The organism is Streptomyces sp. NPDC036813 (genome assembly GCF_055609245.1).
This window is the reverse complement of the sequence record NZ_JBVJPV010000013.1, coordinates 22,961-78,786: the sequence shown is the minus strand read 5'-3', so window position 1 is coordinate 78,786 and position 55,826 is coordinate 22,961. Positions and strand designations below refer to the sequence as shown.

Below are 55,826 nucleotides of genomic sequence, written 5' to 3'. Positions count from 1 at the left end.
CGGCTTGGAGGCGAGCGCGCGGGCGACGGCGACGCGCTGCTGCTGGCCGCCGGAGAGCTGCGAGGGGCGGTGCCCGAGCCGGTCCGACAGGCCGACCATCCTGATCACCGCGTCCAGCCACTGCTGGTCGGGCCTGCGGCCCGCGATGTCCATCGGGAGGGTGATGTTCTCCAGCGCGGTCAGCGTCGGCAGCAGGTTGAACGCCTGGAAGATGAAGCCGATCTTGTCGCGGCGCAGCTTGGTCAGATGCTTGTCCTTCAGCGAGCCCAGTTCGGTGTCGCCGATGCGCACGGAGCCGGAGGAGAAGGTGTCCAGGCCCGCGACGCAGTGCATCAGGGTGGACTTGCCGGAGCCGGAGGGGCCCATGATGGCGGTGAACTGGGCCTGGTGGAAATCGACCGAGACCCGGTCGAGGGCGACCACCTGGGTCTCGCCCTGGCCGTAGATCTTCGACAGGTCCGTGGCGCGTGCGGCCACGGCGGAACTGGTCCGGCCGGCGACGGATGTGGTGGTCACGGGACAGCTCTCCTCACGGAAACGACGGTGTTCGAGGGACGTGTTCCATCGTTCCGGCGGCCCGACGCCGTGGAGTCACCCGCTGTTCCGGTTCCCGGGGCCGACTGCGGTCGGACCCGGGGCGGTCGTGTCATACCTGGGGATGACGGACGTCCCTGAGAACGCCGGGCGGACGGGCGGTCGTGAGAACCGGTGGCGCACCCTCGTTCGGACGGTGAAATTCCGTCATTTCGCGTACGCGGCGGAGCGCCGCACGCAAGGCTGCTGGCAAGTGCGGACGGCGCGTTCCGGTGGCTGATGCTCCCTCAGACCTCAATAAAATAAGACAACATCGGGTCACCCGCCCCCTGTGCGCGGGGCGTCTCCCGATAGGGTCGGAGTCTCGATGCGGAGCCCATGGCCTGCCCGGATGGTGGAATGCAGACACGGCGAGCTTAAACCTCGCTGCCCCTTCGCGGGCGTGCCGGTTCAAGTCCGGCTCCGGGCACCTCCGACCCTCGGCCGCCGGCCGCACCCTCCCCGACGCGACACCGCGCACCCGTTGACAGCGGGTGACGGCGGGCGCAGACTCGCGTCCCGACATCAGTGAAGGAAATTTCACCACGCGAACACACCGGCCTGGCGGCCCTGTGTCGCCCACCCGAAGGGAACGCCCGATGCGCACCACCGTCGGCATCATCGGCGCCGGTCCGGCCGGCCTCGTCCTGGCCCGGCTGCTGCACACCGCCGGCATCGACTCGGTCGTCCTGGAGAGCCGCGACCGCGCCTACGTCGAACAGCGCCAGCGCGCCGGGATCCTGGAGCAGGGCACCGTGGACGTCCTGCGCGCGGCCGGCGCCGCCGAGCGCATGGACCGCGAGGGCCTGCGCCACGACGGCATCGAGCTGCGCTTCGGCAGGAAGCGCCACCGCGTCGACTTCCCGGCGCTGACCGGGGGCAAGTCGGTGATGGTCTACGCCCAGACCGAGGTGTGCAAGGACCTCATCGCGCTCCAGATCGAGGAGGGCGGCCCGCTGCTGTTCGAGGCCGAGGCCCTCGCCGTGGAGGACGCCGGCACGGACCACCCTCGCGTGCGGTTCCGGCACGAGGGCCGCGAGGACGTCCTCGAGTGCGACTACGTCGTCGGCTGCGACGGCTTCTGGGGCGTGGCCCGCAAGGCGGTCCCCGCCGCGCTGTCCCGGGTCTTCGAGCGGACGTACCCCTTCGGCTGGCTCGGCGTCCTCGCCGACGTCGCGCCCTCGCACGCCGAGCTGGTCTACGCCCGCCACGACCGCGGCTTCGCCCTGCTCTCCATGCGCTCCCCGTCCGTCTCCCGCCTCTACCTCCAGGTGCCCGCGGACACCGACGCGGAGAGCTGGAGCGACGAGGAGATCTGGGACGAGCTGGACCGACGCTTCGAGAGCGACGACGACTGGCGCCTCGAGCGCGGGCCGATCACCCAGAAGTCCGTCACGCCGATGCGCTCCTTCGTCCACGAGCCCATGCGGTACGGCCGCCTCTTCCTCGCCGGGGACGCCGCGCACATCGTGCCGCCCACCGGCGCCAAGGGCCTCAACCTCGCCGTCGGTGACGTCGTGACCTTCGCGCGCGCCCTGATCCACCGGCGCGACACCGGCTCCGAGGAGCTGCTCGACTCCTACGCGCAGTCCTGCCTGCGCCGCGTGTGGCAGGCCGAGCGCTTCTCCTACGACATGACGACCCTGCTGCACCGCGCGCCGGACGCCACCCCGTTCGACGACCGCCTCCAGGTCGCCCGTCTGGAGCGCATCACCGCCCATCGCGCGGCCGAGACCGACCTCGCCGAGGCGTACACCGGTTTCCCGCTCGACTGAGCGGCCGGGCGGGTGGATCTCCGGCCGATTCCGGACGTGTACCGGCTTCGTCATGAACCGGGCCCGGCGGTGGCGGGAATCACCCCTGCGCGTAGCGTGTTGCGCAGCACAGGGCGGGAAAGATCCTTCCCAGGTATTAGGGTCGATCCTTTGCCTTTCCATTACTCTTGAGCCAAGGCCACGCTCGGTGGCCATGGAGGAGTGAGATGAGGAGCAGCAACCCGGTCTTCTCGCGACGGGGGTTCAGCCGCGACAACGGCTACGCGGGCTTCAACACCGCACCGCAGGCCGGGTACGCACAGGGCAACCCCTACGCCCAGGGCGGTCAGTACGCCCAGGGTGGCAACCCCTACGCGCAGAACCCCTACGCCACCAACCCGTACGCCCCGCAGGACGCGCAGTACGGCGCCCCGCAGGCCCCGGCCACCACCGGCCGGATGACGATGGACGACGTCGTCATGCGCTCGGCCACCACGCTCGGCGTGGTCGTCCTCGGCGCGGTCCTCGCCTGGGCCGTCCTGCCGGTCTCACCCGGTTCCTACGGCCTGGCGATCGGCTCGGCGCTGGTCGCCTTCGTCCTCGCGATGGTGCAGAGCTTCAAGCGCACCCCGTCGCCCGCGCTGATCCTGGGCTACGCCGCGTTCGAGGGCGTCTTCCTCGGCGTGATCAGTGAGATGTACAACAGCGCGTGGAGCGGCGCCCCGTTCCAGGCGGTGCTCGGCACCATGGCGGTCTCCGGCGCCACGCTGCTCGTGTACAAGGCCGGCTGGATCCGTGTCACGGCGCGCTACGCCCGCATCGGCATGGCCATCGCCATCGCGTTCGTGGTGGTGATGGCGGTCAACCTGCTGCTGGTGGCGTTCGGCGTCGCCGGGGACGGCGGTCTGCGCAGCATGGGTCCGCTGGGCGCGGTCGTGGGCATCATCGCGATCCTGATCGGCGCGTTCTTCCTGACCCTCGACTTCAAGCAGATCGAGGACGGCATCGCCTACGGCGCCCCGCGCAACGAGGCGTGGCTGGCCGCGTTCGGTCTCACCATGACCCTGGTGTGGATCTACCTGGAGATGCTGCGGCTGGTGGCGATCTTCAGCAGCAACGACTGACGCGGGCCGGCACGCGCCGGCCGACGTCGGGAAGGGCCCCGGGACACGCGTCCCGGGGCCCTTCGGCGTGTGTCTGCGGGTGCGCGCGGCGCTCGCTCGCAAAGGGCGGAGCGGTCAGCGCAGCTTCCGCGCGGCCCTCCTCAGCTCGTACTCATGGATGATCGCCTTGGCGTGGCCGTACGCGAGATTGTGCTCGTGCCGCAGCCAGCTCACCTTCTCCTCGAAACGGAGGGCGGGGCCTTCTTCGACGGTGCGCAGCCAGTCGGCGATCTCACGACCGGTGCAGTGGGGGATGCGGGCGAGAATGTTGCGGTGGGTCTCCTCGGAGAGGACATGGGACATCGGCGCCTCCGGACGCATGGGATGTAAGCCGGTCCTTCAGGTCACCGTGCCTGAGTGTTCGCTCGTTGGCAACAGTCCCGAGCGGGCGCGTAGGCTCACGGCGTGGTGGATACGACGTCTCTGACCCGAGCTGTTGATCACTTCGCCGATCGGTTGCGGGCAGCACCGCAGTCCCGTCTGCAACGAGGAGCCGCCGCGGAGGCGCTGGCGCTGGCCAGGGAGCTGGCCACATGGGCGCAGGATCTCGAGTCGCCGGGGGGCGTGGCGCGGGAGATGCCCGACGCGGGGATGTTCGCGGCGGCCGACCAGGTGACCGTCGCGGGGCGGGATCTGGCGGTGGTGCTCACGTCGCAGGCCGACGTGGAGGAGGCCGTGCGCCGGGTGGAGGAGGCTCAGAAGAGGGCGGGGGTCTGAGTTCGCGTCGGCGGGTGCCGGCTGTGCGTGGCTGGTCGCGCCGTTCCCCGCGCCTCTTGCGGGGTGCCTGCGCGCCCCGTCCCTACAGGCTCGCTATGACCCGGTCCGCCAGGATGTAGACGTTGTCCTCGCCGCAGGCGAACGTCAGGGTGTACGCGCCCGAGATGCCGGAGCCACCGAGCAGGTACGGCGTGTCGCCGGCGCGCAGGGCGGCCGCCAGACGGTCCGCGGTGTCGCGGTGGCCCGGGGTCATGCACAGCGTGGTGCCGTCGGCGAAGACGTAGACATCGAGCGTGCCGAGCGGGCCGGGGCGGACGTCGGTCAGCTGGACGCGGTCCGCGGCCAGTTCCTCCAGGATGACCACCGTGCGCTCATGGTCGTTCACGACGGGTGACTGCATCGGCACGAAGTCCGGGTGGGAGGGGTGGCGGCGGCGGGCCGCGGCCAGTTCCGGGGACTCGCCCGAGAACTCGTCGGCCTCCGGGCCGTGCTCGGTCACCGGCTCCAGGCCCACGAAGTCCACCTGGCGGGGCAGGAACAGCTCGCTGTCGGCCAGACCCAGCAGGGAGGGCGTGTCGGAGGCGTCGCGAGCCTCCTGCGCCGCCCAGAACGCCCGCGCCTCGGCGAGTTCGCGCTCGCGCTCCTCGGCGAGGGCGTCGGCCACGGCGGCGCGTATCTCGTCCGCGTCGGCCGCGGCGCGCGCGGCGGGCAGCAGCCCGTGGGTCGCGGAGTGGTTCGCGGTCAGCTGCGTGTGCAGGGCTGTTACCTGCCGGCGCAGCAGGACGAGGGTGCGCAGGACGGCGAGGCCCACGGCGCCCGTGGCGGCCGTGGTGACCAGCAACGCGATCGGCATGGCGCTCACTGACGTACTCCCAGGTTCAAAGTCGACCCCCGACTTCCTACATCAGCTTGAAGGGTGGACCATCAAGTTGTCAGTGCGTAACGTCACGAAACGGACAGGGTGTTGTGCCGCCGGCGGCTGGTGTGACCACCATGACCTGCGGCTTTCCCCCGGGGGAGGGATATAGGTCACATCATGGGTGAGATTGGATCACAAAACGGCCCGGAGCCGCGTGAGTTCGCGGACTCCGGGCCATGGGCTCACACAAGGTGTCCCGCCGGTTACGCAGGGGTCAGCTCAGGCGCTCGATGACCATCGCCATGCCCTGGCCGCCGCCGACGCACATCGTCTCCAGGCCGAACTGCTTGTCGTGCCACTGCAGGGAGTTGATGAGCGTGCCGGTGATGCGGGCGCCGGTCATGCCGAAGGGGTGGCCGACGGCGATGGCGCCGCCGTTGACGTTCAGCTTGTCCAGGTCGATGCCGAGCTCCTGGTAGGAGGGGATCACCTGGGCGGCGAAAGCCTCGTTGATCTCGACCAGGTCGATGTCGCCGATGCTCAGCCCGGCGCGCCGCAGCGCCTGCTTGCTCGCCTCGACCGGGCCGAGGCCCATGATCTCCGGGGACAGGCCGGAGACGCCGGTGGAGACGATCCGGGCGAGCGGGGTCAGGCCGAGCTCGCGGGCCTTGGTGTCCGACATGATGACGAGCGCGGCGGCACCGTCGTTCAGCGGGCAGCAGTTGGCGGCGGTGACGAGGCCGTCGGGGCGGAAGACCGGCTTCAGGCCCTGGACGCCCTCCAGGGTGACGCCGGCGCGGGGGCCGTCGTCCTTGGAGACGACCGTGCCGTCGGGGAGGGTGACCGGGGTGATCTCGCGCTCCCAGAAGCCGTTCTTGATGGCTTCCTCGGCGAGGTTCTGCGAGCGGACGCCGAACTCGTCCATCTCCTGGCGGCTGATGCCCTTGAGGCGGGCGAGGTTCTCCGCGGTCTGGCCCATCGCGATGTACGCGTCGGGCAGCAGACCGTCCTCACGCGGGTCGTGCCAGGTGGTGCCCTCCTGCTGGGCGACCTCGGCGGTGCGGGCCTCGGCCTCGGCGAAGAGCGGGTTGTGGGTGTCCGGGAGGCTGTCGGAGTTGCCCTTGGTGAACCGGGACACCGTCTCGACACCGGCCGAGATGAAGACGTCGCCCTCGCCGGCCTTGATGGCGTGCAGCGCCATGCGGGAGGTCTGCAGGGAGGAGGAGCAGTACCGGGTGATCGTGCAGCCGGGCAGGTGGTCCATGCCCATCTGCACGGCGACGATGCGGCCGAGGTTGTTGCCCTGCTCGCCGCCGGGGAGGCCGCAGCCGAGCATCAGGTCGTCGATGTCCTTCGGGTCCAGCTCGGGGACCTTGGCGAGGGCCGCCTGGATGATCGTGGCGGTCAGGTCGTCCGGGCGCAGGTCCTTCAGGGAGCCCTTGAAGGCGCGGCCGATGGGGGAGCGGGCGGTCGAGACGATGACGGCTTCGGGCATCACGGCTCCATGGGCTTGCGGGGATCGGGCGGACTTCCTGGGAAGTTACCCCTCCGTATGGTTCAGGTCACGGGCGGCGAGGTGTGACCTTGACCGCAACTTTCTAAGCGCTTGCTTTTGTCTGCTGACGGCTCCCTCGGTGGGGTGCGTGGGGTGCCGGGCCCGTGTGTCGTCTGCGGGTGAGCGGTGGGCCGGTCGCGCAGTCCCCGCGCCCCTGGGCGGGCCGCAGCCGCCAGTCGGCCGGCACCGCGGGCACCGGGTACCCCGTCACGCGGGCCGGCCGCACCCCTCCCTTCACGACGACGGCGTCACCGGCTGCGGCTCCGTTTCCGGGACCCGGCGCCGGCGTCGGCGCTTCAGTACCGCCCAGGGCCCCCGCGCCGCCGCAACCTCCGTGCCGGCCTCCGACGCCGCCTCCGCCGCCGCCTTGGCGACCGGCAGGATGCCCTCGCGGCGCGTGACGTCCGGCCGCTCCTCCTCCGCCGGCCACAGCCCCAGCGTCGCGCACACCGTCGGCAGCACCGCCATCGCCGCCGTCGCGTAGCCCTCGGCGGAGGGGTGATAGCTGTCGGGGCCGAACAGCTCACGCGGGTTCGCCGCGAACTCCGGGCCCAGCAGGTCGCCCAGCGACACGGTCCGGCCCCCCTGCTCCACCACCCCGATCGTCTGCGCCGCCGCCAGCTGCCGCGAGGCACGCCGGGCCAGCCAGCGCAGGGGCTGCTGCACCGGCTCGATGGTGCCGAGATCGGGGCACGTGCCGACCACCACCTCCGCGCCGGCGGTACGCAGCCGCCGTACCGCCGTCGCCAGGTGGCGCACCGAGCGGGTCGGTGGCATGCGGTGGGTGACGTCGTTCGCGCCGACCATGATCACGCAGATGTCGGGGACCAGGCCGGGGTCCGCCAGGGCCAGACCCACCTGGCGGTCCAGATCGTCCGAGCGGGCGCCGGGCAGGGCGACGTTGCGCAGCTGCACCGGGCGTTCGGCGACCGCCGCGAGCCCGGAGGCCAGCAACGCGCCCGGCGTCTGCCCGGCCCGGTGGACGCCCTGCCCGGCGGCGGTGGAGTCGCCCAGCATCAGCAGCCGCAGCGGGGGCTCACCCGGGGTGTCGTAGGACAGGCCGTACAGGCCCTCGGCGTTCGGCACATGGTTGGTGGTGCCGTTGCTCACCTGGCGGCGCGCCATCTGGGCCTCGGCGACCAGCAGACCGACCAGGGCCGCGCCCGCCAGTCCGATGCCGCCACCGCCATAGGCGGCGCCCGCCGCGATGCGACGGGCCACCCGCGCCCTCGACATGCTCGTCATGCGTCGCCGCCACCTCCTCGAAGCGCCCTCACCCACTCCTTGCCCCGTACGGACCGTTGCCCAATCTCCACCAGGAGTGAACGCCCGTCATGGACGCCGTACAGGCCATAGGCTGGCGGAACACCACGACCACATCTTTTGCAGCATCCGGAGACAACGGTGCAATTCCACGACTCGATGATCAGCCTCGTCGGCAACACCCCGCTGGTGCGGCTCAACAGCGTGACCAAGGGCATCAAGGCGACCGTCCTTGCCAAGGTGGAGTACTTCAACCCGGGCGGGTCGGTGAAGGACCGCATCGCCCTGCGCATGATCGAGGCGGCCGAGCAGAGTGGCGAGCTCAAGCCGGGCGGCACGATCGTCGAGCCGACCAGCGGCAACACGGGCGTCGGACTCGCCATCGTGGCCCAGCAGAAGGGCTACAAGTGCATCTTCGTGTGCCCCGACAAGGTGAGCACCGACAAGATCAACGTGCTGCGGGCCTACGGCGCGGAGGTCGTGGTCTGCCCGACCGCCGTGGCGCCGGAGCACCCCGACTCCTACTACAACGTCTCCGACCGCCTCGTGCGCGAGACGCCGGGGGCCTGGAAGCCCGACCAGTACTCCAACCCCAACAACCCGCTCTCCCACTACCACTCCACCGGCCCCGAGCTGTGGGAGCAGACGGAGGGGAAGATCACCCACTTCGTGGCGGGCGTGGGCACCGGCGGCACCATCTCCGGCACCGGGCGCTACCTGAAGGAGGCCAGCGACGGCCGGGTGAAGGTCGTCGGCGCCGACCCCGAGGGGTCCGTCTACTCCGGCGGCTCCGGCCGGCCGTATCTCGTCGAGGGTGTCGGTGAGGACTTCTGGCCGACCGCCTACGACCGCGACGTCGCCGACGAGATCGTCGCCGTGTCCGACAAGGACTCCTTCCAGATGACCCGCCGCCTCGCCAAGGAGGAGGGCCTCCTCGTCGGCGGTTCCTGCGGCATGGCGGTCGTCGCGGCGCTGGAGGTGGCCGCCCGGCTCACCGAGGACGACGTCGTCGTGGTCCTGCTGCCGGACAGCGGCCGCGGCTACCTCAGCAAGATCTTCAACGACGAGTGGATGGCCGACTACGGCTTCCTGGAGGACGAGGGGCCGAGCGCCCGCGTCGGCGACGTCCTCAACGACAAGGAGCACGGCGCCATCCCGTCCCTGGTGCACATGCACCCCGAGGAGACCGTCGGGCAGGCCATCGAGGTGCTGCGCGAGTACGGCGTCTCGCAGATGCCGGTGGTCAAGCCGGGCGCCGGTCACCCGGACGTGATGGCCGCCGAGGTCGTCGGCTCCGTCGTCGAACGCGAGCTGCTGGACGCCCTGTTCAGCAAGAGGGCCTCGCTGGAGGACCCGCTGGAGAAGCACATGTCGGCGCCGCTGCCGCAGGTCGGCTCCGGCGAGCCCGTCGCGGACCTGATGAGCGTGCTCGGCAAGGCCGACGCGGCGATCGTCCTGGTCGAAGGAAAGCCGACCGGGGTCGTCTCCCGCCAGGACCTGCTGGCGTTCCTCGCCAAGGGCTGAACGAGACGGTGAACGCCGGGTGAACCGCCGACCACGGCGGCGAACTCGCGGTGACCTGGGCCGATCGGGCTGTCGCGGAAGTGGTACGAGGGCGACACGTCCGCGCAGCACCGGCTTAACAAGCGCCCGGCACAGTAGTGGGTGTCGGCAGGGGATGGGAGCGGCTCCCCGTCCCTCGCCGGCGACGTAACGGCGTCACGGACCTCCGGAGCGGCTCCCGGACCTCCACGGACGCCACGGACGCAGGAGCCCGGTCCTGACCCGGCCCGCGTCCCCGCGGGGACCGCCGTCGTCCCGCCCCCCGGCAACGGGGGTGCGGCGGTCCCCGCGCACAACGTCCCCGACGCGCCCGCGCAACGTCCCCGACGCGCCCGCGCGCAACTTCCCCCGGCGCGTCCCCCTTTCACCGTGTACGGCGCGTGTGTCCCCGCGCGTCCGGGCAGGATGCTTCCGTCCCCGCGCATGACGTTTTCGGAACGGATCCGCGACTCTTCCGTGCCCTTTCCCCGGCCGTCGCTGTCAGCGCCGGGTGAGAGGATCACCGGCATGGCCCTTCCCCAGCCCGACGACCTCGCCACGCTCGTCCTGCGCACCGACTTCTCCGACGACACCGCCTGGGACGCCCTGTGCGCGGCGCTCGACTCCGCCGACGGCGCGAGCCGCGTCAGCGACCCCAGGTTCTCCGGGGCGAGCGTCCAGGCGCTGCTCGACGAGGAGCTGGCGGCGGAGGAGGACGAGCGGATCTGCGAGGTGTTCCTCGCCGACGCCACCACCCTCGCCGACCCCGAACTGCCGCTGCTCGCCGTCGACCTCTACGACGAGCCGGGCCGCACCTTCCGGGTCCCGGTGCGCTGGTACCCGGAGATCGCCGCCAACCTCTCCATCGCCAACCTCGACTTCGCCGACTTCGCCGACGCGGCCGACCCCTCAGGCACGTTCCGTGGTTTCGGGGACGGCTGAGATCCAACTGCCCAGCAGCGCCAGGCGCTGCGCGCTCTCCGAGCCCGGCTCGGGCGTGTAGACGACGACCGTCAGGTCCGGGTCCGCGGGCAGCGCCAGCGTCTCGTACGGCAGGGTGAGCAGGCCCGTGACCGGGTGATGGACCTTCTTCACGCCCCACGCGCACTCCGCGACCTCGTGATCGGCCCACAGGCGGCGGAAATCCTCGCTCTTCAGGGAGAGTTCGCCGACCAGCGCGCACAGCTCGGGGTCGTCCGCGTGCAGACCGGCGCTCAGCCGCAGATGCGCCACCGTCTGCGCGGCGACCGCGTGCCACTCCGGATACAGCTCCCGGCCGGCCGGGTCGAGGAACACCTGGCGCGGGACGCAGCGCTCCTCGGGTGCCATGCGGCTGAAGCCGTTCAGCGCGTCCGCCAGGGTGTTCCAGGCCAGGACCTCCATCCGCTGGTTCAGGACGAAGGCGGGGCTGCGTTCCATGGCGTCCAGCACCAGCTGCACGCCGCGGCGCACGCGGGGCGCGACCGGGCGGGCGGCTGAGCGCCGGTCGCGCGGGCGGGCCACCGTGCGCAGATAGGCCTGCTCGGTCTCGTCCAGGCGCAGCACGCGCGCGACGGCGTCGAGCACGGCGTCGCTGACGTTGCTGCCCCGCCCCTGTTCGAGGCGGATGTAGTAGTCGACGCTCACCCCGGCGAGCTGCGCCACCTCCTCGCGGCGCAGACCGGGCACGCGGCGCCGGCCGTGCGGCGGCAGCCCCACCTCCTCGGGCTGGATGCGGGCGCGGCGTGAGCGCAGGAAGTCGCCGATGTCGGCGGTGGTCCGGTCCCCGTTCATGGCGCCGATCCTAGGCGCGCGCGGGGGTCGGGAACCTGGTACTGGCAGACCCAGGAAAAGCGCAGCCCTGGGTGCGGCGGGCGCGGGCCGCCACAGTGATCACGTGCCGCCGGGGAGACGCCCCGGCCGCGGATCACGAGGAGCACCGCATGTCGTACGAGAACCTCTCCGGCCGTACCGCCGTCGTCACCGGGGCCGCCAGCGGGATCGGGCAGGCCGTGGCCGTGCTGCTGGCCGCCCAAGGCGCGCGGGTCGCGCTGCTGGCCCGGCGCGGGGACCGGCTGGAGACGGTCGTGGAGAAGATCCGCGCCGACGGGGGAGAGGCCCTCGCCGTCGTCGCCGACGTCACCGACGAGGAGTCCGTGGCGCGCGCCGCCGACGCCGTGCGCGCCGCCTACGGCCGCGTCGACCTGGTCGTGAACAACGCCGGTGTGATGCTGCCCGGGCCCTTCGAGGACGGCCGCATCGACGAGTGGCAGCGCATGCTCGACACCAACGTCACCGGGGTGCTGCGGGTGATCCGCGCCTTCACCGCCGACCTGGTCGCGGCGGCCGCCGAGGGCGGCGCCGCGGACCTGGTGAACATCTCCTCCATCGGCGCGCACATCCCGTTCCCCGACTACGCCGTCTACGGCGCCACCAAGGCCGCGGTCACCTACCTCTCGCAGTCCCTGCGCACCGAATTCGGGCCGCGCGACGTGCGGGTGACCAACATCGAGCCGGGGCTGACGGAGACCGAACTGAAGACGCACGTGAGCCACAGCGAGCTGGCCACGCAGCTGGACGGCATGTTCGAGGCGCTCGGCGGGCTGGCGGCCGAGGAGGTCGCCGATGTCGTCGCCTACGTCACCAGCCGCGCCCGGCACATCAACCTGCGGCAGATCATGGTGCTGCCGACCCGGCAGGCGTGAGCCGTCAGCGGGTTTGCCTACTCCTGCCAGTCGGAGTCCCGCTCGGCACGGCGGCGGCCGAACAGGGCGGCGTTCGAGCGGGCGGCCTGCACGAAGTTGACCCCGACGACGCCCGCCCAGGCGACGACCAGGCCGCTCAGCCCCGCCTGGGTCGCCGCGATCGCGGACAGCGGGATGGCGAGCACGAGGGAGATGACCCCGAAGCCGAACCGCTCCGCCCAGGAGTCCGATGCCGGCGCGGACCGGGCGCCGCGCGCCTGCGCCATCTGCTGCTCGGCCAGCTGCCGGCGCACCCGGCGGTCCACGGCCGCGTCGACGCGCTGGTCGACCTTCTCCAGGAAGGAGTCGACCAGCGCCGACTCGTACTCCTCACCCAGCTCCCTGCGGGCGTGCAGGGTGGCGTCGAGTTCCTTCTTCAGCTCCGTGTCGTGGGCGTCCATCACCGTCTCCCGTCGCGTGGTCCGGCGTCCACGCTAGGGAGTGCGGGCCTCCTGCGCACTGGGGACAACCCCCGTCTTGGTACGGGGGTCCGCCGGGCGCCGGGAGATCAGCAGGAAGAGCACGGCCGGGACGACCAGGCCGACGATCCAGGAGATGTCGGCACCGCCGAGCGGCTCGACCAGCGGGCCGGTGTAGAAGCCGGTGGCCAGGAACGGCAGCTGCGCCACCAGTCCCGCCCCGTAGACCGCGAGGGTGCCCCAGCGCCAGGCGCCGTAGCGGCCGCGCGCGTCGAACAGGGCGGGGATGTCGTAGCGCTCGCGGGAGACCAGGTAGTAGTCGGCGAGGTTGATCGCCGACCACGGGGTGAAGAAGGTCAGCAGGAACAGCAGGAAGTCCTTGAAGGAGGCCAGGAAGCTGTCCTTGCCGGCGAGGGCGACCGCGGTGCCCGCCACCATGATCAGCGCGATGTAGGCGGCCCGGCCGCGCCGTGACAGCACCGCCCTGCCGCTGAAGCCGCTGACGCTGGTCACCATCGACATGAAGCCGCCGTAGGTGTTGAGCACGTTGATGGTGAGCTTGCCGAGCGCGATGACGAAGTAGAAGAAGGACGCCACCAGGCCGGTGCCGCCGAGCGCGACGACGTAGCCGACCTGGCTGTCCAGGAACTTCTCGCCCGCCGTCGCCGCGACCAGCACCCCGAACGTCATCGACCACTGGCTGCCCAGCGCCGAGCCGGACAGCGTCCACCAGAAGGTGGCCTTCGTGGAAGTGGTGCGCGGCAGATAGCGGGAGTAGTCCGCCACGTACGGGCCGAACGCCAGTTGCCAGGACGCCGACAGCGACATCGCCAGCAGGAACATCGGCAGGGAGAAGTGCGCGTCGTGCAGCAGGGCGGTCAGGTCGGCGCGGTCCAGCAGCCGGATGCCGAGGTAGACGAAGGCGAGCGCGCAGATCGTGCTCGCGATCCGGCCGAGGGTGTGGATGATCCGGTAGCCGACGGTCGCCATGACCCCGGTGACCAGGGCGAACACGATGATGCCGGTGGTGTCGTCCGTGTGCGTCAGCCGGCCCACCGCCTGCCCGGCGAGCACGCTGCCGGAGGCGAAGAAGCCGACGTACATCACGATCACCAGCAGCAGCGGGACCACCGCGCCGCGCACGCCGAACTGCGCGCGGGACTGGATCATCTGCGGCAGGCCCAGCTTGGGTCCCTGCGCGGAATGCAGTGCCATCACCGCGCCGCCGAGCAGGTTGCCGAGCACCAGGCCCACCAGCGACCAGACCACGTCGCCGCCGAAGACGACGGCCAGCGCGCCGGTGACGACGGCGGTGATCTGGAGGTTGGCGCCGAGCCAGAGCGTGAACTGGCTGAAGGCCGTGCCGTGCCGTTCCTCGTCCGGTACGACGTCGATGGAGCGCAGTTCGACGAGTTGAGCCATGCGTACTCCCCGGTCGGGCTGTATAACCGTATGCAGGGTTCACGTAGACTGAATAAATTGTCAATGCCTCGGCGCTGTACTCTCCCGGGGCGGCGAGGACCAACCGAAGGGGGAGTACGTCATGAGCGCGACCGACAGCCCGGCGAGCCGGTTGCAGGCCCTCTTCGAAGGGCACCGGCTCACGCCGACCCAGCGGCGCATCGCGCACAGCATGGTCCGCCGCGCCGCCGACGTGCCCTTCCTGTCCAGCGTGGAACTGGCCGAGCTGGCCGGGGTCAGCCAGCCGTCGGTGACCCGCTTCGCCGTCGCCCTCGGCTTCGACGGCTACCCGGCGCTGCGCCGGCACCTGCGCGAGGTCGTCCCCGCCGAACCGGCCGCGGACTCCGCGTCGTACAACGAGTACCAGCAGGCCGTCGAGGCGGAGATCGCGAACCTCCGGCACCTCGCCGACCTGCTCGCCGACCCGCGCCCCGTGCAGAAGGCGGGCCGCATCCTCGCCGCGTCCCGGCCGCTGCCGGTGCTGGGCCTGCGCGCTGCCGCCTCCCAGGCGTACGGCTTCGCCTACTTCGCGGCCAAGGTCCACCCGGACGTCCGGCTGCTCAACGAGGGCGGCACGATGATCCACGACCGGGTCGACGCGGCCGTGCACGCCGGCGCCACGGCCCTGCTGTGCTTCGCGCTGCCCCGCCATCCGCGCGAGGTCATCGAATCCCTGGAGTACGCCAAGGAGGCCGGACTGGCCGTGGTCACGGTCGCCGACTCCGCCTTCGCGCCGGTCGCCAAGGTCTCCGACCTGCTGCTGCCGGCCGCCGTCGGCACCGGGCTCGCCTTCGACACCGCCTGCGCGCCGATGCTGCTCGGGCGGGTGCTGCTGGAGGCGATGGCCGACGAACTCCCCGACGCACAGGCCCGGTTGGAGGACTTCGACGCGAAGGCCGCGGCGCGCGGACTGTTCGTGGAGTGACGACCCGAAACCTCTGCCGTTCTCAGATTCGTCTCACGTTCTGCCGCTAGCTTTTCCGACGGCTTGATGGAACGTGACACGGGAGGCTGACGTGGCGCGCGGAGGACAGGGACTCGCCCGGGTCGCCGTCGTCGTACGGGCGGGAGCGGCACCACTGGGCTGGCTCGGACTGATCGCGGCCGGGATCGGGGCGGTGCCGCAGGGGCTGACCGGCCGCCGGATCGGGGTGTTCGCGGGGGCGGCGCTGTATCTGCTCGCCGCGGCCGGGGTGGCACTCGCCCGCCGTGGGCGCTACGCCGCCCTCGCCCGCGGGGTCGCCCGCGCGGGCAAGTACGACATCCTGCGGGACCGCGCCGTGACCGTGCGCGCCTGGCGCCGGGGACACCGCTGGTGGCTGCTGCTCGCCTTCGCCGCCGCCCTCGGCTCCGCGTTCGCCGTACCGGTCGCCGGCGGGCTGCTGCTCGCCGGGTGCGGCACCGGGCTGTGGCTGAAGGCCGCCTGGCTCGGGCGGCTGGAGCGGGCCGGGGACGCGCTGCTGTGGGTGCCCGTCGACCGGCTCGACCGGCACGGCGGGCGGCCCGCCGGCCCGGCGGTCGGGGCCTGGCGCGGTACGGGCATCGCGGCCGGCGACGCGGCCCCGGGCGGGGCCCGCCGCCGTCCCGCGGCGCTGGTCTGACCGACCGGGTTTCTCAGACCTCGAGCTCCTGCTCGATCTTCTTCAGCTGGTGGCGGGCCATCGCCAGGTTGGCCCGCTTGGCGTCCAGGACCAGGTAGAGGAAGAGCCCGTTGCCGCTGCGGCCGCTCAGCAGGCGGATCAGGTGGTACTGGTCGGTGAGCGTGATCAGGATGTCCTCGATCTCCGTCTTGAGGCCGAGCATTTCCATGGTGCGCATCTTGGCGCGGATCACATCGGTGTTGCCGGCGGCGGCGACGTTGAGGTCGAACGTCTTGCTGCCGCCCATCGTGCCCAGCGCCATACCGCTGGTGTAGTCGACGAGGGCGACACCGGTCGCGCCTTCGATCGAGGCGAGGGCTTCCTTCAGCGCGGTCTCAGTGGTGGCCATGACGGTGGTTACCTCTCAGCTTTCGGTGGTGGCGCGCGTGTTGACCGCCCGGACGGGCAGCGGGCGCGCGGTTTCCTGGGGTGGGGTCGAGGGACGGGCGGGCGCCTGTGCCAGCGCCTCGTGGGCGTCGACCAGTTCGCCGACGCGGGCGCCGGCACGGCGGCCCTCCAGATGCAGCCGGCCGACGTTGACGCGGTCCTCGGTGAGCAGGGTCAGCACGGCGGTGCGGCCGGCCGCGTAGGTCGCGACATAGCCCTGCGCGCCGCGGATCAGCAGTTCGCGGAACTCGCCCCGGCCGGTCGCGTCGGTCATGCGGATCGCGACCGCGAGCGTGGTGGCGGTGAGCGCGGACAGGCCGTCGGGTTCGACGCCGGGGGCGTCGTGGGCGAGGACCAGGCCGTCGCGCCCGGCGGCGATCGCGCCGGTCAACTGGGGGAGGCGGGCGCGCAGCCGGTGGAGCTCGGCGAGGATCTCTGGCTCGGCCGCCATCAGGTGTCTCCTCTCGGTCGGTGAGTCGGTGGTGGGCTCTCCACGGGGGCGTGGCCGGTCAAAGGGCCTCCAGCGCATCCCTGACCCTCTTCAGCAAGGCGATGTGGGGATCGAAGTCGTCGGACGGGACGGCCGGCGGCGGCGCGGCCGCGGGGGGCGGCTGCGGCGGCGGCGTCGAGAGCAGCCCCGCAGCGGCCAGCCGGCGCACCTCCACCAGCGTCGGGAAGGCCCGCCGCCCGAGCGCCAGCGCGATGTCCGGCGCCGTCCGCACCCCGTCGACCATGGCCAGCACGGCCGCCTGGCGGGCGGTGACCGCCGGTGCCGCGACCGGGGCGGTGCGCACCAGCGGTGCGCCGTCGGTGAGCGGCTCCGGCCACAGCCGGTGCAGCAGCGCCCGCCGGCGCAGTACCTCCCGCTCCACGGCGGCGACCGGCACCGCGGGCAACGCACCGCCGGGCCGGGCCCCGGCCCGCGTGTCGGCGCCGTAGTGGAAGCGGCCCGGACTGCTGCTCGGCGCGAGGGCGAAGTAGGCGGCGTCGTACAGCGCCTGCAGGTGGCAGATCTCCATCCCGGCCCACGACAGATGCCCGGCGTCCACCAGCAGCCGCGCGGTGCCCGCCGGGTCGCCCGCCACACCGGCCGCCGCCCACCACTGCTCGGCGCTGATCGCGCCCTGCGCGGTGAGCAGCGCGCCCGGGCCCGGCGCGTACGGGCTCTCGGCGTGCACCACCGCACCGTCGGCGAGATGCAGGGTGCCGCCCTCGCGGACCAGCACGCCGGTGGCGCGCTCCGCGGCGAGCCGGGTCAGCATCGGCGACACCCCGCCCGCGGGCTCGTGCAGTGCCTTGTCCCGGACCGGCAGCGGGGGAGGGGCCTCGACCACGGTCATCCCAGCACCAGCCGGCCGGCCATCTCGCCCAGCCGGATGCGGGCCAGGGCGAGATTGCCGTCGGCGCGGCCCAGCCACAGGTGCAGCACGGCGCCGCTGTCGAACGGTGCCGGCACGAACCGCAGCAGGTGGTAGCCGTCCCGGTTGCTGACGATCACGTCCTCCACCGGCGGGTCGGCGTCGTCCGCCCCGCCGCCGGAGGTGTCCTCGGCGGCGAAGGCCGGCTGTTCGGCGGCCAGCCGGGCCAGCTCCGCCACCTCCGCGGCGGCGGCCTCGGGGTCGCCCCCGGGGAACTCCCCGACCACGCCCAGCGCCAGTCCGCTGGTCCAGTCGACCAGGGCCGCACCGCGCGCGCCGGGCAGCCGCATGGCCTCCAGCAAGCACTCGTCGATTCCGGGCACGTCGCTCCCCTCCGCCTGGGATCCGGGCGAGTGACGACGACACTACGCACCGTACGGAGGGCCGGTGAGCGTTCTGGCATTTTCCAGCGGAACATGCGGAGCGCGGACTAGTGTGGGTCAACTGAGCGCATGTTCGGGTCAATTGACCCGTTCGGGGGAGGGGCGTTCAGCCGCGCCCGGAAGCCCGCAAGGTGGTGAGCGCCCCGGCGTGCGCCCCGCCGGACTCGGCGACGATCTCGGCGGGCGTCTGCGGCTCCCGCACGACCGCGAAGGCCACGCCTCCCTCCCCGTCCGGCGCGAAGCCGTAGATGCCGGGCCGGGCCAGGGAGTTGTAGGCGTAGTGGTGCGCGAAGTAGTACGCGCCCGTGTCCAGCGCCGCCGCGTGATCCCCCTGCTCCAGCAGGGGCAGCGCCTGCTCCCGGGCCAGCAGGTCCCCGGCGAAGCACGCCGGTCCCGCCACGTCCTGCACGACGGCCGGGCCCTCCTTCGGGCGCCCCTTCGCGTCGTACGCGGCGATCCTGAGCGGCCAGGCGCCCGGTGCGTACACCGTGCGCGTGGCCACCTGCACGCCCGCGTGCGTCACCGCCACCGGACGCCCGCCCGCGCTCTTGGCGTACTCCACCCGCGCCACCACCGTGCCGTGCTTGGCCAGCAGCGACCGGCCGAACTCGGTGACCAGCCCGTACCGCCCGTCGAACAGCCCCGGCACCGTCTCGGCCAGCAGCCGCGCGTACTCGGCGTACGTCGGCGTCGCCGCGTCGGAGGCGAAGTTCACCGGCAGCCCCCCGCCGATGTCGAGGGTGTCGATCTGCCGTCGCCCGGCCCGCGCGTTGATCTCCTCCGCGAGCGCGTAGGTCTCGGCCACCCCCTGGGCCATCAGCGTCAGCGGGATGCCCTGCGACCCGGTGTGCGCGTGCAGCCGGGTCAGCCACGGCCGCTCCAGGCACGCCCGCACCACCCACTCCCGGGCACCCTCGTCGCGCAGCGCCACGCCGAACTTCGAGGTGGCCGTCGCGGTCGACAGCGCCTCGATGGAACCGCCGCCGACCTGCGGGTTCACCCGGATGCCGAGCGGTGAGCCACTGGACGTGGTCCGCATCAGTGCGTCCAGGCGGTCCAGTTCCTGCGGATTGTCGGCGTTGACCGCGACGCCCAGCGCCAGCGCCTCGCGCAGCTCGGCCGGCGTCTTGGCCGGCGAGTCCAGCACCGTCGCCGTGGCCGGCACCCCGGCCGCGCGCGCCAGCGCCAGCTCACCCGGGCTCGCCACCTCCGCGCCGATGCCCTCCTCCCACAGCAGCCGCAGCACGGGCACCAGCGGGGTCGCCTTCACCGCGAAGGCGTGCAGCACCGGTGTGCCCGGCGCGGCCACCGCCTCGAACGCCGCCCGCAGGGCGGCCGCCGACTCCCGGATGCCGGTGACGTCGAGCAGCCCGACCAGCGGCGCGTCGGGGCCGAGCAGCCCCTGCTCCACCGCGGCGCCGACCGCCTCGTCCCGTCGCGCCGCGCACTCCTGAGCCCCGGTGTCGATGTCGTGCTCCACGGATCGCCCCTCCTGCCGCTTCGGTGTCTCTTCCTGCCGTGCCCGCCTTGCCTGCTTCCAGCCAAACACCCGCGGGGCGCGGACGCGGCCGCTCCACGTGTTGACTAGTTCTATTCAGAAAGCGAGGATGTGAATAGTCGTAGTACCAGCAGGAGGCAGACCATGTCGGGACCCCGCCCCGTACGAGCACCGCGCGGCACCGAGCTCAGCGCGCAGGGCTGGCAGCAGGAGGCCGCCCTGCGCATGCTGCAGAACAACCTCGACCCCGAGGTCGCCGAACACCCGGACAAGCTCGTCGTCTACGGCGGCACCGGCAAGGCCGCCCGTGACTGGCGCTCCTTCGACGCGATGGTGCGCACCCTGCAGGGCCTCAAGGCGGACGAGACCATGCTGGTCCAGTCCGGCCGCCCGGTCGGCGTCATGCAGACCCACGAGTGGGCCCCGCGCGTCCTCATCGCCAACTCCAACCTGGTCGGCGACTGGGCCAACTGGGAGGAGTTCCGCCGCCTGGAGCAGCTCGGCCTGACCATGTACGGCCAGATGACCGCCGGCTCCTGGATCTACATCGGCACCCAGGGCATCCTCCAGGGCACCTACGAGACCTTCGCCGCCGTCGCCGCGAAGAAGTTCGGCGGCACCCTCGCCGGGACCATCACCCTCACCGCCGGCCTCGGCGGCATGGGCGGCGCCCAGCCCCTCGCCGTGACGATGAACGACGGCGTCGCCATCTGCATCGACTGCGACCCGCGCGCCATCGACCGCCGTATCGAGCACCGCTACCTCGATGTGCGGGCCGACTCCCTCGACCACGCCCTCCAGCTCGCCACCGAGGCACGCGACCAGCGCAAGCCGCTGTCGATCGGCGTCCTCGGCAACGCCGCCGAGCTGGTCCCGGAGCTGCTCGCGATGGGCGCCCCCATCGACATCGTCACCGACCAGACCTCCGCCCACGACCCGCTGGCCTACCTGCCCGTCGGCATCGCCTTCGAGGACATGGCCGACGCCGCCGCCAAGGACCCGGCCGGCTTCACCACCCGCGCCCGCGAGTCCATGGCTAAGCACGTCGAGGCGATGGTCGGCTTCATGGACGCAGGCGCCGAGGTCTTCGACTACGGCAACTCCATCCGCGGAGAGGCCCAGCTCGCCGGCTACGACCGCGCCTTCGCCTTCCCCGGCTTCGTCCCCGCCTACATCCGCCCCCTGTTCTGCGAGGGCAAGGGCCCCTTCCGCTGGGCCGCCCTGTCCGGCGACCCGGCCGACATCGCCAAGACCGACAAGGCGATCCTCGACCTGTTCCCGGAGAACGAGTCGCTGGCCCGCTGGATCAAGATGGCCGGTGAGCGCGTCCACTTCCAGGGCCTGCCCGCCCGCATCTGCTGGCTCGGCTACGGCGAGCGCGACAAGGCCGGCGAGCGCTTCAACGACATGGTCGCCTCCGGCGAGCTGGCCGCGCCGGTCGTCATCGGCCGCGACCACCTCGACTGCGGCTCCGTCGCATCCCCCTACCGGGAGACCGAGGCCATGCTCGACGGCTCCGACGCCATCGCCGACTGGCCGCTGCTCAACGCCATGGTCAACGTGGCCTCCGGCGCCTCCTGGGTGTCCCTGCACCACGGCGGCGGCGTCGGCATGGGCCGCTCCATCCACGCCGGCCAGGTCACCGTCGCCGACGGCACCCCGCTCGCCGGCGAGAAGATCCGCCGCGTCCTGACCAACGACCCCGGCATGGGCGTCATCCGGCACGTCGACGCCGGCTACGACATCGCCGAGTCCGTCGCCACCGAGCGCGGAGTGCGGGTGCCGATGCGTGAGGGTGACGGGGCGTGAGCTTCCACAGCATGTGGGCGGAGTTGCTGCCGATCGGCCGCGACTCCGCCTCCGGCGGCTACCGGCGCTACGCCTGGACCGGCGCCGACGCCGACTGCCGGGCCTGGTTCCGGCAGCAGGCCGAGGACCGCGGTCTGACCTACGAGGTCGACCGCAACGGCAACCAGTGGGCCTGGCTCGGCGACCCGAACGCCGGGGACGCCGTCGTCACCGGCTCCCACCTGGACTCCGTCCCCGACGGCGGCGCCTTCGACGGCCCCCTCGGCGTGGTGTCCTCCTTCGCCGCCCTGGACGAACTGCGCGACCGGGGAGCGCAGTTCACCAAGCCCCTCGCCCTGGTCAACTTCGGTGACGAGGAGGGCGCCCGCTTCGGGCTTGCCTGCGTCGGCTCCCGGCTCACCGCCGGACAGCTCACCCGTGAGCAGGCCCACCGCCTCACCGACGGCGACGGCGTCACCCTGGCGAAGGCCATGGAAGCCGCCGGCCACGACCCCGACGCCATCGGAGCGGACCCCGAGCGGCTCGCCCGCATCGGCGCCTTCGTCGAACTGCACGTCGAGCAGGGCCGCGCCCTCGACCTCACCGGCGACGCCGTCGGCGTGGCCAGCGCCATCTGGCCGCACGGCCGCTGGCGGTTCGACTTCCGCGGCGAGGCCAACCACGCCGGCACCACCCGGCTCGTGGACCGGCGCGACCCGATGCTGCCGTACGCCCGGACCGTCCTCGCCGCCCGCCGCGAGGCCGAACTCGCCGGCGCCGTGGCCACCTTCGGCAAGATCGCCGTGGAGCCGAACGGCGTCAACGCCATCCCCTCCCTGGTGCGCGGCTGGCTCGACTCCCGCGCCCCCGGCCAGGACACCCTCGACACCGTCCTCGCCGGCATCGAGAAGGCGGCCCGCGAGTACGCCGACGCCCACGGCGTCGACCTCGACGTGGTCCGCGAGTCCTTCACGCCCGTAGTCGAGTTCGACCACGCCCTGCGCGACGAACTCGCCCGCCTCCTCGGCCACGACGGCGAGCTGACCGTGCCCGTCCTCGGCACGGGCGCGGGACACGACGCCGGGATCCTGTCCGGGAGCATCCCGACCGCCATGCTGTTCGTACGCAACCCCACGGGCGTCTCGCACTCCCCGGCCGAGTCCGCCGCCGAGGACGACTGCGTGGCCGGAGTGCACGCCCTCGCCGACGTACTGGAAGGACTGGCCTGCCGGTGACCCACGGGACGTACTGGCTGGAACACGCCTGGCTCGACACGAACGTCGAGCCGGGCGTCGCCCTCGACATCACGGACGGCCGCATCACCGCCGTCCACACCGGCGTCGCCACCCCGCCGCCCGGCGCCGGGGTCCTGCGCGGACTGACCCTGCCCGGGCTGGCCAACGCGCACAGCCACGCCTTCCACCGGGCCCTGCGCGGCACCGTCCAGGTCGGCTCCGGCACCTTCTGGACCTGGCGCGAGGTGATGTACTCCGTCGCCGACCGGCTCACCCCCGACACCTACCACGCCCTCGCTCGCGCGGTGTACGCCGAGATGGCGCTCGCCGGCATCACGGCCGTCGGCGAGTTCCACTACGTCCACCACGCCCCCGGCGGCACCCCCTACGCCGACCCCAACGCCATGGGCGAGGCGCTGATCGCGGCCGCCGCCGAGGCCGGCATCCGCATCACCCTCCTGGACACCTGCTACCTCTCCGCCGGTTTCGGCGCCGCCCCGAGCGCCCACCAGCTGCGCTTCTCCGACGGCACCGCCGCGGCCTGGGCCGAACGCTCTGCACTTCTCAAGGAACACGATCACGCACGGATCGGAGCGGCGATCCACTCGGTGCGGGCCGTGCCCGCCGACCAGTTGGCGACCGTCGCCGCCTGGGCCGAGGAGCGGCGGGCCCCGCTGCATGTGCACCTCTCGGAGCAGACCGCCGAGAACGACGCCTGCCTCCAGGCGCACGGCCGCACCCCCACCCGGCTCCTCGCCGACCACGGAGTGCTCGGCCCGCGCACCACCGGCGTGCACAACACCCACCTCACCGACGAGGACATCGCACTGCTCGGTGGCTCCGGCACGGGCACCTGCATGTGCCCCACCACCGAACGCGACCTGGCCGACGGCATCGGACCCGCCGTCGCCCTGCAGCGCGCCGGCTCCCCGCTCTCCCTCGGCTCCGACAGCCACGCCGTCGTCGATCTGCTCGAAGAGGCCCGCGCGATGGAGCTGAACGAACGGCTGCGCACCCGCACCCGCGGCCACTGGACCGCCGCCGCCCTGCTGCGTGCCGCCAGTGCCGACGGCCACGCCGCGCTCGGCTGGAGCGACGCGGGCACCCTGGCCCCCGGCGCCCTCGCCGACTTCACGACGATCGCGCTGGACTCGGTCAGGACAGCGGGACCACTGCCGCGCCTCGGCGCCGAGACGGCCGTATTCGCCGCGACGGCAGCGGACGTACGCCACACGGTCGTGGGCGGCCGGCACGTCGTACGCGACGGTCACCACTCACTCGTACCGGACGTGCCCCAGGCACTCGCGAGCGCCGTCGACGCCCTGCGCGGCTGACCCGGCCGTCCCCCATCCAGGCCCACCACGAGGACACCATGAGCACCGTCATCACCAACATCGCCGCGCTGGTCACCAACGACCCCTCCCTCGGTGACGGCTCCCCCCTCGGTCTGATCCAGGACGCGGCCGTCGTCGTCGACGGCGACCGCGTCGCCTGGATCGGTACATCAAGCGAAGCACCCGCCACTGACAACCGGGTCGACGCCGGCGGCCGTGCGGTGATCCCGGGCTTCGTCGACTCCCACTCCCACCTGGTCTTCGCGGGCGACCGCACCCAGGAGTTCAACGCCCGCATGTCCGGCCGCTCCTACAGCGCCGGCGGCATCCGCACCACGGTCGCCGCCACCCGCGCCGCGAGTGACGCGGAACTCGAGGCCAACCTCACCCGTTACCTGGACGAGGCCCTGCGCCAGGGCACCACGACCTTCGAGACCAAGTCCGGCTACGGCCTGACCGTTCAGGACGAGGCGCGCGCCCTGCGCATCGCCGCGCGCCACACCGACGAGGTCACCTACCTCGGCGCGCACATCGTCTCCCCGGACTACGCCGACGACCCGGCCGCCTACGTCGACCTGGTCACCGGCGCGATGCTGGACGCCTGCGCACCGCACGCCCGCTGGATCGACGTCTTCTGCGAGAAGGGCGCCTTCGACGGCGACCAGGCCCGCGCGATCCTCACCGCCGGCAAGGCCAGGGGCCTGCTCCCGCGCATCCACGCCAACCAGCTCTCCTACGGCCCCGGCATCCAGCTCGCCGTCGAACTCGACGCGGCCAGCGCCGACCACTGCACCCACCTCACGGACGCCGACGTCGACGCGCTCGCCAACAGCTCCACGGTCGCCACCCTGCTGCCCGGCGCCGAGTTCTCCACCCGCGCCCAGTGGCCGGACGCGCGCCGCCTGCTCGACGCCGGCGCCACGGTCGCGCTGTCCACGGACTGCAACCCGGGCTCGTCCTTCACCTCATCGGTGCCCTTCTGCATCGCTCTCGCCGTCCGGGACATGGGCATGACCCCCGACGAGGCTCTCTGGTCGGCCACCGCGGGCGGCGCGGCGGCCCTGCGCCGCGACGACATCGGCCGCCTCACCCCGGGCGCCTACGCCGACCTGGCCGTCCTCGACGCCCCCAGCCATGTCCACCTGGCCTACCGGCCGGGTGTCCCGCTGGTCACGGAGGTCTGGCGCCGCGGCACGCGCGTGGCCTGAGCGGGCCGCCGCGGGAGCGGGCCGTGCGGCGTCAGCGCGCCCCGGCCCGCCACCGCTGGCCCGCGCTCCCGTCGAGGCGCTCCAGGGACAGCCCGTCGCCCCAATCCGGGGTGAGGGCCCTGCCGAGGTCGATCACCGGGCGGATCGCCCCGTCACCGTCCACCACGAACCGCAGGTTGTCCCCGTTGCGCCCGTAGAGCGAACGGCACTCCCAGATCCCGACCCCGCGGTCCACGTCTCCGCGGCTGTCCAGGCAGAAGTCCGGGTCGGCGTACGACTGGAGGGCGTTCCGTTCGGCGTCGTAGCGCCAGCGCTGCGTGGGGGAGGGGTCGCACGGGGCGGTGACGACGTCGTTGCCCTCCTCGAAGGAGCCGTCGCGCACGTCAAGGCACAGGCCGGACGCGGCGTTCACCACCTGCGCGTAGGTACCGTCCGGCGGACGCGGCGCGGGAGGCCGTGGGGTGGGCGCCGGTCTCGGCGCGGCCGTGTGCGTGGGCGACGGTGACGGCGACGCTGAACCAGGAGAAGGGGACGGCGAGGCGGACGCCGACGTGCGGGACGGCGACGGGGACGGCGACGCCGAGACGGTCGCTGTGGCCGTCACCGTCACCGGTGGCGCGAGCGTCGGCGTGGTGACCGCGCTCGCCCGGTCCTGCGCGGGCTGCTCGGCGGGTTTCAGCAGCAACACGAGCAGCGGTACCAGCGCGACGCCGAGCGCGGCCGAGGCGAGCGCGACCCGGCGGGCGGGCCGCCAGCCCTGTTCCTCGGCAAGGGGAAGCGGCGCGGGGGCGGCGGCCTCCTGGCGTATGTACGCCGTGCCGCCCCACGGCAGCAGTCCCTCGGCCAGCGCCGCGGCCGGCGTGTCGTACAGCGCGGTCAGTTCCTCGCGGGCGGCCGTGCAGGAGGCGCAGTGCGTCATGTGCATCCGCAGATCGGCGCTGTCGCGGGGGTTGTCGGGCCGTACCGACTCCTCGATCAGACGGCGGAAGTCACCGCAGTCCGGGTCGGGCGAGGCGGCCAGGCGCTGCCGCAGACATGCCTGCGCGAGGGTCTTCAGCGCGGGGGCGGTGCCGTGGACGACGTCCGCGGGGCTCATGCCGACGAGCGCGGCGGTGCGCTCGGCCGTCTCGCGCTCCAGGACGCCGTACCAGATCAGGCCCTGGGTGCGCGGGGGCAGCGAGCGGAAGGCGGGGAGCATCGCGGGGGCGGGCCCGTGCGGACCGGCGCTGCTCAGCACGAGCAGAAGAGAGGGGTCGAGGCCGCCCGCGCGTTCGTCCCCGGACCAGGCGCCGGCGAGCCGGACCGTGAGCAGCAGCAGGTGGTGCCGCCACGGTACGGCGGGGTCGATGCCGCGCGCGGTCTCGCGGGCCGCGTGCGCGAACGCCTCCGCCGCCAGCTGCCGGGCCGCCGCGTCACCGGCGGCGCACCGGCGCGCGTACTCGAGGACGCGGCCCAGATGGCGGCGGCGCAGCTCCTGCAGCGCGGGATACGCGGTCGCCGTCCCCGTGCGCAGCAGCTCCGTCAGACGTGCGTCGGACGCGTCCGCGTACACCTCTGCCTCGGCCCGGGCCATCCGCCGCCTCCTCGCGCACGTTCGCCGACCTACCGACAAGTAGGGGGCGACCGTAGTGCATGGAGAGGGCGCAGGGGACCCGGGAGGAAGAAGTTTCCCGGGGTAACCCCTGTGAACGCCGCGGAAGGTCCTGTCACTCCTCGACGGTGAGGCCCTTGCGCAGCCGCACCAGCGTCCGCGACAGCAGACGCGAGACGTGCATCTGGGAGATGCCGAGTTCCTCGCCGATCTCCGACTGGGTCATGCCGGCGACGAACCGCAGGGAGAGGATCTGCCGGTCCCGCGGCGGGAGCTCGGCGATCAGCGGCTTCAGCGACTCGACGTACTCGATGCCCTCCAGCCCGTGGTCCTCGTAGCCGATACGGTCCGCGAGCGCGCCCTCGGCGTCGTCGTCCTCCGGCTGGGCGTCCAATGAGGAGGCGGTGTACGCGTTGGACGCGGCCATGCCCTCGACGACCTCGTCGTTGCTCAGGCCGAGGCGCTCGGCCAGCTCCGCGACCGTCGGGGCGCGGTCCAGCTTCTGGGCCAGCTCGTCGCCGGCCTTGGCGAGGTCCAGGCGCAGTTCCTGCAGCCGGCGCGGGACGCGCACCGACCAGGACGTGTCGCGGAAGAAGCGCTTGATCTCGCCGATGATGGTTGGCATCGCGAAGGTCGGGAACTCGACGCCGCGGGACAGTTCGAAGCGGTCGATCGCCTTGATCAGTCCGATGGTGCCGACCTGGATGATGTCCTCCATCGGCTCACTGCGGGAGCGGAAGCGGGAGGCGGCGAACTTGACGAGCGCGAGGTTCAGCTCGACGAGGGTGTTGCGCACGTACGAGTATTCGTGCGTGCCTTCTTCGAGTGACTCCAGCCGCTCGAACAGGGTCTTGGACAGGGCCCGCGCGTCGACAGGGCCCACCTCGTCGTAAGGGGGGATCTCCGGGAGTGCGGAAAGTATGTCCTCCGGAGGGGGTGTCGACGTCGTCGTCCGGGTATGCGAGGCGTCGAGCCGGGGTGACATGAGGTCCTCCATCGTTCTCGGCATATGGCTGCCGAAGCCAGTACGTGCACTGCGGTGTGCGGCGCCTCCAAAGCCGGCCGTGTCGGTTACGGGGTCCTACTAGGCCTACCCGCTCCGATGGAACGATCGCAAGTGCGTTTCGTTCAGGTATGTCCGTTTGTGTGCAGTTGTTCGGGTGTCGGGTCCCGTGGAGAAGGCGTAGTGTTCGAGGTCGTCAGTCAGCAGCCACGACCTCGGGAGTAACACGGCATGGACCGCGGGACGGTCGGCAGCGCACAGTCGGGCCGGCTTCTGGTGGAGGTGCGGGAAGAAGGCTCCAGTGCCGTCGTGACGGCGGCGGGTGAACTGGACCACCACACCGCCGAACTGCTGCGCGAGCCCCTCGAAGACTGCCTCGACAAGGGCTTCAGCAGGCTCGTCGTCGACTGTTCGCGCCTGGAGTTCTGTGACTCCACGGGCCTGAACGTGCTGCTCGGCGCCCGCCTGAAGGCGGAGGCCGCCGGAGGCGGGGTGCACCTCGCCGGGATGCAGCCGGTGGTGGCCCGTGTGTTCGAGATCACAGGCGCGGAGGCGGTCTTCACCGTGCACGACTCGGTCGAGGATGCCCTGGCAGGTGACAGCGGTTCCGCACCGCCGGGCGCCGCCGACTGACCCACCCGCCCGTGCGGTGCCGTGCGGGCCGCGGCCGGAGGTATGTGTACGTCACACCCGCCGCGCCGAACCGGGGGGTGTTCCGTCCGCCGGCTCGGGCAGGAGACATCCTGAACCTGTCGAGCCATCGACGGAACCATCCCCCGTCGAGCCACGTAGTGAGTCGTGAACCGAAGTCTTGAATCCTGAACTGGTGAATCGGTGAGGTGAAGCGCTGATGAGCACCACCCGGCCTTGTTCGCCGGGCGACCGCGGCCCGGAGCCCAGCGGCGCTTCCGGGGCGTCGGCGGGCCGTCAGGTCCGCACGCTGAGCTTCGACGACCAAAGCGGTGTCGTTCCGCTCGCCCGCGATTTCGCCCGTCAGGCGCTGTACGCGTGGGGGTGGCTGCCCGCCGCCTCCGCGGATCAGCGGGCCGCGGCCGAGGATGTGCTGCTCGTCGTGTCCGAGCTGGTCACGAACGCGTGCCTGCACGCCGAGGGGCCGGACCGGATGGAACTCACCTGCGACAACAAGGTGATCCGCATCGAGGTGGCCGACCGCGGGACGGGTCAGCCGGCCCCCCGCACCCCCCACCGCGCCGGCCGTCCCGGCGGCCACGGCATGTTCATCGTCCAGCGGCTGTGTCTCGACTGGGGCGTCGTCCGACTCCCCGGAATCGCGGGCAAAAGAGTCTGGGCGGAACTGGGCGCCCCGGCGTAGAGCCCCGCGTACCGGCTGCGCCGCGCACCGGCGTCACGCGCCGCGGGCCGCGCACTCGGCGCGTCCGGGCGCCCGGCGTCGGTGTTGGCCGGGGTGGGTGCGCATCCTGGCGCCGGCAGAGCGCCGCTGCGCCCACCCGCGCCGCCCTGGGCTCCCCTGGGGTCCCCTGCTCGAAAAGCTTTGGGGAGGCCCGACTGTCCGCAGCTGAGCCAGATGGTGCCCACGGGCCCCTGCGGCCCGCAGCCATGCCGGCATGGCGGTCGCCCACTGCCGCATCCACCGCCGCGCGCCACGGGGTCGACTCGCGCGCCACGGCGTCGGTGCACCCGCGTGCGGCGGGGAGGGGCCGGGGTGGGGGGTGTCCGCCAGCAGCGCCCGGCACCGGCACAGGGCGCTCCGTGCCAGGGAACGGGCGGCCGGACCGAGGACGGACACCCCCCGCCCCGGCCCCGCCCCACAACGCACCGCAGGCGCGACAGCAACCGGCCACGCACCCGCACGGGCCGCCGCAGGCACCAAAGGGGCACGAGGAACGGCGCGAGCAACCACGACGCACCCGCAGACGACCGAGGGCCGTCGCATCCCCGGAGGGGGATGCGACGGCCCTCGGTCAAGAACCCTCTTCTGGCGACGTCAGCGAACGTCCCCCATCAGGGCCTTCACCTTGCGCCGGTACATGTACACCGCGAACCCGGCCAGCGCCGCGAGAACCGCCTCGCCGAGCACCGCGCCCTTGCCGCTGAGGTCGACCCCGGCGATCGCCGGGTTGGACAGCAGCGAGGTGATCGAGTCACCCGCGGTGACCGCGAGGAACCACACGCCCATCATCTGGCTGGCGTACTTCGCCGGCGCCATCTTCGTCGTGACCGACAGACCGACCGGCGAGATGCACAGCTCACCCACGGTCTGGATCAGGTAGATCCCGACCAGCCACATCGGCGTGACCTTGGTGCCGTCGGACGCCATGCCCAGCGGCAGCAGGAAGAAGAAGAACGACACACCGATGAAGAACAGCGCCGCCGCGAACTTCGCGACCGTGCTGGGCTCCTTGCCCTTGCGGTTCAGCCACAGCCAGAACCAGGCCATGACCGGCGCCAGCGCCATGATGAACACCGGGTTCAGCGACTGGTACCAGGACGACGGGAAGCTGAAGCCGAACAGCGAGTCGGCGGCCTTGGTCTCACCGAACGCCTGGACGGTGGACCCACCCTGGTCGTAGATCATCCAGAACGCGGCGGCCGCGACGAAGAACCAGATGTAACCGGTCATCTTCGACTGCTCGACCGTCGACAGCTCCTTGTCCCGCTTGATGCGCAGCAGCACACCCGCCGGGATGACCAGACCGATGACGGTGAGCGGGATCATCGCCCAGTTCAGCGTGAAGTGGCCGGTGAAGCCGACGACGCCGTAGAAGACGGCCGCGATGGCCAGCCACATCAGGCCCTTGCGCAGCCAGGACGCGCGCTCCTCGGCCGCGAGCGGCTTCGGGACGACGTTGCTCTCCGGGCTGAGGTTGCGGGTGCCGAGCAGGAAGGCGGCGAGGCCGATGGCCATACCGACGGCGGCGAGGCCGAAGCCGAGGTGCCAGTTCACTTCCTGGCCGACCGTGCCGATGATCAGCGGCGCGAAGAAGGCACCCATGTTGATGCCCATGTAGAAGATCGTGAAGCCGCCGTCCCGGCGCGGGTCGTCCGGACCGTCGTACAGGTGGCCGACCATCGTGGAGATGTTGGCCTTCAGCAGACCGGAACCGAGCGCCACGAGCCCGAGGCCCGCGAAGAACGGCGCCTGGCCGCCGGGCAGCGCCAGCACGAGGTGGCCGGCCATGATCGTGATCGCCGCGATGGCCACCGTCTTGCGGGGGCCCCAGACGCGGTCACCGAGCCAGCCGCCGGGCATGGCGAGCAGGTACACCATCGACAGGTAGACGGAGTAGATCGCCGTCGTCGTGGCCAGGTCCATGCCCAGGCCACCGCCCATGCTGCCCTTCTTGGCGTCGGGGCCGCCGGAGAGCAGGTAGACGACGAGCAGAGCCCTCATGCCGTAGAAGCTGAAACGCTCCCACATCTCGGTCATGAAGAGAGTGGCCAGTCCGCGGGGGTGGCCGAAGAAGGTCTTCCCGGAGCCGGGGGTGCCCGGCTGGACCGAGGCCTTCGTCAGGCTGGACGCCATGGTCGTTCCTTGCTGGTCGGGACGCGCGGGATGGAGCGTTGCGCGCCCGGTGGGGGGCAGGCCGGCACCGGCACGGGTCGGTCCGCCCACCCCCACGCCCAGGGGGAGTCCGCTCCGGATCGCGGAACGGGGGACGGCGACCACCGGGATCCACGCCTCTACGCGCGTTGTCGCGCTCGAGGCCCGGCCACAGGTCATTCCTTTCAAGGCCGGCCGCAGCCGGCCCGCACACAAAGAAGACCTTCAGCGTCACATGCTCGCCAAAGGTCCCCGCGGTGCTACAGGCGTTGATTCACCATACGGCAGGACACCGCCCGGTATGGAAGGACTTGAGACGCGGATCACAGATGACCGAGGAACCGCAAGCCCCGTCTCGGCAGTCGATACCAGGATGGCATCCGCCAATCACCCGGGCCGACACCGGGTCCGAGCCGCCCGGAACCCGCACGGAACCCGCACCCAACCGCCCGGGGTCTGCCCAGGACGCTGCCGGGAGCCGCCCGGGGGCCACTCGGGAGCTTCCCGGAACCGCCCCGGGCTCACTCGGGAGCTTCCCGGAACCGCCCCCCCCGGACCTCGCCGCAGGCCGCCCGTGTCCGGGTTGTCCGAAGGTAAGAGCCCCGCATGGCGATCTCACCTCGGGCGTTGCACCAGGCGGACTACCATCACCTCATGACCCGTGTACTGCTCGCCGAGGACGACGCGTCCATCTCGGAGCCGCTGGCCCGCGCACTGCGCCGCGAAGGGTACGAGGTCGAGGTGCGCGAGGACGGCCCCACCGCGCTCGACGCCGGAATGCAGGGCGGCGTCGACCTGGTCGTGCTGGACCTCGGGCTGCCCGGCATGGACGGGCTGGAGGTCGCGCGCAGACTGCGCGCCGACGGCCACACCGTGCCGATCCTGATCCTGACCGCGCGCGCCGACGAGGTCGACACGGTGGTCGGCCTGGACGCGGGCGCCGACGACTACGTCACCAAGCCGTTCCGCCTCGCCGAGCTGCTCGCCCGGGTCCGTGCCCTGCTGCGGCGCGGGGCCGCCGAGCCGCAGCAGCCGCCCGCCACGCACGGCGTGCGCATCGACGTCGAGTCGCACCGCGCCTGGATGGGCGACGAGGAGCTGCAGCTCACGGCGAAGGAGTTCGACCTGCTGCGCGTCCTGGTGCGCGACGCGGGCCGGGTCGTCACGCGTGACCAGCTGATGCGCGAGGTCTGGGACACCACCTGGTGGTCGTCCACCAAGACCCTCGACATGCACATCTCCTGGCTGCGCAAGAAGCTCGGCGACGACGCGGCGAACCCGCGGTACATCGCGACGGTGCGCGGCGTGGGCTTCCGCTTCGAGAAGAGCTGAGCCGGACTCCCGGGCTGCGCCGGGGCCGGTCCGCACCAGGCACCTTCAGGACAAGAGGACATGCGCCGTCGTCTCATCCAGTCCACGCTCGCCGTGGTGCTCGTCGTCATCGCCGTCTTCGGCGTGTCCCTGGTGATCGTCGAGACGCGGACGATCAGCAACACGGCGCAGGAGCGGGTGGACTCCGAGGCACTGCGCCTGGCCAGCGTGGTGGACAGCCGGCTGCTGAGCGCGGCGGGTGTCACCCCGGAGATCCTCCAGGGCCCGGGCATGCAGGACCGCTACGCCGTGGTCCGCATCCCCGGGCGGCCGCCGATCGAGGTCGGCACCAAGCCCGAGGGCGACGTCATCCGCTCCAAGGAGCACACGGGTGAGGAAGGCGAGACCGTCGTCGTCGAGGAGCCGCGCTCCACGGTGACCCGGGAGGTCGGCCGCACCCTGCTGATCATCGGCCTGGTCGCCCTGCTCGCGGTGGTGGCCGCGGTGCTGCTGGCGATCCGCCAGGCCAACCGGCTCGCCTCCCCGCTGACCGACCTCGCCGAAACGGCCGAGCGGCTCGGGTCCGGCGACCCGCGCCCACGGCACAAGCGGTACGCCGTGCCCGAGCTGGACCGGGTCGCCGACGTGCTGGACTCCTCCGCCGAACGCATCGCCCGGATGCTCACCGCCGAGCGGCGGCTCGCCGCGGACGCCTCCCACCAGCTGCGGACGCCGCTGACCGCGCTGTCGATGCGGCTGGAGGAGATCACCCTCACCGACGATCTGGACACGGTGAAGGAGGAGGCGAACGTCGCACTGACCCAGGTCGAGCGCCTGACGGACGTGGTCGAGCGGCTGCTGACCAACTCGCGCGACCCGCGCACCGGCTCCGCCGTCGCCTTCGACCTCGACGAGGTGATCCAGCAGCAGGTCGCCGAGTGGCGCCCCGCCTACCGCAGCGCCGGCCGGGCGATCGTCAGCTCGGGCAAGCGGCATCTGCAGGCGGTGGGCACCCCGGGCGCGGTGGCGCAGGTGCTGGCGGCACTGATCGAGAACTCCCTGATGCACGGCGGCGGCACGGTCGCGCTGCGCACGCGGGTCACCGGCAACCAGGCGGTGATCGAGGTGACGGACGAGGGCCCGGGAGTCCCGTCGGAGCTGGGCGCGCGCATCTTCGAGCGCACGATCAGCGGCCGCAACTCCACCGGCATCGGCCTGGCCGTGGCCCGCGACCTCGCGGAGGCCGACGGCGGCCGTCTGGAGATGCTGCAGGCGGCCCCGCCGGTGTTCGGCCTGTTCCTCTCCCGCAGCCAGCCCGCGAAGAAGCCGACCCGCGACGAGGAGCCGACGGTCCGCTGACCGCAGAGGACCGACCCGCGACGAGCAACAGACGGTCCGCCGACTGCGGGCGCCACCGGAAAAGGCCGGGTCAGACCCGCTGCCGAGGCCGCGCAGGCCCGGCAGGCCCGGTCGGTTCCAGGACGGACGGCGTGTCCGTGACGGCCTCGCCCGTGGGCAGGGCGCGGAAGACCCAGGTGCGGTAGGACCAGAAGCGGAACAGGGTCGCGACGCCGATGCCGATGAACTTGAAGATGTTGCTCTGCAGCGGGGTGTCCCAGCCGAAACCGTAGGTCGCCGCGTACAGCACGCCGTTCTCGATGACCATGCCGACCAGGCTGAACAGCAGGAACAGGGTCAGTTCCCGGGTGCGCCCGTTCTTGTCGGCGTCGCGGTAGGTGAAGTACCGGAAGCCGACGTAGTTGAAGACGATCGACACGACCGTCGCGATGACGCTGGCCCGGACCACCTGCAGATCGGTCACATGCCGTACGAGGTTGAACACGCCCAGGTTGACGAGCACGCCCGCCCCGCCCACGGCGCCGAATTTGGCGATCTCGCGGACGAGCCGCTGAAGTCCCGAGGTACCGCTTCCCATGGTCGAGCAGGCCCCCAGTCGTTACGGTTTCGTCAACCCAGCCATGCTAACCACCCCTAACGGCGGATGCCTGCCAAGTACCCGAGGAGGCCGGTGTGAGGCTTGACGGACGGGGTGGGAGCCGGGTCGGAGGCGCCCGATCCGGCCTGCTCCGCGTGGCCGATACCCTATGGGTGTGACGTTCCCGGTAGTCGGCATGGTCGGCGGGGGCCAGCTCGCTCGTATGACACACGAGTCGGGCATCCCGCTGGGCATCAGGTTCAAGCTCCTCAGTGACACCCCTCAGGATTCCGCGGCGCAGGTCGTGAGCGATGTCGTCATCGGCGACTATCGCGATCTCGACACGCTGCGCGAGTTCGCGCGCGGGTGCGATGTGATCACCTTCGATCACGAACATGTACCCACCGAGCACCTCAGGGCCCTGGAGGCGGACGGCATCCCCGTGCGCCCGGGTCCCGACGCGCTCGTGCACGCCCAGGACAAGGGGGTGATGCGCGCCAGGCTCGATGCGATCGGCATCCCGTGCCCACGGCACAGGATCGTCAGCGATCCGCAGGACGTGGCAGCCTTCGCGGCCGAGGGCGACGGTTTCCCCGTGGTCCTCAAGACCGTCCGCGGCGGCTACGACGGCAAGGGCGTGTGGGTCGTCGACAGCGTCGAGGAAGCGGAGGATCCCTTCAAGGCAGGGGTCCCGGTCCTCGCCGAGGAGAAGGTCGACTACGTCCGTGAGCTGGCCGCCAACGTCGTGCGCTCCCCGCACGGCCAGGCCGTCGCCTACCCGGTGGTCGAGTCGCAGCAGGTCAACGGGGTGTGTGACACGGTCATAGCCCCGGCGCCCGACCTCGACGAGGAGCTGGCGCTGAAGGCCGAGGAGATGGCCCTGACCATCGCCAAGGAGCTCGGCGTCGTCGGCCACCTCGCGGTCGAGCTGTTCCAGACCCGCGACGGCCGCATCCTGGTCAACGAGCTGGCGATGCGCCCGCACAACTCCGGCCACTGGAGCATGGACGGCGCGATCACCTCGCAGTTCGCCAACCACGTCCGCGCCGTACTGGACCTCCCGCTCGGCGACCCGCGCCCGCGCGCCAAGTGGACGGTGATGGTCAACGTCCTCGGCGGCGACTACCCGGACATGTACTCGGCGTACCTGCACTGCATGGCCCGCGACCCGCAGCTGAAGATCCACATGTACGGCAAGGACGTGAAGCCCGGCCGCAAGGTCGGTCACGTGAACACCTACGGCGACGACCTGGACGACGTGCTGGAGCGCGCCCGTCACGCTGCCGGCTATCTGAGAGGCACCATCACCGAATGAGCCCTGTTGTTGGCATCGTCATGGGGTCGGACAGCGACTGGCCCGTCATGGAGGCCGCCGCGAAGGCCCTCGACGAGTTCGAGATCGCCTACGAGGTGGACGTCGTCTCCGCGCACCGCATGCCCCGCGAGATGATCGCGTACGGCGAGCAGGCCGCCGAGCGCGGTCTGAAGGTGATCATCGCCGGCGCGGGCGGCGCCGCCCACCTGCCCGGCATGCTCGCCTCGGTCACCCCGCTGCCCGTCATCGGTGTGCCGGTGCCGCTGAAGTACCTCGACGGCATGGACTCCCTGCTGTCGATCGTGCAGATGCCGGCCGGCGTGCCCGTCGCCACGGTCTCCGTCGGCGGTGCCCGCAACGCCGGTCTGCTGGCGGCCCGGATCCTCGCCGCGCACGACGAGGAGCTGCTGGGCCGCATGCGGGACTTCCAGCAGGATCTCAACGACCAGGCCACCGAGAAGGGCAAGCGCCTGCGTTCCAAGGTCGAGGGAAGCAACGGCTTCGGCTTCGGGAAGTGACGCGATGACGTCCCTGGACACCGCCCGGGAACTCCTCGCCGAGTTCCCGGTCGTCGACGGTCACAACGACCTGCCGTGGGCGCTGCGCGAGCAGGTGCGCTACGACCTCGGCGCCCGTGACATCGCCGCCGACCAGTCCGCCCACCTGCACACCGACCTGCCCCGGCTGCGGGCGGGCGGTGTCGGCGCGCAGTACTGGTCGGTGTACGTCCGCTCCGACCTGCCGGACGCGGTGCCGGCCACGCTGGAGCAGATCGACTGCGTCACGCAGCTGGTCGACCGGCACCCGGACGTGCTGCGCCTGGCGCTGACGGCGGCCGACCTGGAGGCGGCGCGCCGTGAGGGCCGTATCGCCTCGCTGATGGGCGGGGAGGGCGGGCACTCCATCGCCAACTCGCTCGGCACCCTGCGCGGGCTGTACGCACTCGGCGTGCGGTACATGACGCTCACCCACAACGACAACGTGGACTGGGCGGACTCCGCCACCGACGAGCCGAGGGCGGGCGGCCTGACGGCCTTCGGCCGCGAGGTGGTGCGGGAGATGAACCGGCTCGGCATGCTCGTCGACCTCTCGCATGTGGCGGCGACGACCATGCGGGACGCGCTGGACGCCACCGACGCGCCGGTGATCTTCTCGCACTCGTCCTCCCGGGCCGTGTGCGACCACCCGCGCAACATCCCCGACGACGTGCTGGAGCGGCTGCCCGCCAACGGCGGGATGGCGATGGTGACATTCGTGCCGAAGTTCGTCCTCCAGGCGGCCGTGGACTGGACGGCCGCCGCCGACGAGAACATGCGCGCGCACGGTCTGCACCACCTGGACACCTCGCCCGAGGCGATGAAGATCCACCGCGCGTTCGAGGAGCGCAACCCGCGCCCCGTCGCCACGGTCGCGACGGTCGCCGACCACCTCGACCACATGCGTGAGGTGGCCGGCATCGACCATCTCGGCATCGGCGGCGACTACGACGGCACGGCGTTCACCCCCGAGGGCCTCAGCGACGTCTCCGGCTACCCGAACCTGATCGCCGAACTGCTGGACCGCGGCTGGTCGAGGTCCGACCTGGCCAAGCTGACCTGGCAGAACGCGGTCCGGGTGCTGGGGGCGGCGGAGGACGTGGCACGCGGCCTCCAGGCCACGCGCTCCCCGTCCCACGCGACGATCGAGTCGCTGGACGGCTGAACCGGCCGCGCCGACCGCTGGGGGACCGTACGCTCGAATCTGACAGCAGTGTCAGATTCGAGCCCGCGGGGGTGGACATGCGGATCGGTGAACTGGCCCGGCGTACCGGTGTCAGCGAGCGCTCGCTGCGCTACTACGAGAAGCAGGGGCTGCTCGCCTCGGACCGCACCCCGGGCGGCCACCGGGAGTACCCGGAGGCGGCCGTCGACCGGGTCATCCGGATCCAGGAGCTGTTCGCGGCCGGGCTGTGCAGCGCGAAGATCGCCCAGCTGCTGCCCTGCATGCGCGACACCGACGGCGGCCCCTCCGCCGTGGCCACGCCGAAGCTGGTGCGGGACCTCACCGCCGAACGCGAGCGCATCGACCGCATGATCCGCGACCTGGTCCGCTCCCGCGACACCCTGGACGAGGTCATCGAGTCCGCCGCGCGCGGCTGACCGGCGTACCCCCGAACGCCCCGTCCACCAGGAAGGACGCCCCGCTCCGTGCGACCGTGACGGTACTGCCGTTCTGCCGCCGATCACGACGTACGGAGACCGTCATGGCCGACCTCCAGGACGAACTGCACGACACGACCGAGATCGGCGACCTGCCCGTCGACGACCCTGTCGACGACCCCTTCCCGAAGGCGTACGCCGCCGCGCTGGACGCCGTCGACCGGGTGCGCGCGCTGCTCGCCGAGCACCCCGTCGCCGACGGCTACAGCGCGCTGTCCTGGGCCCTGCGCAAGCTGCCCTGGTACGACCTGGAACTGGGCGACAGCTCCGTCGACACGGACGTGCCCCGGCTGCGCGAGGGCCACGTCGGTGCCCTGCTGTGGTCCCTGCACCTGCCGGGGGAGCCGGCCGCCGGCCGCGCGCTCGTCAGCACGCTGGAGCAGCTCGACCTGATCCGCTCCGTCGTCCGCGGTCACCCCGAGGGCCTGCGGCTGGCCCGGACCGCCGGGCAGGTGATCGACGCCCGCAACTGCGGCCGGGTCGCCGTGATCCCCGGCCCGGCCCCGGCCGCCGCCCTCGGCGACTCGATCGCCATCCTGCGCGTACTGCACTCCCTCGGCGTCCGCGTCCTCACCCTGGCCGGCACCAGCTGGGCCAGCGAGGCGGGCCTGAGCCGGTTCGGCGAGGAGGTCGTCCGCGAGATGAACCGGCTCGGCGTGCTCGCCGACCTCTCCGGCGCCTCCGACGCCACCATCGCCCGCGCCCTCACGCTGTCCCGTACGCCGGTGCTGTGCACCCGGTCCGGTGCCCGCGCCCTGTGCCCGCACCCCGACAACCTGCCCGACGAACTGCTCGCCGGGCTCGGCGCGGCCAAGGGGCTGTGCATGGTGCCGCTGGCCGCCGACCAGACCGGGCCGAGGCTGAAGGACGTCGCCGACCACCTCGACCACGTCCGCACCGTCGCCGGTGCGGACTGTGTCGCCCTGGCCGGCACCTACGACTCCGGCGCGGACCACCCGCAGGACCTCGCCGACCCCTCCTGCTATCCCCGGCTCATCGCCGAGCTGCTGCGCCGCGGCTGGCCGGAGGCCGACCTCGCCCTGCTGACCTGGGGCAACGTCCAGCGCGTCCTGCGCAGCGCCGACTTCGCCGCCCGGACCGCGCAGGACCGCCGGGAGCCGTCGACGGCGACGATCGAGGAACTGGACGGGTAGACGGGCCCTCGGGGGCCCCGCGGACGGGCGGCAGCCCTTGGAAGCCCCGGACGGGCGGCAGTCCGTGGACCCCGGACGGGCGGCAGTTCTCGGGAGCCACGGGGGCCGCAGTCCGTGGGAGCCCCCGGAGACGGCCGAAGCCCGGGAGAGCCCCCCGAATAGCGGCCGTGCCCGGGCTCCCGGCAGGCGCCCCCCCCGGCCCCGGGCAGGCGGCAACCCCCCCGGACCCGGGCAGGTGGCAACCCCCCCGGCCCCGGGCAGGCGGCGCCCCCCCGGACCCGGGCAGCGGCAACCCCCCGGGCCCGGCCAGGCGTCAGTCCTCGGGGATCACGCACAGGCAGAAGGGGTGGCCCGCCGGGTCGGCGTACACCCGGAAGTCCTCGTCGCCCTCTTCCCGCTTCAGCAGCCGGGCCCCGAGGTTCAGGACCCGCTTCTCGACCTGGTCGACCTCGTCCCAGGTCGATCCCGCGTCCAGGTCCAGGTGGAACTGCTGGGCGTTGCGGTCCGCGCGCGGCCACTCCGGCGGGGTGTGGCCCTCCGAACGCTGGAACGCCAGCCGGGGCCCGTCGGGCACCCGGAGCACGACCCAGTCGGCGTCCTCGCTCTCGGGCTCGCCACCGACGATCTCGGCGTAGAAGCGGGCCAGCGCCCGCGGGTCGGGACAGTCGACGACGACGGAACGCAGACGTGCCACACGAGGCATGGAGACCTCCCTGGTCAGTGGTGTCTCGGCGGGCGCGCCCGTCAGCAGGCGCACAGGCAGAACGGGTGCCCGGCCGGATCGGCGTAAACCCGGAAGGTGCGCGTGCGGTCCTCGGCGTCCAGCGGCCGCGCACCCAGCTCCAGCACGGCCTTCTCGGCCGCGTCCAGGTCGGGCACGGTCAGGTCCAGGTGGAACTGCTGCGAGCCGTCGGCGGACGGCCACGTCGGCGGAACGTAGCCGGGCGCCTCCTGGAAGGCCAGCTGCTTCCCGCCCGGCAGCTTCAGATCCACCCACTCGCCCTGGTCCTCGACGGCGCCGCCCAGCACGGCGGCGTAGAAGCCGGCCAGGGCGCGGGGGTCGGGGCAGTCCAGAACGACGACTCCCAGTTCGGCGACGGCCATGACGTCCTCCTCGGCATCGGTGACGTTACCCGGACGGTTACCCATAGAGGCGGGTAACCGGTAACGGTGACTGCATGCTCCCGCATTGGAGGTAACGTCGCAAGCATGAGTGAGAGATCGGTCGCGCCCGGAGGACTCGCCCTGGTGGAGTCCCTGGTCAACACCCTGGACCTCGAGTCGGGCGGCGACACGCTCGGCACGGCCGAGGGCCGGGCGCGCTTCGGGCTCACCGAGGACGACGTGCCGGCCGCCCGCGAACTGCGCGAGTCGCTGCGGGCGGCCCTCCTCGCGCACGCCGGGCACCCCCCGCACCGCGAGGTCACCCCGCTCGGCGAACTGCTCGCCGCCGCCCCGCTGCTGGTCGCCGTGGACGAGGGGGACGGCTCCGCCCGTCTCGCCCCGGCCGACTCCGGTCCGCTGCCCTCCCGGGTCGCCGCCGCCGTCGCCGAGGCCCTGGTCGCGGGCACCTGGGACCGCCTCAAGGCCTGCGAGGCCGTCACCTGCCACTGGGCGTACTACGACCGCAGCCCCGCCGGACGCGGGCGCTGGTGCTCGATGCAGGTGTGCGGGGCGCGCGCGAAGATGCGGCGCTACCGGGCGAAGGGGGCGTGAGCGGGCGCCGCCGTGGTGCAGAATGCGACAGACGCCGGTTCGGCCGACTGAGCCTCGGCCGAACCGGCGTCTCGATACGCCTGCTGCTTCAGCCGGTACGTCCCTGAGACCGGTGCCGGTACGGCTACGCCGTGGGGCGGCCCATCGCCCGGTACGTCCATCCGGCGCGCCGCCACAGCTCCGGGTCGAGGGCGTTGCGGCCGTCCAGGATCAGCCGCTCCGCCGCGACCGAGCCCAGCTCCTCCGGGTCCAGCTCCCGGAACTCCTTCCACTCCGTCAGGTGCAGCACCACGTCGGCGCCGCGCACGGCGTCCAGCGCGGTGTCGGCGTACCCGAGGGTGGGGAAGATCCGGCGGGCGTTGTCCATGCCCTTCGGGTCGTAGACGGTCACCTGACCACCCTGGAGGTGGATCTGCCCGGCGACATTGAGCGCGGGCGAGTCGCGGACGTCGTCCGAGTCGGGCTTGAAGGTGGCGCCGAGCACCGCGACCCGCTTGCCCAGGAACGGGCCGCCGCCCAGCGCCTGCCGGGCCAGCTCCACCATCTGCCCGCGCTGGCGCATGTTGATCGAGTCGATCTCGCGCAGGAACGTCAGTGCCTGGTCGGCGCCCAGCTCACCGGCGCGCGCCATGAACGCCCGGATGTCCTTGGGCAGGCAGCCGCCGCCGAAGCCGATCCCGGCGCGCAGGAACTTCCGGCCGATCCGGTCGTCGTAGCCGATCGCCTCGGCCAGCTTCGCCACGTCGCCGCCCGCGGCCTCGCACACCTCGGCCATGGCGTTGATGAAGGAGATCTTGGTGGCGAGGAAGGAGTTCGCGGAGGTCTTCACCAGCTCGGCCGTCGGGAAGTCGGTGACGACGAAGGGCGAGCCCTCGGCGATCGGCGTGGCGTACACCTCGCGCAGCAGCTTCTCCGCGCGCTCGCTGCGCACGCCGACCACGATCCGGTCCGGGCGCAGCGTGTCCTGCACGGCGAAGCCCTCGCGCAGGAACTCCGGGTTCCAGGCCAGCTCGGCGTCCCCGCCGGCCGGCGCGTGCTCGACGAGGTAGGAGGCGAGACGGTCGGCCGAGCCGACGGGCACGGTCGACTTGCCGACGACCAGGGCGGGACCGCGCAGGTGCGGGGCGAGGGAAGCGATCGCGGAGTCGACGTAACTCATGTCGCAGGCGTACTCGCCGTGCCGCTGCGGGGTGTTCACGCAGACGAAGTGCACGTCGCCGAACGCGCCGACCTCGGCCCAGTCCTGGGTGAAGCGCAGCCGCCCGCTGGATCCCTCGATCCCGGCGACGTGCTTGCGCAGCAGGTCCTCGAGTCCCGGCTCGTACATCGGGACCTCGCCCTGCTGGAGCTTCTCGATCTTCTCCGGGACGACATCGAGGCCGAGCACCTCGAATCCCAGTTCCGCCATGGCCGCCGCGTGCGTGGCGCCGAGATAACCGGTGCCGATCACGGTGATCTTGAGGGCCATGCGTGCTCCCGGGTCGAGGTCGTTCGGTGCGCGTGCCGAGCATAGCCGGGGCGCGCCCGTGGCCCTCACCGGGCGGTTTTCCCTCTGTCGTTCAGGTCACGTACCCATGGGGCGTCCAGAGCTCTAAAATTTGAGTTACTTAACGGTAATTAGCGTTGGTATCGCGTCAGTATCACAGCGTCTTTGGAGCGTGAGAGACCTTGGCCGGATCGGCTGACTTCGACCTGTACCGCCCGTCCGAGGAGCACGACATGCTCCGTGACGCCGTCCGTGCGCTGGCCGAGGCGAAGATCGCGCCGCATGCCGCCGCGGTGGACGAGGAGGCCCGCTTCCCGCAGGAGGCGCATGACGCCCTCGTGGCGGGCGACCTGCACGCGGTGCACGTACCCGAGAGCTACGGCGGCGCGGGCGCCGACGCCCTCGCGACGGTCATCGTGATCGAGGAGGTGGCCCGCGTCTGCGCGTCCTCCTCGCTGATCCCGGCCGTGAACAAGCTGGGCTCGCTGCCGGTGATCCTGTCCGGCTCCGAGGAGCTGAAGAAGAAGTACATGACTCCGCTCGCCAAGGGCGACGGCATGTTCTCGTACTGCCTCTCCGAGCCGGACGCGGGTTCGGACGCGGCCGGCATGAAGACGCGCGCGGTCCGTGACGGCGACCACTGGATCCTGAACGGCGTGAAGCGCTGGATCACCAACGCGGGCGTGTCGGAGTACTACACGGTGATGGCGGTCACGGACCCCGCCAAGCGCTCGAAGGGCATCTCGGCCTTCGTCGTCGAGAAGTCCGACGAGGGTGTCTCCTTCGGCGCGCCGGAGAAGAAGCTCGGCATCAAGGGCTCGCCGACCCGCGAGGTCTACCTGGACAACGTCCGTATCCCCGCCGACCGCATGATCGGCGAGGAGGGCACGGGCTTCATGACGGCCATGAAGACCCTGGACCACACCCGCATCACCATCGCCGCGCAGGCCCTCGGCATCGCCCAGGGAGCGCTGGACTACGCCAAGGGCTACGTCCAGGAGCGCAAGCAGTTCGGCAAGCCGATCGCCGACTTCCAGGGCATCCAGTTCATGCTGGCCGACATGGCCATGAAGATCTCGGCCGCCCGCGCCCTGACCTACCAGGCCGCGGCCGCCTCCGAGCGCGGCGACGCGGACCTCACGTACCTGGGCGCGGCGGCCAAGTGCTTCGCCTCGGACGTCGCGATGGAGGTCACCACCGACGCGGTCCAGCTCCTCGGCGGCTACGGCTACACCCGCGACTACCCGGTCGAGCGCATGATGCGCGACGCCAAGATCACCCAGATCTACGAGGGCACCAACCAGGTCCAGCGGATCGTCATGGCGAGGAACCTTCCGTAACCGGGCGGGATCCCGTCAGCGACAAAGCCCTGGCCGAGGTGCCGGGGCTTTGTCGCTGACGGTGAGATCGCCGTAGTCGCGGGAGCGGGGCTCAGTCCTCGAAACCCTCCGCCGCGCGCTGTTCGCGCAGGTCCATGATGGCCCGGCGGCGGGCCAGGCGGTGGGTGCGGCGGATCTGGGCCTCCTGGTAGCGGCGCTTGTCCCGTTCCGTCTCCGGGATCACCGGGGGGACCGAGCGCGGCTTGCCGTCGGCGTCGACCGCGGCGAAGACCAGGTAGGCGGAGCCGACCTGGGTGGGCGGCGCGGACTCGTTCCAGCGTTCCGCCAGGACGCGGACGCCGACCTCCATCGAGGTCCGGCCGGTCCAGTTGACCTGCGCCTTCACATGCACCAGGTCCCCGACCCGGACCGGCTCGAGGAACGCCATCTCGTCCATGGACGCGGTGACCGCGGGTCCGCCCGAGTGGCGGCCGGCGACCGCGCCCGCGGCGTCGTCGACCAGCTTCATGATCACGCCACCGTGCACCGTACCCAGCAGATTGGTGTCGTTGTGGGTCATGATGTGGCTCAGCGTGGTGCGGGACGCCGACGTCGGCTTGCCCGGGATCTCCGGAGTGTCCGTATCTGCGGCGGGGGCCTGGTCTGTCATGCCGTCCACCATATGCCGAGCTGACAACAGGGGAATTTGTGTCAGCTTCGCAACAGCGCTGACCTTATTTACCGACGGCCCTTGTAAGGCACACCGCCGGGCCCGGCACACTGGGGCGCATGAATGACTGGCCCGAGGGATGGTCCGACGACAATCGCGGCACCCGCTACGGACGCGGCAGCTCCGGCGCGACGCCGGAGGGTGCCCGCGTCATGCGGCAGGTGCGCCGGCCCGCGCCGGGCGCCCGCCCGGGCCCGTCCGCGCCCCAGTACGGCGCGGTGCCGCCGCAGCCGTCGTACGTCGACGGCGGCGAAGCCCCCGGCGGCTACGACGACGGGTACGACTCCGGTTACAACACCGGCCAGGTCTACGGCAGCCCCGCCGGCCGCGGCCCCGCCGGACCGGCCGGCCGCGGACCGCGTCCCGCGCCGAACTGGCGCCGCCGGATCAAGTGGACGGCGATCACACTCGCGACCGTGCTCGTGGTCACCGGTGTCGGCACGTACTTCTGGGCCGACTCCAAGCTGCGCCGCGAGGTCGACCTGTCCAAGGTCATCGACCGGCCGTCGTCCGGCGAGGGCACGAACTACCTGATCGTCGGTTCGGACAGCCGTGAGGGCATGTCCAAGGACGAGAAGAAGAAGCTGCACACCGGCTCCGCCGAGGGCAAGCGCACGGACTCGATGATGATCCTGCACGTCGGCAGCAACGGCGACACGCTGATCTCGCTGCCCCGTGACTCCGACGTGGAGATCCCCTCGTACAAGGGCTCGCAGTCCGGCAAGACCTACCCGGCCACCGGCCGGCACACCAAGCTCAACGCCGCCTACGCCGAGGACGGCCCCGAGCTGCTGGTGCGCACCGTCGAGTACAACACCGGCCTGCACATCGACCACTACGTGGAGATCGGCTTCGCCGGCTTCGCGAACATCGTCGACGCGGTGGGCGGTGTCGACATCACCATCGACAAGCCGTTCAAGGACAAGTACTCGGGCGCCGACTTCCAGGCGGGCAAGCAGACCCTCAACGGCGAGCAGGCCCTCGCCTTCGTCCGTACCCGGCACGCCTTCGCCGCCTCCGACCTGGAGCGCACGAAGAACCAGCAGAAGTTCCTCGCCGCCCTGGCCCACCAGGTGGCCACGCCCGGGACGATCATGAACCCGTTCAAGTTCTACCCCACCATGGGCGCAGGACTGGACTCCCTGATCGTCGACAAGGACATGGGCCTGTACGACCTGGGCTCGATGTTCTTCGCGATGAAGGGCGTCAACGGCGGCGACGGCACCTCCATGAACATGCCGATCTCGGGCTCCCGCGGCGGCAACCTCGTCTGGGACAAGACGAAGGTCAAGACCCTGGTCAACGAACTGAACAACGACGAGAAGGTCACCGTCTCGGGCAACTGACGGCACCCGGCACGGCAGGGCACCCCCGGCGGGGTGCCCTGTGGTCGGTCGGGGGTGGGGTCACATCCTGGCGCCGGCCATCGTGCGGCACATGTCGGCGCAGCGGCGACAGGACTCGGCGCAGCGCATCATCTGCGCGTCGTCCGGCATGCTCATACACGCCTCGGCGCACATGTCGCACGCGCGGGCGCACATCGCGCACATCTCGGCCGACAGCGGCGAGCGCCGCATCATCATGTCGGCGCACATCCGGGTCATCTCCGAGCAGTCCATGAGCGCCCGCATGACCTGCATCTGGGCCTGCCCGCCCATCTGCAGGCAGGAGCTCATCGTCTCCTCGCACATGGTGTGGCAGGACATGCACGCCTCGACGCAGTCCTGCATCTCCTTGCTCATGGGGGTCGCGGCGGACTCGGTCATGGCTCCTCCTGGGGGGCGAGGGGCCCCGGGGCGGGGCCCCGTTCGTGCCCTTCCGTGGTACGCCTCACACCGCCCCCGCGTCCATCGGACGTCCCTACGACGACGAGCCGCGGCGGCGACGCCTCACGCGCAGCCGACCTCGTTGCCCCGCACCACGGCGGTCTCGCCCTGCTCCGGCTGCTCGGTGCGCACCTTGCGGACCTGGCGGAAGTCGCTGCCGGCGATCACCTTCATCAGCGGGCCACGGCCGGGCGCCGCCCGCAGTTCGCTGCCGGGCAGCGCGGCGGCCAGCGACCGGGCGGAGCGGTCCCAGCGCGGGTCGTACAGGATGACCGTGCGGCGCGCGGGGGGCGTGGTCGCGGTGCCGGCCGGGGCCGCGTTGCCGGGCGTGCCCGTGGTGCGGAAGCCGGCCGCCGCGAGGGCGGCGTCGACGCGGCGGCCGAGGCCGGACGTCGCGGTGCCGTTCTCCACCTGCACCTGGATCTGCTGCGGGGCGACCTCGACCTCGACCGGGGCCACGCCGCGCGGCCGCTGCGCGGCGAGCGGCTTGTCCTCGCGCAGCGCCTCGAACAGCTTCGCCGCCTTGGCGTCGTCCCACTTCAGCGTCGAGCCGATGCCCTTGACCTGGTAGCCGAGCTGCCCGACCGGGACCGTGGTGAACTCCGAGGACGACGGCGAGAAGGTGCGCATCGCGCGGCCGAGGTCCAGCAGCTCGTCCGCCCCGAAGCCCTTGTCCGCCCGCACCGAGCCGAGCACCGCCCGGGTCACGTCGCGGAACTTCAGCGGGTTCAGCAGCACCCCGGACGACGTCGCCCGGTCCACCAGAGCGGCCAGGAAACGCTGCTGGCGCTTCATCCGGCCGAGGTCCGAGGCGCCGTCGATGTGCCGGGAGCGCACGTACTGCAGGGCCTCGCCGCCGGTGAGGGTGTGCGTGCCGGCCGCCAGGTCGAGCCCGGTGTAGGAGTCCTTCAGCGGCTCGGCGGTGCAGATCTGCACCCCGCCCAGCTCGTCGACGGTCTTCATGAAACTGGTGAAGTCGACCTCGAGATAGTGGTCGATCTTCACATGGGTCATCTGCTCGACCGTGCGCACGGTCAGCTGCGGGCCGCCCTCCGCGTACGCCGCGTTCAGCTTGATCGGGTGGCCGTTGTGCCGCTCACCGGTGGTGGCGTCGGTGTGCTCGGGCGTCTCGGCGTAGGAGTCGCGGGGGAGGCTCACCACGCTGGCCCGGTCCCGGTCCTCCGAGATGTGCACGATCATGATGGTGTCCGTGCAGTGGCAGGGCGCGCCGCCGAGGTGGTACTTCCTGCGTTCCTCCGGCGTGATCTTGTCGCGTCCGTCGGTGCCGACCAGCAGCACGTTCATGCCGTGGCCCGCGCGGGGCCGGTTCTTCATGTCCTTGAAGGGGTCGACCCGCGCGATGTCCGCGTCCAGGCTGGAGATCACGGCGTGCCCGATCCCCGCGGAGGCGAGGACGACGACGGACAGCGTCGTCACCGCCCGCATGGCCCAGCGCGGCCTGCGGCGCCCGGCGGGCTGCCGGGGCCTGCGGGGCTGCTGCGGGCGGCGCTGGGGCCGGGACGGGGCGGGACGGGGCGGCGTGGACAAGAAGGACACCTCCGGACGAGGCCGTACGCGGGATCCGTGAGCACGGTAGGTCCATACGATCTGCAGCCCGGTGACCCGCTCACGCGGCGCGCAAAGGTGTCCCCCGTTCGCGGTAACGTGAGCACCGATGAACGCCAAGTCCGACGTGCAGCTCCCCGCCGTGTCCGTGATCATGCCCGTCCTCAACGAGGAGCGGCATCTGCGCGGGGCCGTCCAAGCGATCCTCGCGCAGGAGTACGCCGGCGAGATGGAGGTCGTGATCGCCCTCGGTCCGTCCACGGACCGTACGGACGAGATCGCGGCCCGGCTCGTCGCCGAAGACCCCCGCGTGCACACCGTGCCCAACCCGACCGGCCGTACGCCCGCCGCCCTCAACGCGGCGATCAAGGCGTCCCGGCACCCGATCGTGGTCCGCGTCGACGGGCACGGCATGCTCTCGCCGAACTACATCGCCACCGCCGTGCGACTGCTCGAGGAGACCGGCGCGCAGAACGTCGGCGGCATCATGCACGCCGAGGGCGAGAACGACTGGGAGCACGCCGTCGCAGCCGCGATGACCTCGAAGATCGGCGTCGGCAACGCCGTCTTCCACACCGGCGGCGAGGCCGGCCCCGCCGAGACCGTCTACCTCGGGGTCTTCCGCCGCGAGGCGCTGGAGCAACAGGGCGGCTACAACGAGGAGTTCATCCGCGCCCAGGACTGGGAGCTGAACTTCCGCATCCGTGAGGCGGGCGGCCTGATCTGGTTCTCGCCCGAGCTGAGGGTGTCGTACCGGCCGAGGCCGAGCGTGCGCGCGCTCGCCAAGCAGTACAAGGACTACGGCCGTTGGCGGCACGTCGTCGCCCGCTACCACGCCGGCTCGATCAACCTGCGCTACCTCGCCCCACCGACGGCGGTGTGCGCCATCGCCGCCGGCATCGTGGCCGGGGCGGTCCTGACGCCCTGGGGCTTCGTCGTCCCGGGCGGCTATCTCGCGGCGATCGCCGCCGGGTCGCTGCCGGCGGGCAAGGGCCTGCCGCTCAAGGCGCGGCTGCAGATCCCCCTCGCGCTCGCCACCATGCACATGTCGTGGGGCTGGGGCTTCCTGACCAGCCCGAAGTCGCTGGCGAAGCGCGTCATCGCCTCCCGCCGCCCGGCGGTGCTCAGCGGCGCGCGCACCGCCGAGCAGCCGCACGAGACGGCCTGACCCGGCGGCCCGACCGGACCCGGCCTCTCACCAGGTGAAGGCCGGGTTCACATGCATGCACTGGCTGTCGTCGGAGGCGTTCATCGCCTGCGCCGACTCCGGGGCCTTCCCGTCGTCCTTCGGCGCCCGGTACGCCGTACCCGTGCGCCAGTCCGCGCCCACGACGAGGGTGATCCCGGAGACGTCGGTGGACTTCTGCACCGCGCTCGCCGGCAGACCCAGCACCTGCGCGACCCGGCGGGCGTCGCCCTCCAGATCGGCACTCGGGTAGCGGACGACCGTGGTCTCCTCCGACGTGGCCGACGAGGAGTCCGCGAGGGCCCCGGTGAAGCCCTTGTCGTTCAGCAGCCGCGCCACGTCGGACGCCCGGCCGCGCGCCGGGCCGAGGTCGTCGGTGCGGGTGCCGTTCAGCACCTGCACGGCGATCTCGGCATCCGGTGCCGCCTGGTCCGCCGTCACCGCAGCACTGGGCGCGGGGGCGGGCTTCTTTCTGTCCTTGCCGTCGAGGGCCACGTCGTCGCGGACCATGCGGAACAGCTTCGCCGCGTCCGAGGTGGGCTCCACCCGGGCACCGACGTAGCGGTTGGGCATCGTCGTCATGGTGATGCGGTCGGTGGGCACCTTCCGCAGCTCGACCGCCAGGTCGTACATCTTCTTGATGGTGCCCAGACCGTCGTCGACCGTGATCGCCTTGGTCGCCGCCTCGGCGAGGGCGCGCAGTGCGCCGGGGTTGCCGAGGGTGGCGTTCTGGCGCAGCTGACGCACCATCGCGTTCATGTACATGTGCTGTGCCTTGGCGCGGGCCAGGTCGCTGCCGTCCTCGAAGCCGTAGCGGGTGCGCAGCCACTGCAGGGCCTGCTCGCCCTTGACCGGCGTGGTGCCCTCGGGGAGCCTCAGGCCGGAGCCGTGGCCGTCCGGGGTGTGGGAGTAGATGTTGGCGTCCACGCACACCGGGACGCCGCCGACGGCGTCCGCCATCGACACCACACCCGAGAAGTCGATCATCATGAAGTGGTCGATGTGGATGTCGGTGAGCTTCTCCCAGGTCGCCACCGTGCAGCCCGGCCCGCCGCGGCCGAGTGAGGTGTTCGTCATCACCCGGCCGGTGGTGGCTGGGTAGACCGTGCCGGTGTCGGGGTCGGTGCACTTGGGCAGCTGCAGCAGCGTGTCGCGCGGCATGGAGACGACCGACATGCTGGAGCGGTCGGCGGAGAGATGGACGAGCATCTGGACGTCCGCGAGCGGGACACCGCCGAAGGTCTCCTTCGCGCCGCCCAGTTCCTGGTTCTCCTTGGTGTCCCGGGCGTCCGAGCCGATCAGCAGGATGTTCAGCGGCTTCTGCCCGGCCGCGTTGGCCGTCGGCACGCTCGCCCGGTCCTTGGCGTCCCCGAGGTTGAGGGCGTCCTTCTTGATGTTGTCGTTCAGGTGCCGGTAGTAGAGGTAACCCGCGCCCGCCGTGCCCAGTATCACCACCGCCAGCACGGTCGCCGACCAGCGCAGCACGCGCCGCCGCCGACGCGGGCGCACGGCGGTGTGTCTCTCCTCCGGTACGCCGTCGCCCGGTAGCCCGCGCTCGCGTATCTCCGTGAGCGTGCCGTCCCCCCGTACGTCGTTCTGTGTCACTTCCCCGTCCTCCCCGCCCCTGGGCCGTGCACCCGACCGGCCCCCCTCGGCCGGTTTCCGCGCCATCATCGTGCAGTCGGGTAAGAGTTCCCTTTGTGTCACCGGCGTCCGCCGGCCCACCGTCAAGACCGCGCGCTACCAGCGGTACGGCTTGTACACGTCCATGCACGTGCCGCTGTCGGCGCCGCTCAGCGCGTCCGCGTCGTCGGGCAGGTCCCCGGCCTCCGGCGATGCCTGCCCCGGATACGTCGTGCCGGTGCGCCAGTCCGCGCCCACGACGACGGTCACGCCGGACACGTCCGTGGACTTCTTCACCGCGCTCAGCGGTATGCCCAGGGCCTTGGCGACCTGCTGGGCGTCGCCCTCCAGATCGGCGGTCGGATAGCGGACCACGGTGGCGGACTCGGCGACCGGCGGCGCGGTGTCCTTCGCCGCCCGGGTGAAGCCCTTGTCCACGAGCGCCTGCGCGATCGTACCCGCCCGGCCCCGGACCGCGGTCTGTCCGTCGGACCGGGTGCCGTTGCGCACGACGACCCCGATCTGGGCGTCCGGCGCGGCCGGATCGGCGGACGCCTTCTGCGAGGCCGTCGGCTTGGAGGCGCCGCTCTGCGGGCCCTTCTTGTCGAAGGACACGTCCTCGCGGATCATCCGCCAGATCTTCTCCGCCCGGTCCCCGGCCGGCACCAGGTGCTCGGAGTTCTGCGAGTCCTGCACGGTGGGCAGCGTCGTCATGGTGATGCGGTCCGGCGGCACCGTCTTGAGCTGCATGCCGAGGTCGTACAGCTTCTTGACCGTGCCGATCTCCTCCGACACCTGCAGCGACTTGGTCGCCGCCTCGGCCAGGTCCATCAGCCGGCCGGTGTCGGTGAAGACGTTCTGCCCCCGCAGCGTGCGGATCATCGAGTTCATGTACATGTGCTGGGCGCGGGCGCGCAGCGGGTCGCTGCCCCAGGCGTGCCGGGTGCGCAGCCACTGCAGGGCCTGGACGCCCTTCACCTGGTGCCGGCCGGCCGTCAGCTTCAGCCCCGAGCCGCCCTTCTGCGCGGGCAGCGGCCGGTCCCACACGTTCTGGTTGACGCACACCTCGACGCCCCCGATGGCGTCCGCCATGCGCACCACACCGGCGAAGTCGATCATCATCCAGTGGTCGATGTAGACCCCGGTGATGTTCTGCCAGGTGGCGAGCGTGCAGCCGGGGCCGCCACGCGCCAGCGACTCGTTGATGATCTTGTTCGTCGCCGGGAACTTCTGACCGGTCTTCGGATCGGTGCAGTCGGGGATCGGGACGCGGGTGTCGCGCGGAATGCTCACCACGGATGCGCTCTCCCGGTCCGCGGAGAGATGGATCAGCATCTGCACATCGCCCAGCGGCGGGTTGCCGCGGTTGTCCCGGCTGCCGCCGAGCGCGACGTTCGCGTCGGAGTTACGGCTGTCGGAGCCGATCAGCAGGATGTTCAGCGGAGTCTGCCCCGCGGCGTTCGGGTCGGCCTTGCGGGCCTTGGAGTCGCCGCTGTCGCGCTCGCCGCTGCGGAGGTTGCCGTTGAGGTGCTCGTAGTAGAGGTAACCGGCGCCGGCCGTGCCCAGTATCACCACCGCCAGCACGCTCGCCGACCAGCGCAGCACGCGCCGTCTGGGCCGTCTGCGCCCGGTGCCGTGGCCGCCGCCGGAGCCGCTCTGCCCGCCCCCGGCCCGCGGTGTCAGGGACATCGTGTCCTCGACCGCCGGCACCTCCCCCCTGACGCCGCTGCGCGCCACAGCTGCCCTCCCCACCCTCGTCGGTCGTCCAACGGGCCTGGTCACCCCGTCCGGTCAATCGAACGGGCCTGCCGCCCGCCTTGTTAGACGTACGACAGGCCCGTTCGGTGGCCCTGCTGCGCTCAACTCGCGCACTGAACCTTGTCCGCCGTGGACTGGTTGTCCACCTCCGGCGCCTTCGCCGGTGCGGTCAGGGACACCCCCGCCCCCTTGAAGTCCTTGCCCAGGGTCAGTGTCATCGTGGGCAGACCCTGCGCGTTGGTGACGCTCTTGCCGGGCTTGAGCGCCGAGCCCGGCAGCCCCATCAGCGCGGCCAGCTTGCGCGCCTGGGCCGCCTGGTCGGGTGCGTACTCCAGAGTCGTCTTGTCCGCCACGGCGGGCGCGTTGCCCGCGTTCTCCGACTTCAGCACGCCCTGGTCGTTCTGCAGCCAGTTCAGCGTCTCGTAGGCGGAGCCGGACTTGGCACCGCCGTTGAGGATGCGCACCCGCACCTCGTCGGCGGGCGCCTGCGTGCCCTTGAGCCGGGCCGCCTCGGCGTCCTTGGCCGCCTTCTCCTTCTGCTTCACCGCGGTGAAGGAGACATCGCCCTTGATGGCGTCGAAGACCGCCGGCGCCTTGTTCGGGTCCGGCACGACCGTCGCGTGCACCTTCTTCTCGGCGGGATTGTCGATCACCGGCACGGTGAGGAAGGTGATGTTCTTCGGCGGGACCTTCTTCAGCTCCAGCGCGACATCCTTGAGGGTGGAGACGTCACCGATGCCGGTGTCCACCGTGAGCGCCTTGGTCGCCGCGTCCGCCAGCTTGTACAGCTTGCTCGGGTTGGTCAGCGTGTCGCTGGAGGACATCTTGCGGGTCAGCGACCCGAGGAACTGCTGCTGCACCTTGATGCGGTCGAGGTCGCCCATGTTGCCGAAGCTGTGCCGGGTGCGCACGAAGGCGAGGGCCTGCTCGCCCTCGATCTTGTGCTCGCCTGCGGACAGCTTCAGGTGCGACTTGGGGTCGTCGACGGCGTGCTTGAGGCATACGTCGACGCCGCCGACCGCGCTCGACAGGGTCTTGACCGCGTTGAAGTCCGCCATCATGAAGTGGTCGACGTGGATACCGGTGACCGCCTGCACCGTGCGCATGGTGCAGCCGGGGTCGCGGCCGTCCTGACCGAGGCTGGTGTTGAAGCGGACGTTGTCCGTGCCCCCGATGACCTTCTCGGAGCCGTCGGGCTGCTTGGTCGGGCAGTCCGGGACGTCGACGATCATGTCGCGCGGAATGCTCATCGCGGTCGCGTTGGAGCGGTCCTTGGCGACGTGCAGCAGGATGTTGGTGTCGGCGTGACCGACGCTGCCCTTGTCGCCGTAGCCCTCGTTGCCCTTGCCGGTGCGCTTGTCCGTGCCGATGATCAGGATGTTGAAGGCCTCGTCCTTGCTGAAGCCCTTCGAACCGGCGTCACCGACGTCGGTGGTGCTGACGTTGCCCTCGAGGTGCTTGATGAAGAGATAGCCCGCGGTGCCGACGGCGACCAGCACGAACGCCATCGTGCCGCCGGTCCACATCAGCGCCTTCTTCGCCTTCGACTTCTTCGCCGGGCGCCGTCCGCGCCGGCCCGGCGCCGGAACCGGCTCGGGAGCGCCGCGGCGCCGGCGGGGTGACGGGACGTCACGTTCCGGCGTGTCCCGCCCGGGCGCCGACGGCGTGCGGGTACGGGAGCGCGCCGCGGTGTCCGGTGCCGCGGCGCGCGCTGCGTCGGATGCCGGGGCGCCGCCCGCGCGGCCCCCCTGCGCGGTGCGGGGTCTGCGGGGTGACGGAACCCCCGACTGCGGCGCGACCGTCGACTGCGGTGCGGAAGGGGTCAGTCGCAGTTCGTATTCGCCGGTGCTCGGATTGAGCACCCACTGGTCTGCGGGATCGATGTTCTCCGCCCGCCCACGGCCTTGCGCGTCCACGGTTGCTCGAATCCTCCGTCGGGGCCACGCCGCGCCTTCCCCCTTCAGGCGCTTCGGTCTCGGTCTCACAGTGCACGACCTGCACGACCCCAGAGACGGACCTCGTGGTTGGGTGCACCGGATCGCTCACCCTATCCGCACCGTTCGACATCGGGCGACGGCGGTGACACATTCCACTTCCCTACAAGCGGGCAATTGCCCCATTTCCTGGAACGGAAGTTCGCCGTCTTGGCGATTGCTTTACCCGCAGGTGTCGTGGGCGGCGGTGTTCCCGCGGAACGTGGGGTCGGGGGAGGCGGGACCGGTGGCGGAGCCGGACGGCTCACCGTCACGCGTTCCGTACCCGGTGTAGTGGGGGGCGGCGCCGGAGGGAGTGTTCTCGGTGACTTTTACCGGCTTGTCCGCGCGCAGCAGGGCGAACAGCCTTTCCGCTTCCGGTTCCACCAGTTGGTCGCGATTGGCGTTGTAGACGTACGACTCCCGCGGAACGGTCAAAAATTGGACGCGTTCGGTGGGGATGTCACGCAGCCCGCGCACGAGTTGGTACAAACCGCGCAGACTCGCCAGGGCGGGGTCGGTGGTGAGCGAGGACGTCGCCGCGTCCAGCACGGGATAGAGCTTCACCGGATTCAGCAGTACGCCGTTGCTGCGGACCTTGTTGACGAGCGCCGCGAGGAATTGTTGCTGCCGGCCCATGCGGTCGGTGTCGCTGCCGTCGCCGAGGGACTTGCGGGCGCGGACGTAGCCGAGGGCCTGCTCACCGTTCAGGGTGACGCGGCCGGCGGGGAGGCGGAGGCCCGCCGCGGTGTCGTGGATGGGCTGCGTCAGACAGATCTCGACGCCGTCGACGGCCTCCACCATGTCCTTGAAGCCGCTGAAGTCGACGACGGCGTGGTGGTCGATGCGGATGCCGGTCAGCTTTTCGACCGTGCGGATGGTGCAGGCGGAACCGCCGGTTTCGAAGGCGTGGTTGAACATCGCGAACATCGGTTCGCTGCGGGGGCCGTCCCGGCGGAGGCAGGCGGGGATGTCCACCATGAGGTCGCGGGGGAGGGAGACGGCGGTGGCGCTGTGCCCTCCGGGTCTTGCGGTGGAGAGGTGCAGAAGGATCGTGGTGTCGGAGCGCTCGGTGCCGGAGTCGTGGCCGTACTTGTCGTTGCCCGCGCCGGCGCGGGAGTCGGAGCCGATGAGAAGGATGTTCTGCGCGTCCTTGGCCAGGGCGGTGGGGCGCTCCTTCTCGTACCGGGCGAGTTCGCGGGCGGCGGCCTCGTCGGGGGTGATGTTGCCGTCGAGCTTGGCGTAGAGGACGGCGGCGGTGACGGCGGCGGTGAGGAGGGCGGCGGTGAGGCCTACGCCGGTGCGCAGTGCCCAGCGGCGGCGGCGCCGGCGGGTGAGGCCGGTGCCGGTGGCAGTGGCGCTGGCGCTGGCAGCCGGTGTGCGCGTCACGTTCGTGCCCCCCTTGTGCCGTGTTGTCTTCCCTTCCTTAGACGATGCCGTGGGAGGGGGTGCGGGGGTGGGGGGTGGTGGGCCGAACGGGGGAGTGGGGCGTCGTGTCGTCTGCGGGTTTCGGCGTGGCTGGTCGCGCAGTTCCTCGCGCCCCTTTTGTGCCTGCGGCGGCCCGTGCGGGTGCGTGGTCGGTTGCTGTCGCGCCTGCGGTGCGTTGTGGGGCGGGGCCGGGGGGGGGGGGGGGGGGGGGGGGGCGGGCCCCGCCCCCCCCCCCCCCCCGCCCCCCGGGGGGGGGCCCCCCGC

52 protein-coding genes and 1 tRNA gene (1 of these 53 cut by a window edge) are annotated in these 55,826 nt (G+C 71.8%); 26 read left to right on the top strand and 27 right to left on the bottom strand.

The genetic code is table 11. The features are described from left to right. Window positions 1-516, bottom strand: the 5' portion of a protein-coding gene (locus ACZ67Q_RS25840; protein WP_471186329.1) for an ABC transporter ATP-binding protein. It extends 288 nt beyond the left edge of the window; the window shows 516 of its 804 coding nt (coding positions 1-516); it begins with the start codon at window positions 514-516; its stop codon lies off the left edge, out of view. Between the two features lie 403 nt (window positions 517-919). Here ACZ67Q_RS25840 and ACZ67Q_RS25835 point away from each other — a divergent pair. The 3 genes from ACZ67Q_RS25835 (at window position 920) to ACZ67Q_RS25825 (ending at window position 3,451) form a co-directional block, all read left to right on the top strand. Then, window positions 920-1,003, top strand: a tRNA-Leu gene (locus ACZ67Q_RS25835). 169 nt (window positions 1,004-1,172) lie between these two features. Next, complete coding sequence (locus ACZ67Q_RS25830; RefSeq protein WP_471186326.1) at window positions 1,173-2,348, top strand: 4-hydroxybenzoate 3-monooxygenase; 1,176 nt, start codon at window positions 1,173-1,175, stop codon at window positions 2,346-2,348. 206 nt (window positions 2,349-2,554) lie between these two features. After that, window positions 2,555-3,451, top strand: coding sequence for a Bax inhibitor-1/YccA family protein (locus ACZ67Q_RS25825; protein ID WP_471186323.1), 897 nt, complete (start codon window positions 2,555-2,557; stop codon window positions 3,449-3,451). 114 nt (window positions 3,452-3,565) lie between these two features. Here ACZ67Q_RS25825 and ACZ67Q_RS25820 read toward each other — a convergent pair whose 3' ends face one another. After that, window positions 3,566-3,793 (bottom strand): DUF4287 domain-containing protein, encoded by a 228-nt coding sequence (locus tag ACZ67Q_RS25820; RefSeq protein WP_361628545.1) that lies wholly within the window; start codon window positions 3,791-3,793, stop codon window positions 3,566-3,568. Window positions 3,794-3,895: 102 nt separating this feature from the next. Here ACZ67Q_RS25820 and ACZ67Q_RS25815 point away from each other — a divergent pair, with 102 nt between their 5' ends. Beyond that, on the top strand, window positions 3,896-4,207 hold the full coding sequence (locus tag ACZ67Q_RS25815; protein ID WP_471186320.1) for a hypothetical protein: 312 nt from the start codon (window positions 3,896-3,898) through the stop codon (window positions 4,205-4,207). 82 nt (window positions 4,208-4,289) lie between these two features. On the opposite strand, the gene ACZ67Q_RS25810 is transcribed toward ACZ67Q_RS25815, so the two are convergent. From ACZ67Q_RS25810 to ACZ67Q_RS25800, 3 genes are all read right to left on the bottom strand, one after another. Then, a complete protein-coding gene (locus ACZ67Q_RS25810) occupies window positions 4,290-5,069 on the bottom strand; it encodes a hypothetical protein (protein ID WP_471186317.1) in 780 nt (259 codons plus the stop codon). A 271-nt stretch (window positions 5,070-5,340) separates the two neighbouring features. Next, window positions 5,341-6,561 carry an acetyl-CoA C-acetyltransferase gene (locus ACZ67Q_RS25805; RefSeq protein ID WP_471186314.1) on the bottom strand — a complete coding sequence of 407 codons (1,221 nt, stop codon included), beginning with the start codon at window positions 6,559-6,561 and terminating at the stop codon, window positions 5,341-5,343. Window positions 6,562-6,855: 294 nt separating this feature from the next. Beyond that, entirely contained in the window at window positions 6,856-7,866 is a 1,011-nt protein-coding gene (locus ACZ67Q_RS25800; RefSeq protein ID WP_471186311.1) for an SGNH/GDSL hydrolase family protein, read from the bottom strand. A gap of 159 nt (window positions 7,867-8,025) precedes the next feature. Between ACZ67Q_RS25800 and ACZ67Q_RS25795 the strand changes: the two genes are divergently transcribed. Both ACZ67Q_RS25795 and ACZ67Q_RS25790 read left to right on the top strand, forming a co-directional pair. Continuing rightward, window positions 8,026-9,408: a cystathionine beta-synthase gene (locus tag ACZ67Q_RS25795; protein WP_471186308.1), complete on the top strand. Its 1,383-nt coding sequence runs from the start codon at window positions 8,026-8,028 to the stop codon at window positions 9,406-9,408. Window positions 9,409-9,954: 546 nt separating this feature from the next. Beyond that, window positions 9,955-10,368, top strand: coding sequence for a DUF6924 domain-containing protein (locus tag ACZ67Q_RS25790; protein ID WP_471186306.1), 414 nt, complete (start codon window positions 9,955-9,957; stop codon window positions 10,366-10,368). On the opposite strand, the gene ACZ67Q_RS25785 is transcribed toward ACZ67Q_RS25790, so the two are convergent. Then, window positions 10,336-11,199, bottom strand: a complete 864-nt coding sequence (locus ACZ67Q_RS25785) for a helix-turn-helix transcriptional regulator (protein WP_471186303.1) — start codon at window positions 11,197-11,199, stop codon at window positions 10,336-10,338. The two genes, ACZ67Q_RS25790 and ACZ67Q_RS25785, sit on opposite strands and share 33 nt — an antisense overlap. A gap of 149 nt (window positions 11,200-11,348) precedes the next feature. Between ACZ67Q_RS25785 and ACZ67Q_RS25780 the strand changes: the two genes are divergently transcribed. Further along, complete coding sequence (locus ACZ67Q_RS25780) at window positions 11,349-12,110, top strand: SDR family oxidoreductase (RefSeq protein ID WP_471186300.1); 762 nt, start codon at window positions 11,349-11,351, stop codon at window positions 12,108-12,110. Between the two features lie 17 nt (window positions 12,111-12,127). Here ACZ67Q_RS25780 and ACZ67Q_RS25775 read toward each other — a convergent pair whose 3' ends face one another. Continuing rightward, window positions 12,128-12,550: a hypothetical protein gene (locus ACZ67Q_RS25775; RefSeq protein ID WP_471186298.1), complete on the bottom strand. Its 423-nt coding sequence runs from the start codon at window positions 12,548-12,550 to the stop codon at window positions 12,128-12,130. Between the two features lie 33 nt (window positions 12,551-12,583). Next, window positions 12,584-13,990: a purine-cytosine permease family protein gene (locus ACZ67Q_RS25770; RefSeq protein ID WP_471186295.1), complete on the bottom strand. Its 1,407-nt coding sequence runs from the start codon at window positions 13,988-13,990 to the stop codon at window positions 12,584-12,586. Window positions 13,991-14,111: 121 nt separating this feature from the next. Between ACZ67Q_RS25770 and ACZ67Q_RS25765 the strand changes: the two genes are divergently transcribed. Next, window positions 14,112-14,954, top strand: coding sequence for a MurR/RpiR family transcriptional regulator (locus ACZ67Q_RS25765; RefSeq protein WP_471186292.1), 843 nt, complete (start codon window positions 14,112-14,114; stop codon window positions 14,952-14,954). A gap of 91 nt (window positions 14,955-15,045) precedes the next feature. Then, window positions 15,046-15,630: a hypothetical protein gene (locus ACZ67Q_RS25760; protein WP_471186289.1), complete on the top strand. Its 585-nt coding sequence runs from the start codon at window positions 15,046-15,048 to the stop codon at window positions 15,628-15,630. A 13-nt stretch (window positions 15,631-15,643) separates the two neighbouring features. On the opposite strand, the gene ACZ67Q_RS25755 is transcribed toward ACZ67Q_RS25760, so the two are convergent. The 5 genes from ACZ67Q_RS25755 to ACZ67Q_RS25735 form a co-directional block, all read right to left on the bottom strand. Further along, window positions 15,644-16,018 carry a roadblock/LC7 domain-containing protein gene (locus ACZ67Q_RS25755; RefSeq protein WP_363263280.1) on the bottom strand — a complete coding sequence of 125 codons (375 nt, stop codon included), beginning with the start codon at window positions 16,016-16,018 and terminating at the stop codon, window positions 15,644-15,646. A gap of 15 nt (window positions 16,019-16,033) precedes the next feature. Then, window positions 16,034-16,507 (bottom strand): roadblock/LC7 domain-containing protein, encoded by a 474-nt coding sequence (locus tag ACZ67Q_RS25750; protein ID WP_471186286.1) that lies wholly within the window; start codon window positions 16,505-16,507, stop codon window positions 16,034-16,036. A 58-nt stretch (window positions 16,508-16,565) separates the two neighbouring features. Then, window positions 16,566-17,396 (bottom strand): transcriptional regulator, encoded by an 831-nt coding sequence (locus ACZ67Q_RS25745; protein ID WP_471186283.1) that lies wholly within the window; start codon window positions 17,394-17,396, stop codon window positions 16,566-16,568. Continuing rightward, window positions 17,393-17,797 (bottom strand): hypothetical protein, encoded by a 405-nt coding sequence (locus tag ACZ67Q_RS25740; RefSeq protein WP_471186281.1) that lies wholly within the window; start codon window positions 17,795-17,797, stop codon window positions 17,393-17,395. Before ACZ67Q_RS25740 ends, ACZ67Q_RS25745 begins: the two co-directional genes overlap by 4 nt. Before the next feature lie 166 nt (window positions 17,798-17,963). Then, complete coding sequence (locus ACZ67Q_RS25735; RefSeq protein ID WP_471186278.1) at window positions 17,964-19,337, bottom strand: type III PLP-dependent enzyme domain-containing protein; 1,374 nt, start codon at window positions 19,335-19,337, stop codon at window positions 17,964-17,966. Window positions 19,338-19,499: 162 nt separating this feature from the next. Between ACZ67Q_RS25735 and hutU the strand changes: the two genes are divergently transcribed. From hutU to hutI, 4 genes are read left to right on the top strand one after another with little or no spacing between them, the layout of a single operon-like run. Continuing rightward, a complete protein-coding gene (gene hutU, locus ACZ67Q_RS25730; RefSeq protein ID WP_471186275.1) occupies window positions 19,500-21,164 on the top strand; it encodes a urocanate hydratase in 1,665 nt (554 codons plus the stop codon). Further along, window positions 21,161-22,378, top strand: coding sequence for an allantoate amidohydrolase (locus ACZ67Q_RS25725; RefSeq protein ID WP_471186272.1), 1,218 nt, complete (start codon window positions 21,161-21,163; stop codon window positions 22,376-22,378). The genes hutU and ACZ67Q_RS25725 overlap by 4 nt, the downstream gene beginning before the upstream one ends. Beyond that, entirely contained in the window at window positions 22,375-23,712 is a 1,338-nt protein-coding gene (locus ACZ67Q_RS25720) for a formimidoylglutamate deiminase (protein ID WP_471186269.1), read from the top strand. The genes ACZ67Q_RS25725 and ACZ67Q_RS25720 overlap by 4 nt, the downstream gene beginning before the upstream one ends. A 38-nt stretch (window positions 23,713-23,750) precedes the next feature. After that, complete coding sequence (hutI, locus tag ACZ67Q_RS25715; protein ID WP_471186267.1) at window positions 23,751-24,920, top strand: imidazolonepropionase; 1,170 nt, start codon at window positions 23,751-23,753, stop codon at window positions 24,918-24,920. 31 nt (window positions 24,921-24,951) lie between these two features. Here hutI and ACZ67Q_RS25710 read toward each other — a convergent pair whose 3' ends face one another. Together ACZ67Q_RS25710 and ACZ67Q_RS25705 are read right to left on the bottom strand one after the other, a co-directional pair. After that, the gene (locus tag ACZ67Q_RS25710) at window positions 24,952-26,493 is read right to left on the bottom strand and encodes a ricin-type beta-trefoil lectin domain protein (protein WP_471186264.1); all 1,542 of its coding nucleotides are present in this window, start codon (window positions 26,491-26,493) and stop codon (window positions 24,952-24,954) included. Window positions 26,494-26,626: 133 nt separating this feature from the next. Further along, window positions 26,627-27,496, bottom strand: a complete 870-nt coding sequence (locus ACZ67Q_RS25705; RefSeq protein ID WP_471186798.1) for an RNA polymerase sigma factor SigF — start codon at window positions 27,494-27,496, stop codon at window positions 26,627-26,629. A 249-nt stretch (window positions 27,497-27,745) separates the two neighbouring features. Between ACZ67Q_RS25705 and ACZ67Q_RS25700 the strand changes: the two genes are divergently transcribed. Further along, window positions 27,746-28,147, top strand: coding sequence for an STAS domain-containing protein (locus tag ACZ67Q_RS25700; RefSeq protein WP_471186262.1), 402 nt, complete (start codon window positions 27,746-27,748; stop codon window positions 28,145-28,147). 217 nt (window positions 28,148-28,364) lie between these two features. Next, window positions 28,365-28,847 (top strand): ATP-binding protein, encoded by a 483-nt coding sequence (locus tag ACZ67Q_RS25695; protein WP_471186259.1) that lies wholly within the window; start codon window positions 28,365-28,367, stop codon window positions 28,845-28,847. A gap of 633 nt (window positions 28,848-29,480) precedes the next feature. Here ACZ67Q_RS25695 and ACZ67Q_RS25690 read toward each other — a convergent pair. Beyond that, window positions 29,481-31,019, bottom strand: a complete 1,539-nt coding sequence (locus ACZ67Q_RS25690) for a peptide MFS transporter (protein WP_471186257.1) — start codon at window positions 31,017-31,019, stop codon at window positions 29,481-29,483. 672 nt (window positions 31,020-31,691) lie between these two features. Here ACZ67Q_RS25690 and ACZ67Q_RS25685 point away from each other — a divergent pair. Together ACZ67Q_RS25685 and ACZ67Q_RS25680 are read left to right on the top strand one after the other, a co-directional pair. Next, the gene (locus ACZ67Q_RS25685; RefSeq protein WP_020940464.1) at window positions 31,692-32,369 is read left to right on the top strand and encodes a response regulator transcription factor; all 678 of its coding nucleotides are present in this window, start codon (window positions 31,692-31,694) and stop codon (window positions 32,367-32,369) included. 60 nt (window positions 32,370-32,429) lie between these two features. Beyond that, a complete protein-coding gene (locus tag ACZ67Q_RS25680) occupies window positions 32,430-33,707 on the top strand; it encodes an ATP-binding protein (protein WP_471186255.1) in 1,278 nt (425 codons plus the stop codon). Window positions 33,708-33,777: 70 nt separating this feature from the next. Here the strand turns inward: ACZ67Q_RS25680 and ACZ67Q_RS25675 are convergent, their stop codons facing one another. After that, a complete protein-coding gene (locus ACZ67Q_RS25675; protein WP_471186253.1) occupies window positions 33,778-34,284 on the bottom strand; it encodes a GtrA family protein in 507 nt (168 codons plus the stop codon). Window positions 34,285-34,459: 175 nt separating this feature from the next. On the opposite strand from ACZ67Q_RS25675, the gene ACZ67Q_RS25670 reads away from it, so the two are divergent. The 5 genes from ACZ67Q_RS25670 to ACZ67Q_RS25650 all read left to right on the top strand — a co-directional run bounded on the left by ACZ67Q_RS25670 (window position 34,460) and on the right by ACZ67Q_RS25650 (window position 38,951). Beyond that, a complete protein-coding gene (locus tag ACZ67Q_RS25670) occupies window positions 34,460-35,599 on the top strand; it encodes a 5-(carboxyamino)imidazole ribonucleotide synthase (protein WP_471186250.1) in 1,140 nt (379 codons plus the stop codon). A 20-nt stretch (window positions 35,600-35,619) separates the two neighbouring features. Further along, window positions 35,620-36,117: a 5-(carboxyamino)imidazole ribonucleotide mutase gene (purE, locus tag ACZ67Q_RS25665; RefSeq protein ID WP_471186795.1), complete on the top strand. Its 498-nt coding sequence runs from the start codon at window positions 35,620-35,622 to the stop codon at window positions 36,115-36,117. Between the two features lie 4 nt (window positions 36,118-36,121). Further along, entirely contained in the window at window positions 36,122-37,300 is a 1,179-nt protein-coding gene (locus ACZ67Q_RS25660; protein ID WP_471186247.1) for a dipeptidase, read from the top strand. 77 nt (window positions 37,301-37,377) lie between these two features. Next, entirely contained in the window at window positions 37,378-37,737 is a 360-nt protein-coding gene (locus ACZ67Q_RS25655) for a MerR family transcriptional regulator (RefSeq protein WP_471186244.1), read from the top strand. 104 nt (window positions 37,738-37,841) lie between these two features. After that, entirely contained in the window at window positions 37,842-38,951 is a 1,110-nt protein-coding gene (locus ACZ67Q_RS25650; protein ID WP_471186241.1) for a dipeptidase, read from the top strand. Between the two features lie 313 nt (window positions 38,952-39,264). Here ACZ67Q_RS25650 and ACZ67Q_RS25645 read toward each other — a convergent pair whose 3' ends face one another. Further along, on the bottom strand, window positions 39,265-39,654 hold the full coding sequence (locus ACZ67Q_RS25645) for a VOC family protein (protein WP_361628640.1): 390 nt from the start codon (window positions 39,652-39,654) through the stop codon (window positions 39,265-39,267). 41 nt (window positions 39,655-39,695) lie between these two features. Then, window positions 39,696-40,055, bottom strand: a complete 360-nt coding sequence (locus tag ACZ67Q_RS25640; protein ID WP_471186238.1) for a VOC family protein — start codon at window positions 40,053-40,055, stop codon at window positions 39,696-39,698. A gap of 105 nt (window positions 40,056-40,160) precedes the next feature. Between ACZ67Q_RS25640 and ACZ67Q_RS25635 the strand changes: the two genes are divergently transcribed. Then, window positions 40,161-40,667, top strand: coding sequence for a CGNR zinc finger domain-containing protein (locus tag ACZ67Q_RS25635; protein WP_471186236.1), 507 nt, complete (start codon window positions 40,161-40,163; stop codon window positions 40,665-40,667). 124 nt (window positions 40,668-40,791) lie between these two features. On the opposite strand, the gene ACZ67Q_RS25630 is transcribed toward ACZ67Q_RS25635, so the two are convergent. Next, entirely contained in the window at window positions 40,792-42,135 is a 1,344-nt protein-coding gene (locus ACZ67Q_RS25630; protein WP_471186233.1) for a UDP-glucose dehydrogenase family protein, read from the bottom strand. Between the two features lie 200 nt (window positions 42,136-42,335). Here ACZ67Q_RS25630 and ACZ67Q_RS25625 point away from each other — a divergent pair, with 200 nt between their 5' ends. Then, on the top strand, window positions 42,336-43,493 hold the full coding sequence (locus tag ACZ67Q_RS25625) for an acyl-CoA dehydrogenase family protein (protein ID WP_471186231.1): 1,158 nt from the start codon (window positions 42,336-42,338) through the stop codon (window positions 43,491-43,493). Between the two features lie 91 nt (window positions 43,494-43,584). Here ACZ67Q_RS25625 and ACZ67Q_RS25620 read toward each other — a convergent pair whose 3' ends face one another. Further along, window positions 43,585-44,142, bottom strand: a complete 558-nt coding sequence (locus ACZ67Q_RS25620) for an acyl-CoA thioesterase (protein WP_471186228.1) — start codon at window positions 44,140-44,142, stop codon at window positions 43,585-43,587. A gap of 119 nt (window positions 44,143-44,261) precedes the next feature. On the opposite strand from ACZ67Q_RS25620, the gene ACZ67Q_RS25615 reads away from it, so the two are divergent. Next, the gene (locus ACZ67Q_RS25615; protein WP_471186226.1) at window positions 44,262-45,548 is read left to right on the top strand and encodes an LCP family protein; all 1,287 of its coding nucleotides are present in this window, start codon (window positions 44,262-44,264) and stop codon (window positions 45,546-45,548) included. Window positions 45,549-45,608: 60 nt separating this feature from the next. Here ACZ67Q_RS25615 and ACZ67Q_RS25610 read toward each other — a convergent pair whose 3' ends face one another. Both ACZ67Q_RS25610 and ACZ67Q_RS25605 read right to left on the bottom strand, forming a co-directional pair. Next, a complete protein-coding gene (locus tag ACZ67Q_RS25610; protein ID WP_471186224.1) occupies window positions 45,609-45,968 on the bottom strand; it encodes a four-helix bundle copper-binding protein in 360 nt (119 codons plus the stop codon). 123 nt (window positions 45,969-46,091) lie between these two features. Beyond that, window positions 46,092-47,576: an LCP family protein gene (locus tag ACZ67Q_RS25605; protein WP_471186221.1), complete on the bottom strand. Its 1,485-nt coding sequence runs from the start codon at window positions 47,574-47,576 to the stop codon at window positions 46,092-46,094. A gap of 127 nt (window positions 47,577-47,703) precedes the next feature. On the opposite strand from ACZ67Q_RS25605, the gene ACZ67Q_RS25600 reads away from it, so the two are divergent. Then, window positions 47,704-48,762: a glycosyltransferase family 2 protein gene (locus ACZ67Q_RS25600; RefSeq protein WP_471186220.1), complete on the top strand. Its 1,059-nt coding sequence runs from the start codon at window positions 47,704-47,706 to the stop codon at window positions 48,760-48,762. A 27-nt stretch (window positions 48,763-48,789) separates the two neighbouring features. Here the strand turns inward: ACZ67Q_RS25600 and ACZ67Q_RS25595 are convergent, their stop codons facing one another. The 4 genes from ACZ67Q_RS25595 to ACZ67Q_RS25580 form a co-directional block, all read right to left on the bottom strand. Further along, window positions 48,790-50,385, bottom strand: a complete 1,596-nt coding sequence (locus ACZ67Q_RS25595; protein ID WP_471186218.1) for an LCP family protein — start codon at window positions 50,383-50,385, stop codon at window positions 48,790-48,792. Between the two features lie 135 nt (window positions 50,386-50,520). Then, window positions 50,521-52,092, bottom strand: coding sequence for an LCP family protein (locus ACZ67Q_RS25590; RefSeq protein ID WP_471186215.1), 1,572 nt, complete (start codon window positions 52,090-52,092; stop codon window positions 50,521-50,523). A gap of 170 nt (window positions 52,093-52,262) precedes the next feature. Next, complete coding sequence (locus ACZ67Q_RS25585; RefSeq protein WP_471186212.1) at window positions 52,263-54,077, bottom strand: LCP family protein; 1,815 nt, start codon at window positions 54,075-54,077, stop codon at window positions 52,263-52,265. A gap of 240 nt (window positions 54,078-54,317) precedes the next feature. Further along, window positions 54,318-55,523, bottom strand: coding sequence for an LCP family protein (locus ACZ67Q_RS25580; RefSeq protein WP_471186210.1), 1,206 nt, complete (start codon window positions 55,521-55,523; stop codon window positions 54,318-54,320). Window positions 55,524-55,826: the final 303 nt, after the last annotated feature.

Coding starts and splice junctions, on each gene's coding strand:
- ACZ67Q_RS25830 (WP_471186326.1), top strand. CDS start 1,173: ATGCGCACCACCGTCGGCATCATCGGCGCCGGTCCGGCCGGCCTCGTC.
- ACZ67Q_RS25825 (WP_471186323.1), top strand. CDS start 2,555: ATGAGGAGCAGCAACCCGGTCTTCTCGCGACGGGGGTTCAGCCGCGAC.
- ACZ67Q_RS25820 (WP_361628545.1), bottom strand. CDS start 3,793: ATGTCCCATGTCCTCTCCGAGGAGACCCACCGCAACATTCTCGCCCGC.
- ACZ67Q_RS25805 (WP_471186314.1), bottom strand. CDS start 6,561: ATGCCCGAAGCCGTCATCGTCTCGACCGCCCGCTCCCCCATCGGCCGC.
- ACZ67Q_RS25800 (WP_471186311.1), bottom strand. CDS start 7,866: ATGACGAGCATGTCGAGGGCGCGGGTGGCCCGTCGCATCGCGGCGGGC.
- ACZ67Q_RS25790 (WP_471186306.1), top strand. CDS start 9,955: ATGGCCCTTCCCCAGCCCGACGACCTCGCCACGCTCGTCCTGCGCACC.
- ACZ67Q_RS25785 (WP_471186303.1), bottom strand. CDS start 11,199: ATGAACGGGGACCGGACCACCGCCGACATCGGCGACTTCCTGCGCTCA.
- ACZ67Q_RS25780 (WP_471186300.1), top strand. CDS start 11,349: ATGTCGTACGAGAACCTCTCCGGCCGTACCGCCGTCGTCACCGGGGCC.
- ACZ67Q_RS25775 (WP_471186298.1), bottom strand. CDS start 12,550: ATGGACGCCCACGACACGGAGCTGAAGAAGGAACTCGACGCCACCCTG.
- ACZ67Q_RS25770 (WP_471186295.1), bottom strand. CDS start 13,990: ATGGCTCAACTCGTCGAACTGCGCTCCATCGACGTCGTACCGGACGAG.
- ACZ67Q_RS25765 (WP_471186292.1), top strand. CDS start 14,112: ATGAGCGCGACCGACAGCCCGGCGAGCCGGTTGCAGGCCCTCTTCGAA.
- ACZ67Q_RS25755 (WP_363263280.1), bottom strand. CDS start 16,018: ATGGCCACCACTGAGACCGCGCTGAAGGAAGCCCTCGCCTCGATCGAA.
- ACZ67Q_RS25750 (WP_471186286.1), bottom strand. CDS start 16,507: ATGGCGGCCGAGCCAGAGATCCTCGCCGAGCTCCACCGGCTGCGCGCC.
- ACZ67Q_RS25745 (WP_471186283.1), bottom strand. CDS start 17,396: ATGACCGTGGTCGAGGCCCCTCCCCCGCTGCCGGTCCGGGACAAGGCA.
- hutU (WP_471186275.1), top strand. CDS start 19,500: ATGTCGGGACCCCGCCCCGTACGAGCACCGCGCGGCACCGAGCTCAGC.
- hutI (WP_471186267.1), top strand. CDS start 23,751: ATGAGCACCGTCATCACCAACATCGCCGCGCTGGTCACCAACGACCCC.
- ACZ67Q_RS25710 (WP_471186264.1), bottom strand. CDS start 26,493: ATGGCCCGGGCCGAGGCAGAGGTGTACGCGGACGCGTCCGACGCACGT.
- ACZ67Q_RS25705 (WP_471186798.1), bottom strand. CDS start 27,496: ATGTCACCCCGGCTCGACGCCTCGCATACCCGGACGACGACGTCGACA.
- ACZ67Q_RS25700 (WP_471186262.1), top strand. CDS start 27,746: ATGGACCGCGGGACGGTCGGCAGCGCACAGTCGGGCCGGCTTCTGGTG.
- ACZ67Q_RS25695 (WP_471186259.1), top strand. CDS start 28,365: ATGAGCACCACCCGGCCTTGTTCGCCGGGCGACCGCGGCCCGGAGCCC.
- ACZ67Q_RS25690 (WP_471186257.1), bottom strand. CDS start 31,019: ATGGCGTCCAGCCTGACGAAGGCCTCGGTCCAGCCGGGCACCCCCGGC.
- ACZ67Q_RS25685 (WP_020940464.1), top strand. CDS start 31,692: ATGACCCGTGTACTGCTCGCCGAGGACGACGCGTCCATCTCGGAGCCG.
- ACZ67Q_RS25680 (WP_471186255.1), top strand. CDS start 32,430: ATGCGCCGTCGTCTCATCCAGTCCACGCTCGCCGTGGTGCTCGTCGTC.
- ACZ67Q_RS25675 (WP_471186253.1), bottom strand. CDS start 34,284: ATGGGAAGCGGTACCTCGGGACTTCAGCGGCTCGTCCGCGAGATCGCC.
- purE (WP_471186795.1), top strand. CDS start 35,620: ATGGGGTCGGACAGCGACTGGCCCGTCATGGAGGCCGCCGCGAAGGCC.
- ACZ67Q_RS25660 (WP_471186247.1), top strand. CDS start 36,122: ATGACGTCCCTGGACACCGCCCGGGAACTCCTCGCCGAGTTCCCGGTC.
- ACZ67Q_RS25655 (WP_471186244.1), top strand. CDS start 37,378: ATGCGGATCGGTGAACTGGCCCGGCGTACCGGTGTCAGCGAGCGCTCG.
- ACZ67Q_RS25650 (WP_471186241.1), top strand. CDS start 37,842: ATGGCCGACCTCCAGGACGAACTGCACGACACGACCGAGATCGGCGAC.
- ACZ67Q_RS25645 (WP_361628640.1), bottom strand. CDS start 39,654: ATGCCTCGTGTGGCACGTCTGCGTTCCGTCGTCGTCGACTGTCCCGAC.
- ACZ67Q_RS25640 (WP_471186238.1), bottom strand. CDS start 40,055: ATGGCCGTCGCCGAACTGGGAGTCGTCGTTCTGGACTGCCCCGACCCC.
- ACZ67Q_RS25635 (WP_471186236.1), top strand. CDS start 40,161: ATGAGTGAGAGATCGGTCGCGCCCGGAGGACTCGCCCTGGTGGAGTCC.
- ACZ67Q_RS25630 (WP_471186233.1), bottom strand. CDS start 42,135: ATGGCCCTCAAGATCACCGTGATCGGCACCGGTTATCTCGGCGCCACG.
- ACZ67Q_RS25620 (WP_471186228.1), bottom strand. CDS start 44,142: ATGACAGACCAGGCCCCCGCCGCAGATACGGACACTCCGGAGATCCCG.
- ACZ67Q_RS25615 (WP_471186226.1), top strand. CDS start 44,262: ATGAATGACTGGCCCGAGGGATGGTCCGACGACAATCGCGGCACCCGC.
- ACZ67Q_RS25610 (WP_471186224.1), bottom strand. CDS start 45,968: ATGACCGAGTCCGCCGCGACCCCCATGAGCAAGGAGATGCAGGACTGC.
- ACZ67Q_RS25600 (WP_471186220.1), top strand. CDS start 47,704: ATGAACGCCAAGTCCGACGTGCAGCTCCCCGCCGTGTCCGTGATCATG.
- ACZ67Q_RS25590 (WP_471186215.1), bottom strand. CDS start 52,092: ATGTCCCTGACACCGCGGGCCGGGGGCGGGCAGAGCGGCTCCGGCGGC.